Here is a 55761-nt window from a genome sequence, read left to right on the forward strand (position 1 = left end):
TAGTTTTTAAAGATCGATCCGCCCAACCCGCCGCGCCTGAACCACCACTACCCGGCACCGCTTCGTTTGCGTCGCTGCGTCTGCAGCAGAGAAACGAGATTATGGAGAGCGGTCGACAACACGTCAAGCCCCTTCTGCGAATTTCTTTTGGGAGCAAAGACTCTCATCTCAATCTCATTGCCCACATTCACAAAAGAGTCAACTCACGTCAGATCAAAAAAGAAGCAAAATTAGTTAGCCCTCCGATTCAATCCGTCGAAGTCCGGAAACCCACCACCGCTCCCCAAGTTAAAGTTTTACCCCTCCTCGCCGTCAATCAGATCATCCCGCCACTTAAATTAGCTGCCGACTATGGACCATCCCGTCGACGCACACGTCGAGGAAACCCAGCGCGCCGCTGCATCGCCGGCGCTCGAGCCTGATTCGGTGCCGGTAGGCACGCCGCTGCCATGGCCGATCGTCGATGCCGACGGCACGCTGCTGTTCGCAAGCGCGACGACGCTCGCGACCACCGACGAACGCGACTTTCTGTTTCAACACTTCCGCCCGCACCGCGGCGACCTGCACGACCTCGGCACACAACAACCGCCGGCGCCCACGGCCCAGCCTGACCAGCTCGCCGAGCTGACGCTCAAGGATATGCACCTCGAGATCGGCGCATTGATCGGCATGCGCTCGCAACTCGGCAGCGGCGCGCCGATGCACCCATGCCGCATCATCGGTTTCGCGCCGAATCATGCGCTGTTCGTCACGCCGCCGATCCAGCAAGGCCAACCGCTGCCGCTCACGCCCGGCGAGAACGTCGAGCTCGTGGCGATCGCGAGTCAGGCCGTGTTCCGTTTCGTCTGCACGGTCGAAGCGGTCTGCCGCGTGCCGTTCGACTACGTCGTGTTGTCGAGGCCTGGCATGGTCCGCCGGCTACGCGAGCGCAAATCGATCCGCGTCCACGCGCATCTGCCCGTGCGGTTTGGCATAGGTGGAGCCGGCGACACGTACGAGGGCCTTGGCGTCGCCAAGGGCATCAGCGCGCTCGGCATGTCGTTGTGTGCGTCGTGGACACTGGGCGAGGTCGGCGACCGACTGCGCATCGCATTCCGGCTGAAGTCGGCCGAGTTCTATTCGCAGATCGAGACGACGGCAGTGATCCGCAACGTTCAGAAGGGCAAGACGCCTGGCGAGCCGTCCATGCATGGCCTCGAACTGGATCAACTCGATTCCGCTCAACAGATGGCGATGAAGGTCTTCGTGTTCGATCGTCAGGAAGACGTGCAGCACTGGTCCAACGGACTCCAATAAGCGCTCCGGCTGGCAACCAACGCGCGCGCGAACGGAGCAGTCCGAGCTCTCTGCGCACACATCGATCAGCCGATCAACTCTTCAGGCGTCAACCGCCGCGCTCCCCACGCATTGGCGAGCATTTCGCAACGGCCGAGCCGTATCGCACCACGCTCGAAATCGACGAACACGACTTCGTCGGCGCCGGCCGGCCGCGCGGGTTCGTCGCGCGTGCGGCCGTCGGTCAGAATCCAGAGCCAACGCTGCTGGGCCGGCCGTCGCCGCGCGCAGCGCTCGAGCAAATGCGCGGCGCTCCGCACGCCCGACGCGAGCGGCGAGCCACCGCCTCCGCCCACGGGCGCGAGCCTTCGCTCGTTCCACCAGCGCGGCACGGCGGGGCCGAAGCGTACGTCAGCGCCCGCACCACCGAAGCAGATCAGCGCAGCCTCGGCGCGCATCGCACTCGCACGGTCGAACAAGGCAGTCAGTAGGCCCTTCGCGAGCGCAAGGCGTTGGCCCGCCAGCATCGACCCGGAGCAATCGAGCACGAAGCAATGCAGCACTCCGCCGCCCGGCGCTTCGCGTGCGAAGCGCAGATGCTCGCGACGCAGCGTGCGCTCGCGCATCGCGGCGAGCGTCGGTGGCCATGCAATGCGCCGGCCCGGTTCGCCGCGCGACCTATCGCGCAAACCCGCTCTGACGCCTTGCGGCCATCGAAAACCGCTGCGCGAGTCAGCGGCGGCGCCCTTCCGATGGCTCAGCGTTTTTTTGCGTCGAGCGGAATGACGCCTTTGACAGGCACAGTCCCGGTCGGCTCGGGCGGCAGGTAGCCCCAGTCGGGGTCGGCGGAAGATGTCGCCGAATTGCCAGACGCCCCCCCAACGACTTCCTGCGATCGCGCCTCGCTGTCCGGCTGACGCTGATTCGCAGGCTGCGAATCATGCTGACGCCGCCGATGAAGCAGCACCGCATCGGCGACGCAATCCACATGTCCGACCGTCACCGCATCCCTCTGTTCGAATGCGGCCAGCGCGCGCGCCGCGCGCAGCATCACGAGGTCGGCGCGCAGGCCGTCGACGGCTGCGTCAATGCACAGCGCGCTCACACGCGCATGGACGGCGTCATCGAACGCAAGCAGCGGCAGCGCCGCGCGCGCCGAGCGAATTCGCTGCACGTATGAAGCCTGCTGCTCCGCATAAGAGGCACGAAACCCCACGGGATCGAGATCGAACGCGAACCGCGCTTTGACGATCGCCTGCCGCACCTGCGGCTCGAACGCGTTCTGCAACTCCACCATCAGACCGAAGCGGTCGATCAGTTGCGGCCGCAACTCGCCCTCTTCGGGATTCATCGTGCCAATCAGCACGAAACTCGCGTCATGACTGTGCGACACGCCATCGCGTTCGACGGTATTCACGCCGCTCGCCGCCGCATCGAGCAATGCATCGACGAGCGCATCGGGCAGCAGATTGACTTCGTCGACGTACAGCACGCCGCGATGGGCCTTCGCGAGCAGCCCCGGCGAGAAGCGCACCGAGCCGTCGCGCAGCACGGTTTCGATATCGAGCGTGCCGATCAGACGATCCTCGCTCGCGCCAAGCGGCAGGTTCACGAGCTGCCCTTCCGGCAGCAGCTCGGCAAGCGCGCGCGCGGCAGTCGACTTCGCGGTGCCGCGCGGTCCGCTGATCAGTACGCCGCCCAAGCCCGGATCGATCGCGGCAAGCACCAGCGCCTGCTGCAACGAGGCCTGGCCGATCAGCGCGGCAAACGGAAAAACCGGCCGCGACGCCGTGCCCGAAATAGAGCCCGCGCTGCCTAGGTCGTCCGTTCTTCGCATCGCTCCATTCATGTTTGTCTTCCTTCGATCTGCTGTTCGCTCGCAAGCAGATGCGCTTCCACCTGCGCGCGATAGTCGCCCGGCTGCTGCCACAGCCCTCGCTGCATCGCTTCGAGCAAACGCTCGCAGATCGAATGCAGCGCATGCGGGTTGTGCCGCTGCATGAACGCGCGGGTATCGGCGTCGTTCAGATAAGCATCGGCAACGAGCGCGTATTGATGATCCGCGATCACGCGCGCGGTCGCGTCGTAGCCATACAGATAGTCGACGGTCGCGGCGATTTCGGCCGCGCCCTTGTAGCCGTGGCGCTTCACGCCATCGAGCCATTTCGGATTGACCACGCGCGAGCGGATCACGCTCGCGATCTCCTCCTGCAACGTGCGCACGCGCGGCGCGGCAGGATTGCTGTGATCGGCGTGATAGACATGCGGCTGCTCACCGGCCAGATGCCGTACCGCCGCGACCATGCCGCCCTGGAACTGGTAGTAGTCGTTCGAATCGAGCACGTCGTGCTCGCGGTTGTCCTGATTCTGCAGCACGACGTCCATCGCTGCGAGGCGCGCGCCAAATGCGCGATGCGCCTCCTCACCCGCGGCCTTCTGCGTGTACGCGTATCCGCCCCAGGCCTGATACGCGTTCGCGAGATCGGCGTCGGTCTGCCATTGGCGCGAGTCGATCATCTCCTGCAGACCTGCGCCATACGCGCCGGGCCGCGCGCTGAACACGCGCCAGCCGGCGCGCTTGCGCGCATCGACCGGGTCCATGCCGCTCGCAATCAACGCATCGCGTTCGCGCTGCACACGCGCGCGAATCGGATTCAGCTCCGCCGGCTCGTCGAGTTCGGCAACCGCTTGCACGGCCGCATCGAACAGATGCATCACGTTCGCGAACGCATCGCGGAAGAAACCGGATACGCGCAACGTGACGTCGATACGCGGCCGATCGAACGCTTCGATCGGCATGATCTCGAAGTCCGTCACGCGATGACTGCCCGGCGCCCACTTCGGCCGCACGCCGAGCAGCGCGAGCGCCTGCGCGATATCGTCGCCGCCGGTGCGCATCGTTGCGGTGCCCCAGACCGACAGGCCGATCGCGCGCGGATAATCGCCATGCTCCTGCAGATGCCGCTCGATCAGTTGCTGCGCCGATTTCAGGCCGAGTGCCCACGCGGCTTGCGTCGGCACCGCGCGCGTGTCGACCGAGTAGAAGTTGCGGCCGGTGGGCAGCACGTCGGGCCGTCCGCGCGACGGCGAGCCGCTCGGACCGGGCGGCACGAAACGTCCTTCGAGGCCGCGCTTGAGCTGCGTCATTTCCTGCGGGCCGCATGCGTCGAGGCGCGGCAGCACGTCGTCGCGCAGGCGTGCAATTACCTGTGCCGCTTGCTGCAGACTTTCGTCGGCTACAGGAACGGCCTGCGAACGATCCGCGTCATCGCAATCGACACCGCAGACGCCGCGCAACAGCTCGCCCGCGAGCAACTCCAGCCGCTCGCGCGTATCGCCGTAATGCCGCCACGGTGCATCGCTGATCCGCCGCAAGACATCAGGACGTGGGCCGTCCCATGCGGCGGCCCAATCCACGCCCAACGGATCGAACAGATGATCGATGCGCAGATCGCGCGCCAGCGCGTCGACGAGCCCAGCCTTGCCGCCCTGTCCATCGCCGATCGGAAAGCGCCCGAGCGCGAGCAGCGTGTCGCGCCGCTGCACGCCGCGCGGCGACTGCCCGAACGTATGCAGGCCATCGCGAATCTGCGCTTCCTTCAGCTCGCACAGCCACGCATCGACGCGCGTGAGCAGCGCGTCTTCATCGTCCTGTCCGTCGGGCGCCGCGAGACTCAGCTCTTCGTGCAGCCGATGCTCGACGATCGTCGTCAGAATCGTGCGACGCAAGAGCTTTGCGCGACGCGAATCGACCATCAACGCTTCGTAGTATTCGTCGACCTGGCGTTCGAGGTCCTGCAGCGGCCCATAGTTTTCAGCGCGCGTAAGCGGCGGCATCAGATGATCGATGATCACCGCCTGCGCACGCCGCTTCGCCTGGCTGCCCTCGCCCGGATCATTGACGATGAACGGATACAGATGCGGCATCGGTCCGAGAATCAGATCGGGCCAGCACGCGTCGCTCAACGCGACACTTTTGCCCGGCAGCCATTCGAGGTTGCCGTGCTTGCCGACGTGCACGACCGCGTCGATGCCGAACTGGTGGCGCAGCCAGAAGTAGAACGCGAGGTAGGCATGCGGCGGTACGAGCTCCGCATCGTGATAGCTCGCGTAGTCGCCTTGCTCGCGCGAACGCGAAGGCTGAATGCCGACGAACACCTGCCCGCAGCGCCAACCCGCGATCATGAAGCGGCCGCGCCGCAGCGTCGGGTCCTCTTCGGGCTTGCCCCAGCGCGCGTTCAACGCGTCGCGCACGCTCGCCGGCAATGCGTTGAAATGCGCGAGATAGTCGTCGAGCGCGAGACTTTGCAGGGCCGGACGCAGATCGCGGACGACCGGATCGTTGGTCACGCCCTCGGTCAGCCTGTTCAACAACGCGTCGCCGTGCTCGGGCAGTTCGCCGACACGATAGCCCTCATCGCGCAGCATCGACAGAATGCCGACCACCGATGCCGGCGTGTCGAGCCCGACGCCATTACCGATGCGCCCTTCACTCGTCGGATAGTTCGCGAGAATCAACGCGACTTTCTTGTCGGCGTTATCGAGCGAACGCAAACGGCACCAGCGGCGGCTCAGCTCGGCGAGAAAACGCACCCGTTCGAGATCGGGCTGATAGCGGACCACATCGACCTGGGTACGCGCACAGCGATACGCGAGACCCTTGAAACTGATCGCGCGCGTAATGATGCGCCCGTCCACTTCGGGCAGCGCGACGTGCATCGCGATGTCGCGCGAATTCAGGCCGTGGTTGTCTTTCAGCCAATCCTCGCGATTGCCGCCGCTCAGGATCACCTGGAACACCGGCGCGTCGCCGGCGAGCGCGAGCGGCTCGGGGTCGTCGATCGCGGACGCGGCGAACGCGGTCGTGTTCAGCACCAGCGCGACGCCATGTTGCGCGCACAGCGACTGCACGACATCACGGCTCATCGCATCCTTCAACGACGTGATCGCGAGCGGCAGCGGATTGAGCCCTTGCGCTTCGAGCGCATCGATCAGCGCATCGAACACCGCGGTATTGGCGGCCTGCAGATGCGCCTTGTAGAACAGGATCGCGACGACGGGCGCGTCCTGCCGCCAGCGCGCCTGCCAATCGGCGACGGTAGGCGTATCGCGCTCGGGGTGATACAGCGACGCGGCCGGCAACGCGCGCGGCGGCTCGGGCTCGCGCCCCCAACCGAGTGCGCGATACGCGATGCAGCGCAAAAACGCCTCGGCGTTCTGCGGACCGCCCTCGCGCAGGTAGCGCCACAACTGCTGACACAACTCGGCGCTCGCGGTGCTGCGCGCGAGCAGGTTCGGGTCCTCCTGCAGATCGCCGGAAAACATCGCGAGCGTTTGCTGTTTGCGCTGCGCGAGCGCGACGACCTGCTCGATGCCGTACGGCCAATACGCTTCGCCGCCGAGATGATCGACGACGACCACGCGCGCATGCTGCAACACGTCGTCCAGATAGAAATCGACCGAGGCCGGCTGACGCAGATACGTGACGTTCGCAAGCCGCACGCTCGGGAAGCCGTCGCCAAGACGCGGCACCACGCTCGCGAGCAGCGACAGCGTGGTGTCGGCGGAACTGAGCACGACGATATCGGCGGGCTGCTGATCGATGCGGATCACGCCCTGCGTATCGTCGACGAAACCGCCCGGCGTCGTGCGCAGCAGATGCATGCTGGTGCGCCCGTTATGCCGTCGCGTTCGACGTCGCGCCGAGCGCCGCGTCGAGAGCCTGTTGCAGCGCGGGTCGATCGAGGTCTTCTCCGATCAGCACAAAGCGGCTCAGGGCGCCGTCGCCGTTTTCGCCCGCCTGCCAGCGCCGGTCGAAGTAGCTGTCGAAGCGCCGGCCCACGCCCTGGATCACCAGACGCATCGCCGCGCCCGGCAGTGCCGCGAAGCCTTTGACACGGTAAATCGTGTGGTTTTCGACCAGCGTCTGCAACGCGGCGAGCGCCGCGTCGCGCGACGGCACCGATGCCTGCACGACGACCGAATCGAATTCGTCGTGGTGATGATCCGGGTCGTCGGCGGAACCGTGGTGGTCGTGCCGCAGGTGGATCGTCTGCTCCGACGCCGCTTCGAGCCCCAGCAGCGTATGCAGGTCGAGCTGCCCCTGCTGCGCGCGCACGATCTTTACCTGCGGCGGAATCTCCGCGCGGATCGCGGCTTCCACTTCGTGCTGCCGCGCGTCGTCGATCAGATCGGTCTTGTTCAGAATCACCAGATCGGCGGCCGACAACTGGTCTTCGAACAGCTCGTGCAGCGGTGACTCGTGATCGAGGTTCGGATCGGCCTTGCGCTGCGCATCGACGGCGACCGGGTTCTCGGCGAACTGGCCGCTTGCGGCGGCCGGGCCGTCCACCACCGTCACCACCGCGTCGACCGTGAAGCCGTTGCGGATCTGCGGCCAGTTGAACGCCTGCACGAGCGGCTTCGGCAATGCGAGCCCCGAGGTTTCGATCAACACGTGATCGAGTTCGTCGCGCCGCTCCGCGAGTTTTTCCATCACCGGGAAAAACTCTTCCTGCACGGTGCAGCACAGACAGCCGTTCGCGAGTTCATACAATTGCCCTTCGGTCTCGACGCCGTTTTCATCGCAACCGATGCCGCAGCCCTTGAGGATTTCGCCGTCGATGCCGAGTTCGCCGAACTCGTTGACGATCACCGCAATGCGCTTGCCGCCCGCATGCTTGAGGATGTGCCGCAGCAACGTCGTTTTGCCACTGCCGAGAAAGCCGGTGACGATCGTGACGGGAATCTTGCGCAATTGAGTTTGCATCGTGAGGTCCATCCCTTTGCGTTGCATCGGTCTGCCGCAAAGTCCGCGCATCGGTCGGCATCGGCTGGCGAACGGAGCGAATGAATCACGCGCACAGTACCAGCGATCACCAGACACGGGGACGAACGACGGCATTGCCGCGACAACGGAAATACAGAAAACGGAACTGAGGTCATGAACGCGCCGCCGCATCCCCGCGGCGGTCGTTCTGCTTCTTCGGGCCGGTATCCGGGCTGGCGAAAGCGCCGCTTCCCCTTCCCGGCCGAGTGGTTTCTCGTCCAGTGGTGATATGTCGACGCGACCTTGCGCGAGGACATCGAAGCCGGCACCGCGGTGCCCGGCTATCAACCCGGAACCGCTTTTCGCTTACCGTTGCGGGGACAGCACAGGTTAGCCGCTCTAGCGCAGATGGCTCCCTGTTTCCCGTTTAACTGCATGCGCACGAACGCGCACGCGAGCACCCAAAGTGCGTGCGAGTGTAGGCCCCCGGGCATGCGCAGTCAAGGAACGCAGGCCGCCGGAAAGCGTCGCCGAGGCTTATCTGGCAAGGCGCCATGTGCTATCGTATGCGCGCGTTTGGTGCCCGCACATGCACTCGCATGTGCAGTTAAACGGGAAACAGGCAGCGCGTCGCGCGTTCAACCTGTGCTGTCCCCGCAACGGTAAGCGACCTGCGGCGCGCGATTCGATCCAGCTTCGATTCCACCGTGCCGCGCATGCGTTTTTTGATGCCACTGCCCCGCGAATCCGCAGATTCGCAAACAAGGACGGGAAGGCGAAACGCGTGAGGCCGCCAGCCCGGATACCGGCCAGACGCGGAGGCGGCGCCGCATGCACCCGTGCATCAGGTTGCGCCGCCGGCCGCCGGAATCCGCGGGGAACGGATGTGAAGGCGTAGAAACGTGGCATCGCGCGTTTCGTGGCGTTCTCTCTCTGAAGAATCCGCCGCGAGCCGCATGAGTGGCCGCGCCTGGATTCGCTGTATTGCATGACCTCTATATTCACTGCCGCGTGCACCGTCGCACGCCGCTCCTCTCCTCCCATCTCCGCATGGCATGCGCCATGCACGCCGCGATGACGCGCGCCTGGCTGATCGGCGCCGGTCCCGGCGACGTCGAACTGATGACGCTGAAGGCCACCCGTGCGCTCGCGCAGGCCGATGTCGTGCTGGTCGACGATCTGGTCAATCCCGACGTACTGCAGTTCGCACGCGCCAACGCGCAAGTCGTGTACGTCGGCAAGCGCGGCGGCCATCCGTCGACGCCGCAAGCGGACATCGTCGCGCAAATGCTCGGGCATCTGCGCGCGGGACGCAGCGTCGCGCGGCTCAAGGGCGGCGATCCGTTCGTGTTCGGCCGCGGCGGCGAAGAATTGCAGGCGCTGCAGGCGGCGGGTATCGAAGTCGACGTGATCAACGGCATTACGGCCGGCATCGCCGCACCCGCGACGCTCGGCATCGCGGTCACGCATCGCGATTACGCGCAGGGCGTCGTGTTCGTCACCGGCCACGGCGCCGGCAACGGCGAACCGGACTGGGCCGCGCTCGCCGCGACCCGCATGACGATCGTGATCTATATGGGCATGCGGCGGCTCGGCGAAATCGTCGCCGCGTTGCTCGCGGCCGGCATGTCCGCCGATACACCCTGTGCGGCGATCGAATCGGCGACGCGGCCCGAGCAGCGTCACGTGCTCGCGCCGCTGCGCGAGTTTGCCGAGGCGGTCGTGCGCGCAGGGCTCGGCTCGCCGGCGATCGTCGTGATCGGCGGCGTGGCCTCGCTCGCGCTTGCACGTGAAGCGGCGAACCGCGACGGCCGAGTCGATCACGAACAAGCTGCGAGCGCGCTCAAAACGCTAAGCGTCGGCATAGGTTGCCGCTTGCACAGCGATGCCGGCGACATCGAAGCCGCCGTGCGCGCAGCACTCGGTTCGAATGCCTTCGAGCGGATTCGCACCATCGCGACGATCGACACCAAAGGCAACGAAGCAGGTCTGCTCGAATTCTGTTCACGCCATCAACTGCCGCTGCAACTGTTCAGCCGCGAGCAGATCGCGGCCGCGCCGGTCGCGGCGCCGTCGGCGGCCGCGCGCGCGCATCTTGGTGTCGACGGTGTGTGCGAACCGTGTGCGCTACTGGCGGCAGCAGCTTCGGTCTCCGCGACAATCGCGCAAACCGCACGTCTGGTCGTACCCAAGACCACGCACGCTGGTATCACCATTGCAATTGCGGCGGCGACCGACACCGCACCCGGCGACGTAGCGCCCTTCCATCCCGCCCCTCAAGACCAGGACCTTCGATGAAAACCGACCCCGAATCGCATCAACGCATGACCGAGCGCCGCCGCGAAGGCCACGAAAAGAAGCAGGCCAGCGCGACCGTCGAAAAAGGCCTGCTGATCGTCAACACCGGCACGGGCAAGGGCAAGAGCACGGCCGCGTTCGGCATGGCCGTGCGGGTGCTCGGCCACGGCATGCGGCTGGGCGTCGTGCAGTTCATCAAGGGCGCGCTGCATACGTCGGAGCGCGATTTCCTCGGCGCAATCGCGCAATGCGATTTCGTCACGATGGGCGACGGGTATACGTGGAACACGCAGAATCGCGAAGCCGATATGGCGACCGCGCGCAAGGGCTGGAACGAAGCGCGGCGGATGATCGAAAGCGGCGACTACCAGATGGTGATCCTCGACGAGCTGAACACCGTGCTGAAGTACGAGTACCTGCCGCTCGACGAAGTGCTCGCGGTGATCAAAGCGCGCGCGCCGATGCTGCACGTCGTCGTGACCGGACGCCATGCGCCCGATGCGCTGATCGAAGCCGCCGACCTCGTCACCGAAATGCGCGCGATCAAGCATCCGTATCGCGAGCAGGGTGTGAAGGCGCAGCGCGGCGTGGAGTTCTGAGCGATGTCCGCATCCCCCAAGGGGACTTCCTCCGCTGCGTGCCCCGCGCTGTTCATCAGCGCGCCCGCGTCGGGACAAGGCAAGACCACGATCACCGCGGGTCTCGCGCGCTATCACCGGCGGCTCGGACGTCGCGTGCGCGTGTTCAAGAGCGGGCCGGATTTTCTCGATCCGATGATCCTCGCGCGCGCGAGCGGCGCGCCGGTGCTGTCGCTCGATCTGTGGATGGTCGGCGAAAGCGCGTGCCGCAACCTGCTCGCGCAGGCGGCGCAAGAAGCCGACCTGATCCTGATCGAAGGCGTGATGGGCCTGTTCGACGGCACGCCGAGCAGCGCCGATCTGGCGACCACGTTCGGCGTGCCAGTGCTTGCGGTGATTTCGGCGCAGGCGATGGCGCAGACCTTCGGCGCGCTCGCGTTCGGCCTTGCTCGCTTCAGACCACAACTGCCGTTTCATGGCGTGCTCGCGAATCGCGTCGGCTCGGCTCGGCACGCGCAGATGCTGCAGGAAGCGCTGCCGCCCGAACTGCGCTGGTGCGGCCACATCGCCGCGAGCGACGAGATCACGTTGCCCGACCGCCACCTCGGCCTGCATCAGGCCGATGAAATCGACGATCTCGAAGCGCGCCTCGAACGCGCGGCGGATACGCTCGCGTCGACCGCGCTCGCCGAACTGCCGCCGCCGGTCGATTTCGGCGCACCGTCGCCCGAAGTGCTGCCGCGTCTGCTCGAAGGCAAGCACATCGCGATCGCGCGCGATGCCGCGTTCTCGTTCATCTATCCCGCCAACCTCGCGCTGCTCGAAGCGCTCGGCGCGCGGCTCAGCTATTTCTCGCCGCTCGCCGACGAAGCGTTGCCCGCCGACACACATGCGCTCTATCTGCCGGGCGGCTACCCCGAACTGCAAATGGCGACGCTCGCTGGCAACATGCGCAGCGCGGCATCGATCCGCGCGCACGTCGAGGCGGACAAACCGGTGGTCGCCGAATGCGGCGGCATGCTCTACCTGCTCGACACCCTGACCGACGCGCAAGGCAAGAGCACGCCGATGCTCGGCCTGCTGCCCGGTCACGCGGAGATGCAAACGCGCTTCACGTCGCTCGGCATGCAGCAGATCGACGGCCTGCACGGCACGCTGACCGGCCACACGTTCCATTACTCGAAGCTCGCGACATCGCTCGAGCCGCAGCGCTTCGCCACCCGCGCGCACAGCGACACGCCCGGCGAAGCGGTGTTCCGCGTGGGTCCGATTGTGGCAACCTATATGCACGCTTACTGGCCCTCCAACCCGGCTTTCACGGCCGCCCTCTTTCATGGCGAAGCCTTTTGACGACTCCGAGCGCGACGCGGTCTATCGCGCGATTTACGAACGCCGCGACATGCGCCACTTCGTGCCCGATCCGGTCGATTCGGCGGTGCTGCGGCGTCTGCTCGACGCGGCGCATCACGCGCCGAGCGTCGGCTACATGCAGCCGTGGCGCATCGTGCGCATCACCGATGCAGCGCTGCGCACGGGCTTGCGCGACATCGTCGAGCGCGAACGGCTCGCCACCGCCGACGCGCTCGGCAAGCGCCGCGACGAATTCATGAAGCTGAAGGTCGAAGGCATGCGCGACTGCGCGGAACTGCTGGTGATCGCGTTGATGGACGGGCGCGAGCGACACGTATTCGGCCGTCGCACGCTGCCGGAGATGGACCTCGCGTCGGTCGCGTGCGCGATCCAGAACATGTGGCTCGCCGCACGCGCCGAAGGACTCGGGCTTGGATGGGTGTCGCTGTTCGAGGTCGACGCGGTGCACCAGCTACTGGCGATGCCGGAAGGCGCGCGGCCGGTCGCGATTCTGTGCCTCGGCCACGTCGATGCGTTCTACAGCGAGCCGATGCTCGAAACGGAGCGCTGGGCGAGCCGTCTGCCGCTAGGCGATTGCGTGTTCGAAAACCGCTGGCCAGGCGGCGAGCCGGCGCAGGAATAACCGACACGCGCGGCTCCGGCGACTCGAAGCTGCGTTATTTAGCGCTGCAGCGGCTCCATAGAATCGACGTTCGGCGCACCGCTCGCCTTGTCGATACTGAGCTTCACGCGCCAGTCGGCCGGCGCGTCGTACGGCAGCTTCGCAAGCGCGGTTTTCACGAGCAGCGGCAACGCATGCAGCGGGTCCGCGTCGCGATCCATATACACCGCACTGACCTTGTAGCGCTCGGCGCCGCTCGCATAGTCGAAAAAGCGCAGTGTCAGCGCGTGCTGATAGTTGCGCCCGAATAGCAGCGCGCCCGGACCGTCGCTGCCCGCGCCGCAATCGGCGGGCGCGCAATCCCCGCCGCCAATGCCGATCGACGCCGGCCGCGTGCTATACGCGATCGACAGCAGAAAATGCGCGGACTTGCCCGCCGTATCGACGAAGCCGTGTTTCGCCAACTCGTCGCGCAGCAGCTTTTCGACTTGCGGATGGTCGGCGCTGTCGTCCTGTGACTGCGTGCGCGCGAGTGAATAGGTCTGCCCGCCTTGCAGCGCAATGGCATGGTCGGCGCCGTTAGCGGAGGCGGTGTGCACGTCGGCGCTGAGGCCCGCGCAAGCGGTGAGGCTCGCCGCAGCCAGCGCGACATAGAGGTGAGCGATCTTCGCCATTTTCTGTTTTCTCTCTAGTCCATCGAATCCATCACAAGCGCATCAGGCGCGCGGTGCGCTGGTTTCATCGAGCGGCGCGTCGTCGAGCGCGGGCAGCCAGATCGTAAAGGCGGTCCCCTCGCCGGGCGCGCTGACGACTTCGACGCTGCCGCCGTGGCGCGTAACGACGGTTTTGATGAACGCCATGCCGAGTCCCGCGCCGCCCACTTCCGGCCGCTCCGCCTCGTGAAAACGGCGAAAGCGCTCGAATAGCCCCGCCTGCTGCTCCTTCGGGATGCCATAGCCCTGGTCGCGAATCGTGCATGCCACGCGAGCCGCCCCGCTGCCTTCGCGCCTAGCCGCCGGCTGGCTCGCGAAACTGCACACGATGCGCGTGTCGGGCGGACTGTACTTGACCGCGTTGTTCAGAATATTGACGAGCGCGCGCGTCATCAGTGAGCGGTCGGCGCAAATCCAGAGATCTTCGCTGGTGGTGTCGCCGGTTTCCGTATGCAGCGTGATGCGCTTCGCGTGCGCCTGCGGCCAGACCTCGTCGCTCGCATCGATGACGAGTTCGGTCAGGCTCAGCGGCTCGAGCACATACGCCTGCGACTCGGCGCGCGCCAGTTGCACGAAGTCGTCGGCGAGCGTGAGCGCGCGTTGCGCGTAGCGTTCGATGCGCTCGAGCACGCTGCGCGCGAGCGCCGGCTCGGTCCGCGCGCGCTCGATCTCGACCAGCGCAATGATCGACGCCTGCGGCGAGCGCATGTCGTGCGACAACAGCCGCAGCGCGTCCTCGCGCTGACGCTCGGCCGCATGCAGCGCCGACACGTCGACGAGACCGGCGATCCAGCCGGTCGTCTCACCCTGCGCGTTGGTGCAGGTCGCATAGCGCAGCAGATGGTCGCGCTCGTTCGAGTCGCGCACCTCGACACCCTGCGCCATCAGCGCCGCGAACTCGCCGCGCGTCGGATCGAGCGGCACCGGCCAATGCGCGTGCGCGTACACGTTGCGCTGGTTGTCCGCGGCCGCGCCGGCATCGATCGTCTTCACGAGCGTGAGACCGCCGAGCACGCTTTGCATCGGCTGGCCCTCGGGCATCGGCGCGCCGAGCCGCGCGAAATGCGCTTTCGCCGCGTGATTCGCGATCAGCACGACGCCGTCCACATCGCTGACGAGAATCGGCTCCGGCATGCTGTCGAGGCTGTCCCACACGAAGCGCTTCATGTCCTGCACCCGTTGCGCGGCCTCAGCCATCAGCGCCATGTGCTGCGCGAGCACGTCGCCGCCGAACTCGCGGCGGCGCTTCGGCGTTTCGGGCAGCAGATGCGGCTCGTCGGCGAGACGTTGCAGTTCGCCGCGCAGATACGCCATCGTCATTTCGAGGCGTCGCCAGTTCCAGATCGGGTAGACGATCACGACGCCGAGGATCGCCGGCACCGGCGACATCCACAGCCTGCCGCCGTACAGCAGCAGCGCGCTGCCGGCCACGGCGAGCAGCACCAGCGCGCCGGTCAGCAATAGAGAGCGGCGCGGCGACAGCACGAGGAAGCCGCCGAGCAACGCGGCGAGCGGCGCGAGCGCCGCCGCGAACATGATCCACAGCGCGACCGGCTGGATCTCGCGGCCGGTCAGCAGCGTGTCGAGCACGTTCGCGTGGATGTAGACGCCTGGCAGCGGACCGAGCTCGCCCGACACCGGCGTCGCGAAGCGGTCGTACAGACCCGACGCCGTCACGCCGATCACGACGATGCGCCCGCGCAGCTGATCGGCCGGCACCTTGCCGGCGAGCACGTCGGCGAAACCGAGCTTCGCGTAGTTCGCGGCATTCGGGCCGAACGGAATCAGGAAGCGGTCTTCGCGGCCGTCGTCGCTGCCGCGCGCCGGCTCGGTCGAGCGACGCGGCGGCAGCCCGTTGCGCAGCCGCAGCTTGCCGCGTTCGACCGCGTCGGCGACGAGCACCGTCAGTTGCGGCCAGCGCGAGTGCTCGTCGCCCTGGAAGCGCGCGACGCTGCGCACGATGCCATCGCTGTCCACTTCGAAATTGATGTGACCGAGCCCGGCTGCTGCCTGCGCGAGCGGCGTGACGGGTTCATCGACGGTGCGCTCGCCGCTCGCATCGGGCGGCGTCAGCAGCACGGGCAGATAGGTCGGGCTCAGCGCGATGGCGTGGGCGAGCTGGGCGTCGTCGACGTTGGGCTCGGTGAACAGCACGTCGTAGATCACCGCGGCGGCTTTGGCCGCGGCGAGCTGCTCGAGCAGCCGCGCATGCACGCTGCGTGGCCACGGCCAGCGGCCGAGCGCGTCGATGGCCGCATTGTCGATCTCGACGACGACGATGTCGGACAGCAGCGGCTGCTTGCGCAGCTTCAGAAACTGGTCGTATACCAGCAGATCGATGCCGGCGCCGACGCGCCCGAACGATGTCAGCAGGATCACCACGAGGCCGAGACAGCCAACGCTGAGCCACTCGATCAGAAAGCGTCGGCCGGCCCGCCGTCCGAGACGGGCGCGCGGATCGAGGCTCAGTCGCGTAGAAGTGGCGGGCAAGGGGCGATGTAATCCGGAACGGGAGGACGGACCGGGCAGCAAGCCGGCTCCGAGAATCTACCAGCGTCAGCGCGCCAGCGTAAAGGAGCGGACCGGGCTGCTCTTTTCGTAGAAGCGGCCGTTGTCGAACTGCTCGGCGACGATCGTCCAGTAGTAGACGCCAGGCGGCAGATCGCTGATTACGAGTTCGCCGCCCGCCAGATCGGTGCGATCGATCACGGGATGGCTTAGATCAGCCGTCTTCGCGAGCACGAAGCGAAAACGCGTCGGCACGTTGCTGTGGCTGACGAACCAGCGGAACTCGTAGTCGTGGCTACCCGCGCGCTGCGCGGCCGAAGCGTCCAGCCCGAGTTGGCGGCGCTCGAACGCATACACGTTCGGCAGGCCGTCGAGGCCGTCGCTACCGGTTGACGCGACACGCACGAAGTACGTGCCGTCGGGCAGATCGCCGAAGTCGGCGTGCGGCACGCTCACGCGTAGATCGCGTACCAGGTCGAGCTGATCGGCATCGTGCGAAATCTGCAGCCGATAGCCGACCGCGTGCTCGGCCGGGTTGACGTCGAACGCGACGGTCTTGCCGTCCTGCACGCGCGCCGGTCGCTCGACCGAAGGCGCCGGCAACAGCTGGAGCGGACTGCCGATCGCGCCGCCCGAGTGTGTGACGTTGCCGAAGCTTGCCTTCACCAGTTGCTCGGACGCCTGCAGCGGCCTGCCCGGCACCGGCGCGGCGCTCTGGCCATGCTGCCTGGCCGGATCGACGCCGACCGCGCCATCGAGCACCGCCACCGCGGTGGTCTGCGTGTCGCCGTTGTAATCGACGCGAAAGCGCGTACCGCGCACCCCGGCGACCACCGAAGGCGACCGGATCTGAAAGCGATCGTCGCGTCGCGTTGCATGCGTGACCTGGCTTTCGACTTCGCCCGAATGCAACTGGAAGATGCGATCTGCCGCGCCGGTCAGCGTGATGTGCCGCAGCCGCTCAATATTGAGCTCGCCATTTTGCGCGACCGTCACATACGAGCCGTCGGGCAGTTCGAGCGTCGCGAACCCGTTCGCGCCGGTGCGCAAGTGATCGCCTTCGGCAAGCGTTTCACCGCTTTTCAACGGCAGATAAGGGTTTGTGTGGAACGCGTGCTCGACCGGACCGCTGGTCGCGACCACTCGCGCCGTGTCCGGATCCTGGCGCAGCCTTTGGAACGGCAAACGCAGCACGATGCCGGCCGGCATGCGGCGCGGCGCGGGCACGTGATTGAGCCTGCTCAACAGCGCCCAGTCGGAAGGGTCGGCCATGTAGCGGGCGGCGATGTCGTACAGCGTGTCGCCTTCGTGCGTGGTGTAGGAAGCGTAGACCGGCAGCACCTTCGCACCGGTCTTGCCGCGCGCGGGCTGCGCGTGCGCGAGCGCACTCCAACCGGTCGCGCCCGTTGCAATCAGGCAGGCCGCGGCAAGCCACGCGGCGGCGCGAAGGCCGGAGATAGCGCCGCCGCCCGACGCCGCCCCACCCACGCAGACCGTCACGCCTCCCCCGCTTCTTCAGTGGGTTCGTCGTTGGCGGTACGTGGTGTGTCGGCTTCGATCCGCTCGAGGTGGTAGCCATAGCCGTAGATTGGCGTGAGCCGATAACCCTGCTCCGGGCGCAGACCGAGCTTGCTGCGCAGCATCGACACGTGCGTGTCCATCGTGCGCGACGGGATGTCGGTGGCCTGCTTCCAGATCACGTCGAGAATGTGTGCGCGCGACAGCGGCCGGCTCATATGCTGGAACAGCAGCAGCGCGAGCTCGAACTCTTTTTGCGTGACGGAGACCGGCGTGCCGCGCACGACGACGTGCTTGGCGCTCAGGTCGAACTCGAAGTCGCCGAACACTTCCCTGGTCGCCGGCGGCTTCAGGTAATAGGCACGCCGCAGCAGCGAGCCGACCCGGGCGAGCAGCACCGCGCCCGACACGGGTTTGACGAGATAGTCGTCGGCCCCGATGTTCAGAATCGAAGTGATGTCGGATTCGCGGCCGCGGCTCGTCATGAACAGCACCGGCAGACGCTCGGACAGGCTCTCGCGCACCCAGCGGAGCACTTCTTCGCCGGACATGTCCGGAACGTTCCAGTCGAGCACGAGCAGGTCGAACGTCTGGCGACGCAACTGGCGCACCAGTTCACGCCCTGCGCCATACGCATGACAGACGTGTCCAGCGGCGGATAGCGTTTGACACACAAGGTCGGCCTGAGCCGAATCATCATCGAGGACAGCAATTCTCATAACACCCCACAACGTAACAGCACCTTTCGCGGCTGACGGCCGGCGCACCGGCTGACGACCGGGATGACGACAGCGCCGTCGATCCGGCTTCCCATAAAATTCCGGCTGCTACTTTCTGACTAATGGTCCCTCGCCGTACCCCCGCCATGACGCTGCTTTCATGAAGCTGAATCAGCGCATAAATGTAATTACCATAGCGATTATGCAGGGCAGATCATGATAATCGAAAACCCTCTTTCATCCCGCTTACCGTGTACCGGCAATCCGTCGCGAAAAACCCTAACTGAAAACAATTGACGTGTTTCTTAGGTTCCTCCGGTCTGCCAGTACTGGGAGGCACCCGGACGGACATCACAATGCGGACCGCAGACCCTTGCTGGAGCGGCCTTTCGGCCTTGCCGCTTATCCGCCTTAAGATTCCTTTCAGGTACTCTTATTTAACAATTGCGTGTCCAGTATAAGAATAATCTCAGAATAAATCGTTTAAACATTGTTAGATTTCGTCTCGGGACGAGTTGTCATTTGATGCAATCATCTGCGCGAGCGCGAGACTCGCAGCCCTATTTTTGTATGAGGCGTTTCTACCTGCTTCACATTGATGAGCAGTGCGATGACGCAACGCGTCAAAAGTAGTCAGCGGGTGAGGCCCGGCGCAAGTGACGCAGGCAAAAAAATGCGGCGTTGCTCCTGTCGAAGCAACGCCGCCCAAAAAACACTACACACGCTCGCCGGGGTCTAGCCGCACGAGTCATGTCACGTTAGCCCGGCGCGAAGCCGTGCTCAAGATGAAAGAAATTCCTTTGTAACCGCTGCCAAAGTAGTAATTACACGTCGTCCGGAAGCGCACGAGGCGCAAGTCTTACACAGCGCGAGTTCGAAATTGGTATGAGTTGAAGCCCCACGCGGCGGCCATTTACATACACAGACGTTTTGTTACAGTCCGGCCCCCTTTTGATGTTGCTGCAGCGCATCAGATTCCCCGCCTGCAGCCTGCGCGTTGCCTCTGCGTTGCCTCATTCGATCGTGAAGGCGCGCTCACCGCGCGCCCTCGATTTCCGGCATCGGCGCGAACAGCGCGTCGAGATCGTCGTCCGAGAACTTCGCGGCGCCCGCCGCGTCTTCCGCGAGAATGCTGTCCGCGAGCCCGGCCTTGTGCTCCTGCAGCTCGACGATCTTTTCCTCGATACTGCCGGCCGCGATCAGCTTGTAGACGAACACCGGTTTGTCCTGCCCCAGCCGATGCGCGCGGTCGGTCGCCTGGTTCTCGGCGGCCGGGTTCCACCACGGATCGTAGTGGATCACCGTGTCGGCGGCCGTGAGGTTCAGCCCCACGCCGCCCGCCTTCAGGCTGATCAGGAACAGCGGCACCTCGCCCTGCTGGAACCGCTCGACCGGCGTCACCCGATCAGCGGTGTCGCCCGTCAGCATCACGTACGGGATCGCCGCTTCGTCGAGCGCCTGGGCGATCAGCGCGAGCATGCCGGTGAACTGCGAGAACAGCAGCACGCGGCGCCCCTCCTCGATCAGCTCGGGCAGCATCGACAGCAGCAGATCGAGCTTGGCCGAGCGCATCGCCCGCTCGCCGCCGCTCGCGGCCGCGCCGTCCGTGACGCCGCTCGCGGTGCGCACGAGCCGCGGATCGCAGCACACCTGACGCAGCTTCAGCAACGCATCGAGCACGATGATGTGACTGCGCGCGAGCCCCTGCGCGCTGACCGCCGCGCGCACCTTCTGCTGCATCGCCGTGCGCACGGTTTCGTACAGGTCGCGTTGCGCGCCTTCGAGATCGACCGGGCACACGATCGTCGTCTTCGGCGGCAGTTCCTTCGCGACCTCGTCCTTGCGCCGGCGCAGCGTGAACGGCCGGATGCGGCGCGCGAGCAACGCGCGGCGCACGTCGTCGCCGTTTTTCTCGATCGGATTGCGCCAGCGTCGCGTGAAGTCCTTCTGGCTGCCGAGAAAGCCTGGCAGCAGAAAATCGAATTGCGACCACAGCTCGCCGAGATGATTCTCGAGCGGCGTGCCCGTCAGACACAGCCGATGCCGCGCCCGCAAGCCGCGAATCGCCTGCGCGGCCTTGGTGGTCGCGTTCTTCACGTACTGCGCTTCGTCGAGAATCAGCAGATGATAGTCGTGCTCGCCGAGCACCTTCTGATCGCGCCAGAGCAGCGCATAAGTGGTCAGGATCAGCTCGTGTGCGCCGATCTGCGCGAAGCGTTCCTTCCTATGCGGCCCGTTGAGCGCCAGCACCTTCAAGTCCGGTGCAAAGCGGCGCGCTTCCTCGCGCCAGTTGTGCACCAGCGTGGTCGGCACGACGATCAGCGCGGGATGCGTGAGCCGCCCTGCTTCCTTCTCCGCGAGAATGTGCGCGAGCGTCTGCACGGTTTTGCCGAGCCCCATATCGTCGGCGAGCACGCCGGCCAGATCCTGTTCGCGCAGGAACTGCATCCAGTTCAGGCCCTGGTGCTGATACGCGCGCAGCTCGGCCTTCAGACCACGCGGCACCGGCACTTCGCGCAAGCCGGGTCCGGCCTGCAGACGGCGCGCGAGGTCGCGGATCGAAGCGTCGCCGCTGAACTGCCAGCGGCCGGTGTCATGCAGCGCATCGAGGCGGCCGGCATCGACCGCGGGCACGCGCAGCGGCGCGCCTTCGGCAAGCGCGCCGCCGAGCGAATCGAACAGATCGACCAGCACCCGCACCACCGGCTTCAGTCGATCGGCGCGCAGCCGCAGACGCTTGTTCTCCTCGGTCTTCAGCTCGATCGGTTCGTCGTCGCGGATGCTCTCGAGCGCGCCAGACAGCCAGCGCCGGTCGCGCCGGAACAGATCGGCCAGGAGCGGCTCGAGCCGCACGTTGCGCTCGCCGACGCGGATGCCCATCTCCAGATCGAACCAGCCGTCGCCGGCTTGCTGCGCGGTGCCGTCGATCGAGTCGATCTCGATCACGTTGTAGCGGAACTCGGGCGCCATCGTCACGCGCCAGCCCTTCGCGACCAGATCCGGCACCGCGTCGTTGACGAACTCGGACCATGCGTCGGCATCGGGCAGACCGAGCATCGTGTCGGGCAATAGACGCGCCGCCTGCATATTGCGCGTCGGCACTTTCTGCAGACCGGTCTTGCGCAATTCCAGCAAGCGTTTTTTCTCGGCGTCGTAGCGCCGCCGGATGTGAATCACGTCGCCGCCCGGCAGCGGCACCAGCGTCACGCTGCTGTCGGCGTTGATGCTGACGCCGTCGTAGTCGAAGCTCGCGGCGGCCAGCTCGACCGCGGCGGACTTGCGCTCGGCGGCTTTCGCGGCCTTCGCGGCCTTCGCAGTTTTCGCGGCCTTCGCCGTCTTCATGCCCTTCGCCGCGCCCGGCAGCGCGTGGCTGTTCAGCGTCAGCACCGGCACCGGCTCCACATCGATCACCCGAATCGCGGGTGCGTCGTGGGTCGGCGGCAGCGGCAGCTCGGGCGCGATCTCGCGCAGCACCGACGCGACGAGCGGCGCCTCGGCGAGCGAGATCGGCGGCATCGCGAGGTAGTCGGGCAATTGCTGGAACGGCAGCGACAGCGGCACGATGCCCGCCTCGTTGGCGACGCCGTCCACGTACCAGACCGGCTCGGTCGGCAGCACCATGCTCGCGCGCGGTTCGGTGCGCAGCACCGGGCGCAGGCGTTCGTCGGCGAGCGGCTCCCATTCGATGCGTCCGGGCCGGTCGGCGGCGCGCGCGAGCGGCGTCGGTCCAGCCTTGCCCGGCGCGATCCTGAAGTCGAAGAACAGGCGCCCGGTCGCGATCAGCTTTTGCAGCGTTTCCGCGCCGCTCGTGCCGCGCAGCACGAACTGGCCCAGGTCCTCGCGCGAGCGGCCGAGCCACAGGCCGCGCAGAATCGACAGGTCCTCGTCGGACACGAAGCGCGGCTGCCTGAGCAGCGCGCCTTCGACGTCGCCCCAGCTGTCGCCGACTTCGACGATCACGCCGTCCGCGTCGCAACGCGCGCGATGCAGCACGACCTCGTGGCGCAGATGAAAACGCGACCAGGTGAGCCGATAGGCGAGTGTCTCCTGGCTCGCGGCCTCCACCTTGCGGGCGGCATTTTTTTCGGCGGCGGCGTCGGCCGCGCGGGCGCGCGCGCGAAAACGCTCGAGCCAGCTGACCAGTTCGGGCCGCACACCCGGAGAAGAAGATGAAGATGGTGATGGCGCCGGCGGCACGCCCGAGACCGTGATCCGTCGCGCGACGGACACCTCCGACGTGGCCGGGTCGCTGTCGTCCTCGACCTGCGTGATGTGATCCATCTCGTCGTGGTAGTCGAGTTCCGCGAGCAGCAGCGCCGCGACGTGCTTGCAATTGCGCCCGACCGGGCACGTGCATTCGCCTTCGGCCCATGGCGAGCCGCCATCGGTCCGGAAACGGACCCGTGTCCGGTATGGCTGCGGCTGCGAGCCCTGCACGTCGCCCGACAGCGTCTCTCCCTGCCATTTGACGTTGCTGATCGCGCCCACCGAGCGCGCCTTGGCGACGGTGCGCTCACCGAGCCATTCCGCAATGCTGTCCCGATCGAAGAAAACTGACGACATCCGCGTGCATTCCTGTTCAAACCGGCGAAGGCAAGCGCGTGCGGGTCGAACCGGTGCGACGGGCGACGCGCGCTCGCGACGCCCGGCCGATTTTGTCCAACTGCGATTTGCCTGTGGTAACCGGCCATTTTACGCGTTGGACGAAAATCGGCGGGCCGGCCGATCGGGTCGGATTGAGAACGGCCCGAACGAGCCGCGGCCCGGCCGCTTCGGCCGGTATCAGCGTCCTGGGCGGGCCATGCTGCTCCACACCCCGTCGCGCAGGATCAGCCCATGCAGCAACGCCGCCGCCAGATGCAGCAGCACCGTCGCGTACAACGCGAACGCGAGCCACGTATGCAGCGCGCGCAGCAGCGCGAACAGCGCGACGTCGTGCGGCGCGATCGGCGGCAGATGCAGCGGACCGAACAGCGTGACCGGATAGCCGGCCGCCGACAGCATCGCCCAGCCGATCAGCGGCATCGCGAGCATCAGCCCATAGAGCACGACGTGCGACGCATGCGCCGCGATTCGCTGCGGCTTCGACATCTGCGCGGGCAATGGCGGACTGCCGCGCTTCACGCGCACCGCGAGCCGCACCAGCACGAGCAGCAGCAACGCGATGCCGAGCGGCCGATGCAGCGCGACCAACGCATCATGGGTGCGCGACACCGTCGCGACCATGCCCACGCCGATGAACAGCATTGCGACGATCAGCGGCGCCATCGTCCAGTGCAATAGCCGCGCGAGCGGACTGAAGTGAGTGCGGTCGCGGCTCATGAGTGCTCTCCGTTTGGCTGGGTTCGATGGACCTCGGGATGCAACGCCTCCTCGCGCGTGCGGCGTTGAAACGACTGCGCGTAGGCGGCCGAGCGCGCGGCGAGCAGCGGATCGTCCGATGGCGCGATGCCGGCCGGCACGATCGTCGGATCGAAGTTGATGTCGCGGCAGGTGCCGTCTTCCTGCGAGGTCGTGCGTTCGATCACGAGCGTCCCCGCGTCGATGCGCTGACGGTCGTCGGGCCATTGCAGCGTCGCGTCGTTCGTCGGGTCGCCAGGCTGCGCGACGGTCAATATCAGATGCCAGCGCAAGGGGCCGTGTTGCAGACGCTCGTCGAGATCGGCGGCGAGGAAGTTCTTTTCGGCCTGCTGCGCCGCGGTGACCGGCGCGTACGGCGTGTCGGGCACGACGGCCCAGCGCACCGCGCGCGTCGTGCCGTGGGCATCGGTAAACAGAAACGCGTCGATGCCGTAGTACGCGGCGTTCGCGAGGCTCGACGACGGCGCGTGCGACTTGACCCAGCGCTGGAACGGCTGCGTTTCGGGATTGGCCGCGTAGAACGCCTTCAATCTGGCGGGGTCCGGTTTGCCGGTCGCGGGGTCGGGCTTCGAGGCCAGCAACTGCTGATAAAACTGCGCGGGCGTATGCACCGCGAACACCGGCGTCGAGTTCATGCCGGTACGCCACTGTTCGCCGTCGTGAAGCTGGAACTCCAGCGCGAGACTGCGCACCGGCGAGCTCGTATCGGGGGCGGATGGGTTACCGCCGGGCACCGCGAAGCGCCCCGTAACTGGCGTGCGACCCGGCGCGAACACTCCTGCGTGCGACAGCGCTGCGCCATTGCCGTTGCTATCGAAATAGCCGTCCACGCATAGGCCTTTGGCGTGATTGCGTCGATAGCCGGGATGCTGGCCCGCGACTGCTTCGAACGTATCGATGATGCGCGGAGCGGTCAGACGCGCGGGCGTGAGCCAGCCCGCGGTGTATGCGAAGCCGCCCGCAAGCGCGAGCACGACCGCGCCGATCGCGGCGAGCCGGCATGGCACGCAGATGGGCCGCGGGCCGGAGCCGGCGGGATGAGGTTTGGGTCGGGAGGGTTGTGTCACGGAGACTCCTTGCCGGATGGATACCAACGTACGGGCAAACACGCCGCGCTACGATCTATTCCATCCGGCACCGGCGCGCCCGTTCAAACCCATTCGCGCGCCGGTAGCCGATGCTTCAACGGGTGCCAACAGCCGGCGCGCCCGAGTTCGCGACGTGGCTCGCGGCGGCCGCCGTTTGCGCGGCAAGCGCCATCTTGTGCTGCTCGACCTGACGCGCGAACACGGGACTCACGTCCGGGTACGATGTGTCGGTGATGTAGTCGAGACCGTTCTGCTGCGCCTCGATCAATTCCTGGTACACCTGAGCGCGTGTCTTGGCCTGCGCAAACGCGCTCGACGAAGCGGCGAGAACGACGAACGACAAAGCGACGAACGAAAGCTTTTTCATGATCGACTCCAGTGAGTGTTGTGCGGGTTCGCACCAGGGAGAACCACGAGTCGGCGGCGTTTATTCCTGTATTCGCCGCGTGAAAAAAACATCGCCGGCGCGGGGAATAAATGCCCGGGCGCCGGTGTTTGTCATCGGATAGCAGTAGTCAACACCGCGCATCATCATGACCTCGACTCATCGCCCGTCCGGCACTCCTCCGTCCGAAGACGACATCCAGGCCTATGCCGACGGCACGCTGACGCCCGAACGTGCCGCGGCGCTGCGCGACTATCTCGGCAAGCATCCGGCGGAAGCGCGGCGTGTGGCCTTTTACGACCGCTTGAACGCACAGATCCAGGCGACCTTTCAGACCGCCGAGGAGCCCGCGCATGAGCACCTGCGCGAATCGCGCCGGCTCCGCATGCGTGTGCAACCGGCCGGTCCCGCGCGCCGGACGCTGGTCGCACTGATAGCCCTCGCGCTGATGGTGATTGCCGTCAGCGGCTGGCTCGCGGCGGCTCAGGTGTCGGCACAAGCACTCGACAACGCTGCCGTGATGGCGCTCGCCGAAGCCAGCGCGCGACCCTTTTCGTCGGCATCGCCGACGCGCGTCGATCCCTCCGCGCCGGATCTCGGCTCGATCGGCCTGCGCCTCGTCGGGCAACGCGTGCTGCGGCTCGGGCCATTGCAGCGCGTGGACGAGCTCGTCTATCTGAACGGCGATCAGCAGCCGGTGGTGGTGCTGTCGGCGGCGGCGCCGTTTGCGCGCGAAGAGCCGCAGTGGGCCGCGCGCCGCGTCGGCGAGTTGCGGCTGCTGACGTGGACCGCTCGGCGCCAGCGTTTCGTCGTCGCGGGCGATGCGCGCACCCACGGCCTGATGCGCGCCGCCGATGTGATGACCGCGCGCTGACGCCGATATCCGCGGCCTATGCGGAATAAAATGCGCTGAAAGGTGTTTGCAGTGCGAGCGCATCGTGCGACGGAAGCTTCCGCGACCGGCCCGGCGCGTATCGATACCGACGCGAGTGAAGCCGATGCCACCCCCACGCCCCCTGAACCGGATCGACCATGGATGTCCGTGACGAGCTGATCGAGCATGTGCCGCGTCTGCGGCGCTATGCGCGGGCGCTGATCAACAATCGCGAGCTCGCCGACGATCTCGTGCAGGACACGCTCGAGCGCGCGCTCGGCCGCACCCGTCTGTTCCAGCCGGGCACCGATCTGCGCGCATGGCTGTTCACGATCATGCACAACGTGTTCGCGAATCAGGCGCGCAGGGCGGCGGCGCGCGCGGTCCATGTCGCGGTCGACGACGACAGCATCGCCGAAAGCGAGCTCGCGGTGCCGTCGGGACAGACGCGTTCGCTCGAAATGCGCGACCTCGATTACGCGCTGCAGCGGCTGCCGGTCGAGCAGCGCGAGGTGGTGCTGCTGGTCGGTCTCGAGGAGATGAGCTATGCCGACGTCGCGCTCGCGCTGAACATTCCGATCGGTACGGTGATGTCGCGGCTGTCGCGTGGACGCGAACGGCTGCGAGCTTTGATGGCGGGCGCCCAGCCCGGTGCGAAATTACAGGTGGTGCGATGAGCGAGCCGCAAATGCCGATCGGCGAAGAAGACTTGCACGCGTACGTGGACGGCACGCTGTCCGGCGAGCGGCGTAACGAGGTCGAGCGCGCGCTCGAACAGAATCCGGAGCTGGCCGCGCGCGTCAGCGATTACTTTTCTCTCAATGGGCTGCTTCACGATCGCTACGACCGGGTGCTCAGCGAGCCTGTGCCGATACGTCTGCAGACCGGCGCGCCGCGCCGCGCGCGAGCGGCCGCGAACTGGCCGCGCTACGCCGCGCAGTTCGCGGGCATGGCTGCCGCGCTCGTGCTCGGCCTGGGCATCGGCATGCACAGGAACGATCTGATTCCACCCGTTGCGATCGATCGAACCGATACCGGGGCCGACACTCAAGCCGGCAATCGTGTTGTCAGCGCGAATAGCGCCGAGGGTTTCGCGCGCCGGGCGGCGGTCGCGCATGTCGTCTACATGCCGGCGATCGATCGGCCGAGCGACATGAGCGCCGATCACGAGCAGGACTTCGTGCAATGGCTCGCGAACCGGCTGGGCACCGAGGTCCATCCGCCGATGTTGTCGAAGAGCGGTTTCATGCTGTCGGGCGGCCGCCTGCTGCCCGGCGAGGATGGTCCGACCGCGCAGTTCATGTATCGCGGACCGAACGGCGAGCGTGTCACGCTGTGCATCTCGCATCGTCGGGAGAACGCGAATACGACGGCGTTCAAGCTGTATCAGGCGGGGCCCGTCAACGTGTTCTATTGGGTCGACGGCGATTTTGGCTATGCGGTGTCGGGCGGCATCGATCGCAACGAGCTGTTGCAGCTCGCGCATGATGTCTATGCGCAATTGACGGGCGCGGCGCCCGGTTAAAGCGGATGCCGTGCGGCGCCGCGCGGCTCGCGCATCAACGTGGTGTGTTCGTCTTCATCTGCCCCGGCAGGACCGCGTCGTCGCGCGCGGCGCCGCGAAGTTCACGCGGCGTTGCACCCAGCAAACGCGACATCCAGTGCGCCATATGGCTCTGATGCGCAAAGCCCGTCTCGAGCGCGATCTGGCTTGCGCTGAGGCGTCCTTGCAGCAGCAGCGTTCGCGCGCGCTCCACCCTGCGCTGTACCACGTACTGATGCACGGGCACACCGAGCGTATCGCGAAACAGCGCCTTGAAATGCGGCACGCTCAGTTGCGCCTGGGCGGCGAGCTCGTCGAGCGTCAAACGCTGATCCAGATGCGCGTCGATAAACTCGATCACGCGCGCGGCCGTGCGCGGCGCGAGCGTACGCCGCCGGTTGTCGGCCACCGGTTCGACGCCGATCAGACGCACCAGCATCGCCGTGCACAGACTTTCGGCGTACAGCGGATCGGATGCATCGTCCGCTTCGAGCTCCGCGCGCAGCGCCCACGCGAGATGCTGAAAGCGCGGATCGCGCATCTGGAAGCGCGGACGCAGCTGCGCGTCGGCCGATTTCAATGCGAGTTGCTCGACGGTCCGTCGCGCGAAGTCCTCGGCAAACCAGACGCTGAAAATCGTGCAGGCGGCATCATCGCTCCACTGACCTTCGAGCCCCGCGGGGATCACATCCGCGTCGCCGTGCGCCTGAATCCGCGTGTGGCGGCGCGCATCGCACAGACAGCGCGCGGTTACCGGCGCGCCGACGTGCACGCCCACGCGGTGATGGACGAACGCCGGCATCCGATGCAAACCGGCCGACACGTTGACCAGCTCCGCACCGAAGCCTTGCCATCCGAGCGCCCTGCTGGTGCGCACGGCGATGCGCGAGCCGCTGTGCGGCGCAAGCACGGAAATCGGGGTGACCGCGTTCATCGCTTGTCTCCTGAATGACGGCGAGAAGCCTGCATTGTGCGGCGTTTTCGGCGGCTTCGCAGGCGTGACGGAATTTCGTAGCTCGCCAACCGCCGACGCGATTCGCGCGACCTGCGCGGCATCGCCGTAAAAAGATCATCCATATCTGCGCAAAGTCATCCGGATCTGAGCGCCTCGCGGACGACGCGTCCCTACCATCACGCCATAGCGATCCTCAATAGGAGCACAACGTGTTCGTCATTTTCGGAGCGGCCGGTCACGTGGGACAGGCGAGCGCAGCCGCCTTGCGTCGCGCGGGCCAACCAGTACGCGCGGTGGTGCGCGACGCAACCCAGGCCGAAGCACTCGCGGCAATCGGCTGCGAGATCGCGCTCGCCGACCTGAACGACGCGGAGTCGGTCACGCGCGCGATCGACGGCGCGCAGGCGGTGCAATGGCTTTGTCCGGTGCCGGGAGCGCATGACGATCCCGCGGCCGCCATGCGGCGCATCATCGATGCGGGCGTCGCGGCCTTGCGCACGGCCGCGCCGCCGCGGCTCCTCGCGCTATCCGACTACGGCGCCGAACACGCGGACGGCACCGGCATTACGACGCTGTTCCACTACCTCGAAACGCAGTTGCTGCGCAACGTCACGTCGCCGCTGATCTTGCTGCGCGCCGCCGAGCACATGCAGAACTGGGCGCGGGTGCTGCCGGTCGCACTCGGCCGGGGCGTGCTGCCGAGTCTCCATGATCCGCTCGACAAGCTGTTTCCGACCGTCGCCGCCGAGGACGTCGGCGAGCTTGCCGCGCAGTTGCTGCTCGACGATGCGCCGCTGCGCGCGACGCCGCGGGTGGTCAGTATCGAAGGGAAAGAGCGGGTGAGCGCGCTCGACGTCGCGCGCATCCTGGCGGAACTGTCGGGGCGGCCGGTGATCGCCCAGCGGGTGCCGCGCGACGAATGGCGCGGCGTGCTGCGCGGCGCCGGACTCGGCGATCGTCACGCGCAACTGATCGTCGATCTGTACGACGCGCACAACGCTGGCCGCATCGACGTCGAGGCGAACGCCAGCGAGCGACGCTTCGGCGCCACGACGTTGCGGCAGGTATTGGAGGCGCTGCTATCGCGCGTGGGCGATACCCAGGCGGCGGCGCGGTGAGCCGCATGGAGGTTCGGCGAACGGACGGCGTGGCGCGAGCAGCGGCGAACCCAGACTCACGCGCCGAGTGCTGGCTGCGCGCGGCGATAACGCTTTCGAACCTGATCGGCTGCCGCGCGCTTGCGGACCTGCTCGCCGCGATTCCCGACAGCAACGACGATTTCGGCGTGTTCTAGGTGGCTGGCGTTCCGGCTTATTCGTTCTCGTCGAAGTAATGGCCGAACTTCAGCTGCTTGGTGCGGATATAGCGCTCGTTTTCCTCGCGCATCGGAATTGCGAGCGCGACACGCTCACACACCGGAATGCCGTGCTTCGACAGCGTGTCGAACTTCTCGGGATTGTTGCTCATCAGACGCACCGACGTGACCTTCAGCGTGCGCAGGATGCCCGCGGCCGAATCGTATTCGCGTGAATCGTCGGGCAGGCCGAGATCGAGGTTGGCTTCGACGGTATCGCGCCCCTGCTCCTGCAGCGCATACGCGCGGATCTTGTTCGACAGGCCGATGCCGCGTCCTTCGTGGCCGCGCAGATACAGCAGCACGCCGCAACCTTCAGCCGCGATATAGCGCAGCGCGAGGTCGAGCTGCTCACCACAGTCGCAGCGATAGGAGCCGAGCACGTCGCCCGTCAGACATTCCGAATGCAGGCGCGTCAGCACGGACGACTGGTTGGCGACATCGCCCATCACGAGCGCGAGATGTTCGGCGCCGCTGTCGACCACGCGAAACACATAGGAAGTGAACGTGCCGTAGCGCGTGGGCAGCGTGGCGGTGGCGTCGAGCACGACGCATTCGCTGGTGACGGCGCCGTCCGCTGCGGGCGATGAATCCTGAGACGTGAGCATGGCGTTGAACGATAGTGCTGGCATGAACCCGGTCGAGCCGGGGATAAGGGTTGGACTGCGAGTTTACCGCTAATCCGCGCGCAGCACGTGGATGCCCCTTCGCAGCCACTGGACGCTGCGCCGCCACAACCCCCGCGAAGCACCCGTCGAACCCGCCAATTCAGCAGGCATTCTCCGGCGCGCCCCAGATATTCCTGATGTACCGCGGGCGCACGTCGCGCCTATACTGGAATCGCCTGTCCCTCACGACAGTGCGCCACTTCGGCGTGCTGCATTGCGAAACGGAGCGCTCCATGACAAGCGTTGCACAGCTTCTTAAAACGAAACCGAACTCCTCCGAGGTCTACACGATCGGCGCCGACGATTCCGTCTATGAGGCAATCCGGTTGATGGCCGAGAAAGGCATCGGCGCGCTGGTGGTGACGGACGGCGACAGCATCGCCGGCATCGTCACGGAGCGCGACTACGCACGCAAGATAGTGCTGATGGACCGCTCGTCGAAGGCGACACCGGTGCGCGACATCATGAGCAAGGCGGTGCGCTTCGTGCGGCCGGACCAGACGACCGAAGAGTGCATGGCGTTGATGACCGAGCGGCGCATGCGTCACCTGCCGGTCATCGAGAACGAGCGGCTGATCGGCATGGTGTCGATTGGGGACCTCGTGAAGGACATCATCGCGGAGCAGCAGTTCACGATCCAGCAACTCGAGTTCTACATCCACGGCGAACGCCTCTGACAGCCAGCACGGCTTTCGCTGAACGAACGCGCCTCGATCATCCGCGCAGTAGCGGAAGCAAAAAAAGCCCAAGCCTCGAAGAGCTTGGGCCAAGCTACCTTGCGGCAGCGGAGGTTCCTTCGGAAAGAGGAACGCGACGCGCGCACGGATGACACGCTTGCGGGTGCATGGGTGCGGCGCGCTCGGTTGAAACAGTACCTGGTATGAAACGCCGTGCGCTCGCGAAAGCGGCGCACAGCGTGGTGCCGCGTGCTTACCGGTTAGCGAACTCAGTTACCGAAATACACGCTCTTCGGGCCGCTCGTCGGCTGCGGCTGCGTCGGGCGACCCGCTTGCGTCGCGCCGCTCATCGGCGCGCCGTAACCGCTGGTATTAGCGGTGGGCTGGGTTTGCGCGACGGCCGGATTTTGCGCCTGGACGCGCTGTTCGGCGGCCTGGACGTCGGCCGGATATTCCGCGTCGTTCGAGGTCGACGGGTTATAGCCCGCGCGCTCCAGTTGGATCAGTTCGTTGCGAACCTGGGCGCGGGTGAGCGGCTGTTGGCTCGATTGCGCGAACGATACGATCGGCGCGGCGGCAACGGCTGCAATGGCAACTGCCTTGATCAGCGATTTCATGATGACTTCCCTCCAATGTGGTTTTATCTGCATCGCCAACACCGTGGTGTTCAGCGAATAAGTTCAGTCTAGTCACCGCATGAGCAAGGGAAAACCCTTAATTGCGAGATAGAAAATTGTGCTGTTCGCAACAATGCCGGGGAATATCGAGGAGTCGATTCGCCCCGCATGATGTTCCGGGCAACAATTGTCCGGAACATCCCGTGGGCCGCCGAAATGTCATGCGCCCGAATGCGGAATCGTCAGTAGCTTGCGCGGGCCGCTGACGAACGCGCTGCCCGGTTCGAAAAATCGCAGCGGCCGGTGCATCTCGCGCGACAGGCCAATGCGCGTCGTCACGCCGACCGGTGCGTCGCCGGTTTCGATCACGCCGATCCAGAGCCCGCGTCCCGTACACAGATCCTGGCCGTCGAACGCCTGGCCGATGCCGAATGCCACCGTCAGCCGGCCGGGTCCGCGGGCGAGATCGCGCAGCGGCACGCCGGGGCGGCGCGCTTCCATCAGCGCGAGTCCTTCGAGCGGTTCGATCGCGCGCAGCAGAATGCCGCCGCCGACCTCCTCCGCTTCGGACGACATGTTCAGCATGTACGACACACCGTAGGTCAGCCGCACGTAAGCGTGACCACGGGCGAGAAACATCGAGCCGTTGTACGGACGCCGTCCGATAAACGCGTGGCTCGTCGAATCGCCGAGCGGATACGCCTCGGTCTCGACGATGCGGCCGCTCAGGCGTCCTTCGGGGAGATCGTGCACGAGATATTTGCCGACCATGAAGCGCGCGAGTTCGACCGTATCGACCGGCAGATCGTCGCGGTGTAAAGGTCGGATCGGAAGAGCTTCGTTTCGCATGGGCTGGATATCCTTAAGTCGGTGCTGAAATCCCAGGTCATAGACCGGTTGCGATCTGCAAATTCGTTGTACCGACGCCTCATTTTCTGCGTCAGCAAGTCAACATGGCACCAATTGCTGTATCGTGTGCTTCCGGCCGGTCACACGGCCGTTTGCATGTCTTGCGCGCGCTTCGCGGCTCGCGGAAACGTGCGTGTCCCGCTGCAAGTGTTCGCATGGCTGCTGTACCTGTTCCATTCGCATTGAATCCCGCTGTACCCGCTGATGTAAAAAAAATCGACCCCATCCGGGGGATCGACGTTCTACGACAATAGGAGATGGTTGAATGAAAGCATTCTCGGCAATCAAGGTGATCGGCGGCGCGCTGGTCGTTTTCGCTTCCCTCAACGCGTACGCGCAAAGCAGCGATGCAGCTGCGACCGCAGCGCCGGCGGCAGCGGCACCGACCACCAAGGAAGTTAAACAGGCTAATCGCGCTCTGCAGAAGAAAGTCCGCGCGAAGCTCGCACGTACGAAGGGCCTGACCGTCGGCAACATCACCGTGCGCGCACGCAGCGGCGCGGTCACGCTGGAAGGTTCGGTGCCGGAGCAGGCTCAGATCGAAATCGCGACGAACGCCGCTCAGGGCGTGGAAGGCGTGACGTCGGTGAAGAGCGCACTGTCGATCCGCGCAATCGGCCAGTAAGCCGGTCAAGCAGCTGAAGAAGTAGCGGTAAAGCAGCAAGCTGGCGTCGACGGCGGAAAGCTCCGTCGCGACGCCAATTCCCCTCCGATCGGTCGCTCGACACGATTGCCCCCGGCGCGGCCGTCACACCGCCCGACGAGACGAATCCCCCATGCCCTCGAAACCACGATATGTTGAACGGACGACTCCGTGCAGCACGGGTTGTCGCGACGATTTCTCCCTTATAATTTAATGGCTTAAGGTCGATCCTTAAGGCATCACTTCAAGTTCATACACGCACCGAAAGGAAGGCCGCATGACTTCGCCGGCGACCGTCTTGCCCCGTTGGACCCTCGTCGCACCGATCATTGGCTGGATCGTGCTCGGTGCCGCCTACGCGATGCCGGGCAATGCGCTGCTGCTGGCGCTGGTCGGCGTTTCGCTGTGCGCGGCCGTGTTTGCCGCCGTCCATCATGCCGAAGTGGTCGCGCATCGCGTCGGCGAACCGTTTGGCACGCTGGTGCTCGCGATCGCCGTCACCGTGATCGAAGTGGCGCTGATCGTCTCGGTGATGCTGACGTCTGGTCCCGAGAAAGCCGGTCTCGCGCGCGATACGGTATTCGCGGCCGTGATGATCGTCTGCAACGGGCTCGTCGGGCTATGTTTGCTGGCGGGCGGCATCCGCCATCTTGAACAGGACTTCCAGAGCCGCGGCGCGGCGGCCGCGCTGGCGGTGCTCGCATCGCTGTCGGTGCTGACGCTCGTGATGCCGAACTTCACGACCACCAGCCCCGGGCCGGTCTTGTCGCCGTCGCAGCTCGCGTTTGCCGGTGTGTCGTCGCTGGTGCTGTACTGCGTGTTCGTGTTCGTGCAGACGGTGCGCCATCGCGACTACTTCCTGGCCGGCGTGCCCGACGAAGACGTCCATGCCGAGCCGCCGGGCGCGCGCCTCGCAGCCATCAGCGGCGTGCTGCTGATGGTGAGCCTCGTCGCGGTCGTGCTGCTCGCGAAAGTGCTGTCGCCGGTGGTCGAATCCGCGGTGCTCGGCGCGGGCGCGCCGCCGGCGGTGGTCGGGATCGTGATTGCGTCGCTGGTGCTGTTACCCGAAGGGCTCGCGGCGTTGCGCGCGGCGCGCGCCGATCGTTTGCAGACCAGCCTGAACCTCGCGCTCGGCTCGGCGCTGGCAAGTATCGGCCTGACCATTCCCACCGTCGCCGGCGTGTTTCTGTATATCGGTCAGCCCATCGTGCTCGGCATCAACGGCAAGGACATGGTGCTGCTCGCGCTCACGCTGGTCGTCGCCACGCTGACGCTCAGCACCGGACGCACGACGATTCTGCAAGGCGCCGTGCATCTGTCTCTATTCGCGGCTTATCTGTTTTTGTCGTTCGCGCCGTGAGGGATGCCCTATCCGGCGTTGGCGGACGGCAACTCACTCTTCCCAGTGCTCGGCCATCCAGTCGCGGAACAGATTCAGCTTCTGCTGTTGTGCGACCGAGTCCGGATACACGAAGTAATAGCGCCAGCCGGTCTTCAGCACGGTGTCGAACGGCCGGACCAGGCGCCGCGCGGCGACATCCTCGTCGATCAGCGCGAGGTCGCTGATCGCGACGCCGAAGCCCTGCGCGGCGGCATTGGTCGCCATGTCGAGCGTATCGAAGCTCGGGCCGAGCTCCGCGTCGATCGTGGCGGCGCCCGCTGCATCGGTCTCCGCGACTTTCGCGAGCCACATCTTCCAGTCACGGTGATCGCGAGTCGGATGCAGCAGCGTATGGCGCGCGAGATCGGCCACCTGCGCGAGCGGCTTGTCCTTCAGCAGTTCGGGCGTGCAGACCGGCGTCAGACGCTCCTCGAACAGCGACACCGCCTGCACGTCCGCACCGGGCGACGAACCGTAGATGATCGCCGCGTCGAACGGCTCGCTCTGGAAATCGACGTCGTGCTGCCAGGTGGTCGTGATCTGCACGTGCAGATCGGGATACTCGGACTGGAAGCGCATGATCTTCGGCAGCATCCAGCGCATCACGCAGGTCGGCACCTTCAGCGCGAGGTCGGTGCGCTGCCTCGTCAAGCGCAGCGACATTTCCTCGATTCGCGCGAAGCTCTCCTTGACCGCCGGCAGCAGCATTTCGCCCTCGGCGGTCAGCGTCAGCCCCTTCGCATGACGCTTGAACAGCGGAAACTTGTAGTACTCCTCGAGCGCGATGATCTGCCGGCTGACCGCGCCTTGCGTGAGGCACAGATGATCGGCGGCACGCGTGAAGCTGCGATGGCGCGCGACGGTTTCGAAAATCTGCAGCGCGTTGAGCGGCGGTAGGCGTCGCATCGAATGTCGTCCAGGATCAGAAAAAATCATTGCGGGGCTGTGGCAGCGCGCGTCGCCGCCCTGCCCGTTATGCCCACAGCATACGCGATCGGCTATGCGCGCACGAGTGGGCGCGCTGGGGAACCCGCATGCGTCCGGCTCATGGCGCGCATAAGAATCTTCGCTCTGGTCGACGTCGCACCGGCGTGGTGCAAAAAGCCTTCAGGAAGTGCACCGGAACCGAGCTTTCCTCATGCCTCGATGCACGCTGGACTTCCTCAGCCCGATATGGATGTTAACCCGCATAGGCCATCGCCCGTAGCTTCCCGCCACATCGTCGCAGCGCTCGCCGCTGCGTTCGCCGGCGGCGAGCCATGAGCGTACGTCATGCGGCCCATGCGCATATTTCGATTGTTGCGTGATTTTGGCAAACCTACAGTGCATCCACACGCGGTATCTGCGGCGGCGCTCACGCCGAACCACATCCGCGTAAACGAACCGGCTGCCCGACACCGAACCCATCACACACGCTTCGCTTCGACGAACCCGCATGACGACAGAGGACCAGATGATGAACCAGCGCCCCGCTCTCCAATCGACCCGCCGCGTGTTCGCGACCTTCGCCGCGACCCTCGCGATGACCGCGCTCGGCGCGCTGTGCGCGCTGCCATCGGCCGCACATGCCGACGCGCTCGACGACATCGCGAAGTCCGGCACCGTGCGCATCGGCGTGTTCGAGGACTATCCGCCGTTCGGCTCGATCGGTCCGGACATGAAGCCGGTCGGCTATGACATCGACGTCGCCAATCTGATCGGCAAGGCGCTCAACGCGAAGGTCGAACTGGTGCCGGTGACGGGCGACAACCGCATGGCCTTCCTCGCCGATCGCAAGGCCGACATGCTGCTGTCGGTCGGCCAGACGCCGGAGCGCGAAAAAGTGATCGACTTCTCGCAACCATATGCGCCGTACTACCTCGCGGTATTCGGCCCGAAATCGCTGCCGGTGAAGAACGCCGCCGACCTCGGCGGCAAGTCGATCTCGGTCGCGCGCGGCACGCTCGAAGACCTGAGCGTCACGAAGATCGCGCCGCAGTCGGCGAACATCAAACGTTTCGACGATCCGAATGGCGCTATTTCGGCGTTTCTTTCTGGTCAGGTACAGTTGATGGTGGTCGGCAACGACGTCGGCGCGACGATTCTCGCGCGGCATCCGGCGAACGATCCGGAGCAGAAGTTCGCGCTGTTCAGCTCGCCCGATCACGTCGGTCTGAACAAGAACGAGCCGCGCCTGAAGGCGAAGGTCGACGAAACGATTGCCAAGGCCCGCAAGGACGGCACGATGAACGCGATCTCGCAGAAGTGGCTGCGAGCGCCGCTGCCGGCCGATCTCTGAAACCCGTGGCGTGGTGCTGTAAAGTCCGCGCCTCAATCTGATCCTACGATGGGCACGAGGCCATGACTTACGCGTTCGATTTCACCGGCTTCGGCCTCTATGCGGGGATGCTCGCGCGCGGCGCCGCCGTGACGCTCGGTCTCACGGCCGTGTCGACCCTGGCGGGCGGGCTCGTCGGGATTGCCGGCGCGAGCATCGCGGCGGCCGGGCCGAAGTGGGCGCGCTGGCTGGTCGCGAGCTACGTCGAGCTGATCCGCAACACGCCGTTTCTCGTGCAGCTGTTCTTCGTGTTCTTCGGTCTGCCGAGCCTCGGCATTCATATCGACGAGATCCAGGCCGCGATTCTGGCGATGACGGTCAATCTCGGCGCGTACGCGACCGAGATCGTGCGCGCCGGCATCGATTCGATTTCGCGCGGCCAGGTGCAGGCCGCCGAGGCGCTCGGTCTGCATGGACGCCAGGTGTTCCGCTACGTCGTGCTGCCGCAGGCGCTCGCCAACGTGTTTCCCGCGCTGCTCGGCCAGGTGCTGATCGTAATGCTCGGCTCGGCGGTCGTGTCGCAGATCTCGGTGCCCGACCTGACCTATGCGGCGAACTTCATCCAGTCGCGCAACTTCCGCTCGTTCGAGAGCTACGTGATCATCACGGCGACCTATCTGCTGATGTCGATCGTGTTGCGGCAGTTGCTGAACCGCTTCGGCCGCGGGCTGTTCGCGGGCCGCGCCGCGCGTGGCGCCAACAACAGCAGCAGCGGCAACGACGGCTTGCCTCGCAACTGGCGCGGCCGCCTGATGTGGCGCGGCGCGCGTACCCTGCCGACGGAGCGCTGATCATGGTCGAATTCACGCTGTGGGATATCGCCCGCAATCTGCTGCTCGCCGCGCGCTGGACGGTGCTGCTGTCGCTGATCGCGTTCGTCGGCGGCGGGGTCGTCGGGCTCGTGCTGCTCGCGATGCGCGTGTCGCCGGTGGCATGGTTGCGCCGCATCGTCGTGCTATACGTCGAGGTGTTTCAGGGCACGCCGCTGCTGATGCAACTCTTTCTCGCGTTCTTCGGTTTGCCGCTCATCGGCATCGACGTGTCGCCGTGGGCCGCTGCGGCCGTCACGTTGACGCTCTATACGAGCGCTTATCTGGTCGACATCTGGCGCGGCTGCGTCGAAGCGGTGCCGCGCGGTCAGTGGGCGGCGGGCGCGAGCCTCGGCATGACGTTCGGCCAGCAGTTGCGCTATATCGTGTGGCCGCAGGCACTGAAGATCGCGGTCGCGCCGACCGTCGGTTTTCTCGTGCAGGTGGTGAAGAGCACCGCGCTCGCGTCGATCATCGGCTTCATCGAACTGACGAAGACCGGCACGATGATCACGAACGCCGCGTTCCGGCCGTTTCCGATTTACGGCATGGTCGCGATGATCTACTTCGCGATGTGTTTTCCGCTGACCTGGTATGCGCGCGTGCTGGAGAAGCGGCAGAAGGTCGGGCTGCATCGCTGAGGTGATCGGGAGGCTATAGCGTGTCATCGTCGCCCGCCGGCCCTAGCGTGGGCATGTACTTGCCGAAATTCAGTTCGAAGTCGCTCGGCACGCCGTAGGCGAGGCTACGGAGCTTGGCGCGACGTGCCTGCCCATCTGGCGAGGCGAGAGCCGGAAAGAACATGTCGATGCTCGACTGGAGTTCGGCGGCCGTCGGCGTTCCGACGCGATTGATCTGGGCTTTCGCGGCGCCGAGCGTTTCACGGTCGAATGACGCCAGACGCCGCGCAAGCATTTCGACGAAAGAGTCGAGGTCGTCATCATCCAGCGTGCGGTTCACCCAGCCATATCGTTCGGCGACGTCGGCATCGAAGTCGTCGGCGCTGAGCACGATCTCGAGCGCCCGCGAACGGCCGACCAGGCGCGGCAGCCACTCGAGCGCTCCGCCGCCAGGGACCAGACCGACGCCGACCTCGGGGTTACCGAACAAAGCATTCTGCCTGCTGGCGAACCGCATGTCGCAGGCGAGCACGAACTCGTTGCCGATACCGCGCGTACGGCCGCGAATCTTTGCGATGCTCACCACTGGCGCAGACGACAGGCGCAGTACGAAGTCGCGCCAAAGGCCGAGCACCTCCGGTCGTTCGGCAGCCTTGGCTACGTCGAGATGGGCGACGAAAAAATCGGGATTCGCCGACTGAAACACCACGACCTTGACGGACGGGTCCGACTCGAGATCGGCCATTAGTGCGTCCAATTCGACGATCGTCGCGGGAACGAACATATTGATCGGCGGGTTGCTGAAGGTGATCGTCCACCGGCCAGGATTGCTGCGGTCGATGTCGAACTGCGAAGGGTCGGACATGGTGCTTCTCCTAAAACGATTGGGTTCTGTGTGAATCCGGGTGACATCATCGCTCATGAGCACTGGGGTCAACGCGGCTTTGCTAACACCGACCTCGACTTTCAGCTCAAACAGCAAGGCATCACGCACGTGATCGTCGTCGGCTTGCTGGCGAATACATGTATCGAGTCCACGAGTCGCTTCGCAATGGAACTCGGCTATCACGTCACACTCGTGCGAGACGCTACAGCCGCCTTCACCAAGGAAATGATGCGCGCCGCACACGATCTGAACGGTCCCACTTTCGCCCATGCGATCCTGACAACGGCACAACTGGTTGCCGCACTTCCCGCCTGATCGCTAAGATTTCCGCACGCACTGCTGCGCAATGGATCAGCGAGTCACAGGCTCCTCACGCGTGCGTTGAGCCGCAAACCTGCGCCAATATTGCTATGATTATCATACTTACGATCGCTGCGATTTCGATGGAGGTTTGAATGAGTGCATTGCCCGCCAAGAGCGATACGCTGTGCCCGATCGCGTTGTCTCAGGCTGTCATCGGCGACCGCTGGGCGGTTCTGATCCTGCGCGAACTGTTTATGGGCAATCGGAGATTCGACAGTCTGGTGGCGCAGTCGCAAGCGACGCCGCAGATGCTCTCGTCCCGGCTCAAACGGCTCGAAGCGGACGGCATGATCGAGCGCAAGCGCTACATGGCAACGCCCCCTCGTTACGAATATGAACTCACCGAGATGGGCCGAGCGTTTTACCCGGTCATGCTGGCGCTTCGCGAATGGGGCGAAAAGTGGCATAAACCGCAGGGCAAGGACGTCGCGGTACGCTTCACGCATGTCACGTGTGGCAACGATGCCGGCCTTGGCACCGTTTGCCAGGCCTGCGGTGAACCATTGCGGCGCGAAGATCTGAAGATTGAGCTGAGCCCGTCCTACGCGCAGGAGCGCGCGAGCCGACAGGATGCAGCGAAGACCGGCAAGCCTCTGGCTGATTGCACTCGCTCGTCTAAACCAGGTCCCCGCGAGGTTCGGTCCGCCGGGAAGTCCCCCGTGAGGCGCCAAAAAGTCCGTTGAATGCAGACATGGGCGCCCCCTGCTAAGCGACCGTTACGCGTTCATTCGTCGTTCTGGACTGACTTGATAAGATTGTTCCGCAACGTCACGACCGACGCCTGAATTTTCGCGAACTCGTCGGACGCAAGCCCTGTCTCGACGGGGTTCATCTTCAGCGCTTTTTCGCGCAGCCGCCTGCCGCTCTTCGTGAGACTGATCCGCACCTGGCGCTCGTCGCCGGGATCGCGTTGCCTTTCCAGATAACCCATCGCCTCGAGTTTCTTCAACATTGGCGTAAGCGTGTTCGATTCGAGAAACAGCTTGGCGCCAAGACCGCTGACGGTCTGATTGTCCTCCTCCCACAACGCAATGATCGCGATGTATTGCGGGTAGGTAAGCCCGAGTTCCTCGAGTATCGGCTTGTATGCCTTGCCAAAAGCCAGGTTCGCGGAGTAGACCGCAAAGCACAGGTAATCGGAAAGCATCAGATTTTCGGGTGCCAGTTGATCCTTCGGTTTCATGTGCATCCTCCTTGGCTGGAGCCTGACGTTTCGCAAGATATACATCGCATACGATTATATCGCGCTACAACATATGGCGCATCGCTTCCTGAAGGCGACAACCTACCGTCGGCGAAGAGCGCCCGTACGGCATCGTAGAACCGCTCTGAACGCTGCTTCTTTGTCAGTGGCTAAATCATCGACCGTCCGATTGCCGTGACCGGCGCGCAGCCACAACGTGGATGTGCGCCGGCCAAGCGACAAAAGGATCGACGATCTAGTGGTGTGCGAAAAGGTTGCCACTCGACGTCACGGCGACATGGCTGCCCGATTCCGACTGTCCGGAAACCGCACCGCCGTACGCCCTTTCCGGGGCAGCCTGGTCCTCGCGCTCCGAGGCGACGGTTCGCAGGCTCGGACCGCTTTGCGATGCCGGTGCGCCAACCGAGGGCTTGTAGAACGGGGCCGGTCCATAGCCGCTGGCGAACGCGGGTGCGGTGACGGATGCGGAAACTGCCACGAGCAGTGCAACGATGAGCTTGGTCTTCATGATGGGAATTCCTTCAAAAATGTTCAGTGAAGGGCACCTGTCTCGGGCAGAGACACGTGCCCTGACGGATTACGCCGTGACGATGTTGGTGCTGACCTCGATGTTGCCGCGCACCGACTTCGAGTACGGGCAGATCTGATGGGCCAGGTGCGCAATTTTCTCGACGACTTCCTTGTCCACGCCGGGCACGCGGACGTCGAACTCGGCGCCGAGGAACCACGCGGCCCCGGTCTGCCCGATGTTCACCCGGATGTCCACCGAATAGTCGGGCGGCAGCGTGACCTTGTTCAGTTGGGCCGCGATGCCGAACACGGTGGTGTAACAGGCCGACCAGGCGCCGGCAAACAGCTGCTCGGCTCGCGGGTGCGGTTCGGTGCCGACGTAGTCGAGCGTCTCGACGGTAGGCGCGGTCAGCTTGAGGTCGTAGACGCCATATTCGCCGCGCTGGGCTGCGGGGTCGCGATTGACCGTGGCGTGGGAGTTGCCTGCAGCGAGGACTTTTTCGATCTTTTCCATGATGGATTCCTGTATGTATGGGGGTATCAAACGGGGTATCAACGGGATATCAAACGGATTTGAATCTTGTACGATTCAATCGCGTACGATATATATGTCACGCTGTGACGACGTTCAGGCCGACCTCGATGTTGCCGTGCACGGCCTTCGAGTACGGGCAGATCTGGTGGGCGCGGTTCGCGATCGCCTCGACGACTTCCACCGCCAGACCCGGCGCGCGGATGGTGAACTGCGCGCCGAGACAGAACCCGTTACCGATGGTGCCGATACTGACCTTGATGTCCACGGAATAGTCGGACGGCAGCGTGACCTTCTTCAGCGAGGCCGCAATTTCGAAGGCGCTGATGTAACAGGCTGACCACGCCCCGGCAAACATCTGCTCGGCTCGCGGGTGCAGCTCGGTGGCAATGAAATCGCGGCTTTCACCGTCGAGCGCCGAGAGCTTGAGGTCGAGCACGCCGTGCTCACCGCGCTGGAGCTCGGGGTCGTGGTTGACCGTGGCGTGGGAGTTGCCTGAGAAGAGGACTTGGTCGATCCGGGTCATGATAGGTTCCTGTGTGAATAAGGGGGTTAAGCGTCTTAGATCGCATGCGATGTAATCGCTTGCGTCGAATAATGGAGAAAGACGCACCCGTTGTCAATCGCAAAAGATTTAATCGCATACGAGCAACCGATAGAGGAAACGAATAATTCGCCCGAAGCCTCGCCGCACTTGACGGTATGAATATCATAGTTATATGCTGCGCCCATTGTCATATGCGACGCGTGCGAGGTCACGAATCGTCCGACATAAGCCGTACGGCGCCGGCTGCGCGACGCGATTGGCTGCTGCGCGGCAAAGGCGCAGCGCAATGGCTCGGTTAGCGAATGCAGCCTCGTTTCCACCACATCTCACGCGCACCGCGAGCCGGCGCGCATGCGATTCACCACGTGAAAGGAAGAACTATGAAGATCGAAGATGCTGTCGTTTTCGTGACGGGCGCGAACCGCGGGCTTGGCCTGGAGTTCGCGAAACAGGCGCTCGAACGCGGGGCGCGGAAGGTCTATGCGGGCGCCCGCGATCCGGCCAGCGTGAGCTTGCCTGGAGTCGTCCCCATCAAGCTCGACGTGACCGATCCGGCGGCCGTGGCCGCGGCTGCCGATGCGGCTCGCGACCTCACGCTGCTGATCAACAACGCGGGCATCGCGCGACTCGGCAGCCTGACGGACGACGGCGCGCTCGACGCGTTGCGCGATCACTTCGAAACCAATGTCTTTGGCATGCTGGCGATGTCGCGTGCGTTCGCGGGGAGCCTCGCCGCGAACGGCGGCGGTGCGATCCTGAACGTGCTGTCGGTCGCGAGCTGGGTGAACCGGCCGATTCTGTCTGCCTACGGCGTGTCGAAGTCGGCCGCGTGGGCGCTGACCAACGGCCTGCGCCAATCGCTGCGCGAGCAGCGCACGCAGGTCATCGGGCTGCATGCAGGTTTTATCGATACGGATCTGGTGCGCGACCTGGAAGTGCCGAAGGCAACACCGGCCGACGTCGTGCGCCAGGCGTATGAAGCTATCGAGGCCGGCTCGGAGGAAGTGTCCACCGACGAATTCACCCGGCAGGTGAAGGCTGGACTCTCGGCAGGCATCTATCTGAACGACTCGACGCCACGCTGATCGCGCGGAAGCGGTCCCACCAAAAAAAAGCGGCAACCCTGCGCTGCATGGGTTGCCGCTTTTGCGTTGCGCCGCACTTACCTCTCGATCAGCGCCCCGCCTGGGTCGACTGCCGCAACTTCGCCACCTCCGCCGCCCCAACCGCCGGTGCGCCGTTGTTCCAGCCCGCGCGCACGAAGCTCAGCACGTCGGCGATCTGCTTATCGTCGAGCACCGCCGCGAAGCCGGGCATCGGGAACGGCGACGGTACGCCGTTGATCACGAGGTCGCCGGTGCCGTTCAGCGTCACGTTGATCAGCGACGACGCGTCCTTCGCGAGCACGTTCGGATTGCCGGCCAGCGGCGCAAGCATCGGCGCGAAACCGCGTCCGTCGACACCGTGGCAATGCATGCAATACGCGGTATAGACGCGCGCGCCGGCATCGTTCGCGGGTCGATCAAGCGACACCTTCGTCGCCTGCGGATCGTACGTATAGGCCGCCGCGCCGTTGCCGCCGACCGGCGGCAGCGACTTCAGATACGCCGACACCGCCGCGACGTCCTGATCGCTCAGCGCTTGCGTGCTGTTGTTGATCACGCTCGTCATCGCGCCGAACGCCGACGCGTGGCGATTCGCGCCGGTCTTCAGGAACGTGCGCAGATCTTCGTCGCTCCAGCGGCCGAGCCCGGCGTTGTGCTCGCCGGTCAGGTTCGACGCGAACCAGCCGTCGAGCAGCGCGCCGCTCAGGAACGCGCTGCCGCTTTCGTCGAGCGCGCTTTCCTGGAACGCAACGCCGCGCGGCGTGTGACACGACCCGCAATGTCCGAGCCCTTGCACCAGATACGCGCCGCGATTCCACGCGACGTCCTTGCCCGGCTTGTCGCGGTATGCGCCCTTTTCGAGAAACGCCATGTTCCAGAACATCAGCGGCCAGCGCATGTTCAACGGCCACTTGATGTCGGACTCGCGATTCGCCTGCTGCACCGGTGCGACGCCGCGCATGAAGAACGCGTACAGCGCCTTCACGTCGTCGTCGTTGACCTTCGCGTAAGACGGATACGGCATCGCCGGATACAGGTTGTGGCCGTCTTTCGCGACGCCCTCGCGAAGCGCCCGCGCGAAGTCCGCTTCGGTGTAGCCGCCGATGCCGGTCTGCGCGTCGGGCGTGATGTTGGTCACGTAGATGCGGCCCATCGGCGTGTTCATCGGCAGGCCGCCGGCGAACGGCTTGCCTTTCGGCGCGGTGTGGCAGGCCGCGCAATCGCCGAGTTGAGCGAGATAAGCGCCGCGTTGCACGAGCGCTTGATCGGCCGCGCCGGCACCCGCCGGAGTCGCGGCATCGGCAGTTGCTTGCGCGAGAAACGGCAAGGCGACGCACAGCGCCGCGCCAAGACCCTTCAGCTTGTTTTTCATGTCGGGCTCCTTGCGCGTCACGCGCTGTGCAGTTGACGGCCCACCGGCAGTTGCCGCAGCCGCGTGCCGGTGGCCGCATAGATCGCATTGGTCAGCGCGGGCGCGAGCGCCGCGGTGCCGGGTTCGCCGATGCCGCCGGGCGCCTCGCCGCTCTTCACGAGATGCACGTCGATCGGCGGCGTTTCGTTGATGCGCAATATCCGGTAGTCGGTGAAGTTGTTCTGCTCGACGCGGCCGTCCTTGATCGTGATCTCGCTGTACAGCGCGGTCGTGATGCCGAAGATGATGCCGCCCTGCACCTGCGCCTCGATCGTGTTCGGATTGACGTACATCCCGCAATCGACCGCGCAGTTCACGCGCTTGACCGTGACCTCGCCCTGTTCGACCGCGACCTCGACGACGATCGCGAAGAAGCTGCCGAACGCGTGCATCACCGAGACGCCGCGCCCTTGCCCCTTCGGCAGCGCGCTGCCCCAGTTGCCGGCCTGCGCGGCCACGTTCAGCACGTTCAGCGCGCGCGGCGATTTGCCGAGCAGATTGCGCCGGTACTGCACCGGATCGATCTTCGCGTGCGCGGCGAGTTCGTCGATGAAGCTCTCGACGACGAACGTGCCGCGCGTCGGGCCGACACCGCGCCAGAACGCGGTGGGCACCGCGTGCGGTTCCACGCGCACGTAGTCGACCAGCTGGTTCGGCAGGTCGTACGGCAGATCGGCGGCGACTTCCACCGCGTCGGGATCGAGTCCGTTCTTGAACGCGGGTGGCGCAAAGCGCGCCATGATCGACGAACCGGCAATGCGATGCTGCCACGCGATCGGTTTGCCATTCGCGTCGAGCCCGGCCGAGATCGTGTCGTAGTAGTACGGCCGGTACATGTCGTGCTGGATGTCTTCCTCGCGCGTCCACAGCACCTTGACCGGCGTCGACACCTGTTTGCCGACCTTCACGGCCTGCGTGACCATGTCGGTTTCGAGCCGCCGCCCGAAGCCGCCGCCGAGCAGATGGTTGTGCACGATGATCTTGTCGGCAGGCAAGCCCGTGACCGCGGCCGCCGCATCGACGACGCGCGTCGGCACCTGCGAGCCGAGCCAGATTTCGCACGCGTCGCCGCGCACGTGGACCGTGGCGTTGACCGGCTCCATCGTCGCGTGCGCGAGGAACGGCTGCTGGTAGACCGCGTCGACGCGCGACTTCGCATCGCCGAACGCGCGGCCGACGTCGCCGTCCTTGCGCGCTACCGCGCCGCCGTGTTGCGAGGCCGCCGCGAGATCGTCGACGATGCGCTTCATCGATAACTGCGCGCCCGCGCCTTCGTTCCACTTGATATCGAGCGCCTGCAAACCGCGCTTCGCGGCCCACGTGTGGTCGCCGATCACCGCCACCGCGTTGTCGAGCTTGATCACTTCGCGCACGCCGGGGATCTGCTTCGCATGCGTAGCGTCGACACTCGCGAGCGTGCCGCCGAACACCGGGCAGTTCGCGATCGCCGCGTAGACCATGCCGGGCAAGCGCACGTCGAGGCCGAACTGCGCGGTGCCGTCGACTTTCTCCGGCGAATCGAGACGCTTCGCCGGCTTGCCGATCAGCTTGAAATCCTTCGGGTCTTTCAACGGCACGTTCTGCGGCGCGGGCAGCGCCGAGGCGGCCTGCGCGAGCTGACCATAGCTCGCGCTGCGATTGCTGGCCGCGTGGATCACCTGCCCGCCTTGCGCATGGCAACTGGCCGGATCGACCTGCCACTGCTGCGCGGCCGCGTTGATCAGCATCACGCGCGCGGTCGCGCCAGCGCGGCGCATCGGCTCCCACGCGAAGCGGATCGACGTCGAGCCGCCGGTCAACTGGCCGCCGAGCAGCGGGTCCATGAAGAGCTTTTCGTTGGGCGGCGCGTGATCGAGCGTGACCGAGTCGAGCGGCACTTCGAGTTCCTCGGCGATCAGCATCGGAATCGACGTATAGACGCCCTGACCCATCTCGACCTTCGGTATCACCAGCGTGACCTTGCCGGCGGTGTCGATCTGGATGAACGCGTTCGGCGCGAACACGCCGCTTTGCGGCGCCTCGTTCGCATCGCCGCCGATCACGCTCTTGCCCGCCTTCTGATCCTGGCTCGCGGCCGGCATGCTGAAGCCGAGCAGCAGACCGCCGCCGGCCGCGGCGCCGACCGTCACACCGAATTTGAGGAACGTGCGCCGCGAGATGCCGCGTGCATGCCGCGTGGCGGTGCCGGTCGGCTGTGCGCCGTTCTGTGCATCGAGCAATCCCTGGGACATGTCAGGCCCCCTTCGCGGCTTGCTTAATCGCCGCGCGCACGCGGTGATAGGTGCCGCAGCGGCAGATGTTGCCCGCCATCGCGGCGTCGATGTCGGCGTCGCTCGGATTGGGATTGCGCGCGAGCAGCGACGCCGCCGACATCACCTGCCCCGACTGACAGTAGCCGCACTGCACGACGTCGAGTTCACGCCAGGCCTGCTGCACTTTCTGACCCGCGGGCGTCGCGCCGACCGCTTCGATCGTCACGATCTTCCGGTCGCCGACCGCCGCCGCCGGGAACACGCACGAACGCACCGCGACGCCATCGAGATGCACGGTGCATGCGCCGCATTGCGCGATGCCGCAGCCGAACTTGGTGCCGGTCAGCCCGACGAGATCACGCAGGACCCACAGCAGGGGCATGTCGGGCGGGGCATCGACGGTATGGGTTTCGCCGTTGATATTGAGCGTTGTCATGAGCGGCTCCGGTGGGGATGTTGTTGTGGTCACGCGGTTTAGATCGCGACACCGCACCAGACCGCGAACATGCGCCGTTTTGTTCGGCATGTCGCGCTAATCCGCGATGAAAAGCGGCCTGTGATCGAGCGGGTGTCGACAGAAAACCGGCCGATTGTAGTCGTGTCGAAAGAACTGCGCTTTGGCGGTGCCAGACGGCACGTCGCATGCTATGCGGGGTGGATCGCATGTGCCGGCTGGGGCGATGCGTTACCATCGATGGATTGATCCGTCAGCGTGATCGCGCGACCCGCTGCATCGCACCGAGTGGTGTTGCGACGCGCGATTCCGTCGTGTCACCTCAGCCGCTGGAGCCGCCGATGAACGACCCGCAATGCATTCAATTCCTCACGGATGTTCGCCGACCATTGCTTGCGCTGCACAAGGCGATTCTCGATCACGAACGCGCCGCATACGAAAAGGAGTTCGGCCCGGTGACGCCGGCGGCATTCCTGCAGGTGCTGATCAACGGTTCGGGGTTTCGCTGGCTGACGCCGCTATCGACGGTGATCGCGAGCGTCGATGAGATTCTCGACGACGCGGAAGCCGAGGCCGGCGACCGCCTCGCAACCGCCGAGGCCGTGATCGGACTGTTCTCGCCCGATCAACCGAACAACCACTTCCTGCCGCGTTATCTGCCGCTGTTGCAGGCCGATCCGGCGATCCTGCATTACCACGGCGAGGTAGCGCGTTTGCTGCGCGGCGTGCAAACGACGTAACGGCGATTCGCACGGAGCACGGCGGCGGCGCGTGCGCTGCTTGCCGGCTCCCGCATTTCCTCACCGTTGACAAGCGGCCTCGCGTCGATGCGGCATCCGTCGATGGTTGGTACTTTTGCGTGAATTGAGCGAAATGCTCTGGCGTGAAGGTACTTTCGCAACGATTTCTCGACCGCCTGGAAGGCACGGCCGATCAGATTGCCTGGGTTAGCTGAATAAATTCAAGGTGAGCTTTTGCGGGAACGCCGAAGCTCAACTGCGCCCCTGCGGCAGATAACGCAGCGGATCGACCGGCTTGCCGTCGTGCCGCACTTCGAACCCGACCGACACACGCGAATTGTTCTCGTCGCCCATCTCCGCGATCTGCTGACCCTTGCGGACGATGTCGCCCATCTTGACCAGCAGTTTGCGGTTGTGCGAATACGCGGTCAGAAAATCCTTGTTGTGTTCAACGATGATCAGGCTGCCGTAGCTGTTCAGTCCGGTGCCCGCGTACATCACCTTGCCGTCGGCGGCGGCTCGCACCGGATCGCCCGCTTTGCCGCCGATCTCGATGCCGCGTGTTTCGCCCGGCTGAAACGCTTCGACGACGCTGCCCGCGGCAGGCCACGCGAGCGTCACGCTGCTCGCATGCCGGCGGGTTTCCCGCGTGACCTGGCGGACTTCCGCGGCATCCGGAGCGGGTGCTGCGGACTGCGTCGAAGCTTGTGCCGAGGTTGGCGCTGTCGCTTGTGAATCACCCGGCGCCGCGGGTCGCGCCACCGCCTTCGCGGCGGCCGCCGCATTGGCCGCATTGGCCGCCTTGACCGCGCGCACCGTCTCCGGCGACGCGACGTGCAGCACCTGCCCCGGCTTCAGCCGCGCCGATGCCTTCAGAGCGTTCCATGCCTGCAACTGCTTGACGCTGATGTGGTGACGCTGCGCGACCCGCGCGAGCGTGTCGCCGCGCCTGACCCGATACACGAGCGGCGGCGACTTTTTCAGTTGCGCGTTATCGCTGGCGTCGATCGACAGCGGCGCGTCTGCCGCCGCATCGCCAGACGTTGTTCCCGTCGCATTCGCCGCCAGCACGCCGGACGCTGCGTTGGTGCTGTTTGCAACATTGTTCTGCGCATTCGGCTGCCCGACGTTTGCGCAACCGCTGACGGCCAGCGCGACCCATGCGCCGGCGAGACCGGCCAAGATCGTTCTGTCGAAACGCTTTCTCATTCTGTCCGACTCCTGCTGTATAGATGCGCAAGCCGGATACGCCGATGCCGCTGACAAGGCGCGCGATCTTTGGCCGCGCGGCCTTCCCGGCGACACGGCGAAGCTGCCTCGTACGGCGCTCATTCCGTGCCTGCTTGCCGATCAAATTTCTCGCGGAATTCTAAAGTGCCGTTTGATAAAAACGTCCCGCGCCACACACTCTGATACAGACGTTACGAGCCGTATTTCCGCGTTACTACGGCACGTGTTTGGGCACATCAACGACGCACACGTCGCCGCTTCAGCGCGGCACGTTCAGACTCGTTGACATTCGACTTATCGGCAGACGCGAGGGGAACTTGAATAGTCATGCGGCGCGCCGGAGGGCGCAAAAAAGCCAGCCTTCGAAATCCGAAGGCTGGCCGATCCGCGTTTGACAGCAGCGAACTAGAACTTATGCCGGATCGCCGCGCGCACGACGACCTGTTTCGACGTCGACGACGGCGACTGCGTGCCGGGGATGAATGCGAAGTCGAGGACCGACAGTGTGGAATCGCCGGCGACCTGTTGATACGCGCCCTGCAGATAGAGGTCGGTGCGCTTGGACAGGTTGTAGTCGGCCATCAGCCCGAACGTATGGATGCGCGGCTTCACGCCGCCGTTCGATGCGTCGTAGGTTTCCATCGTGTACACGTACTGCGCGCCGACGAACAGCACCGGCGAAATCTGATACTTGCCGTTGATCTCGAAGTTCTGATACTTGAGCGAGTTCAGCAGCACGCCCGGCGGCGTGACGGGCACGAGCGGCACCGGCGGCTCGATGCCGAGATAGCCGTTTGCGGTCGGCTCCAGATAGTTCGAGTTGCTGTAGACGAAACCCGCCGTCGCCGGTCCGAACGTATAGGTGATGCCGCCGCCGAACACGCGCATGCGCGTCGCGACGAAGCCCGCGTCGTTGGTGGCGACCGCGCCGTTCGCGCTGCCGCCCGGATTGTCGGCCTGCAGATATGCCGCCGCGACCAGCAGCCCGCCATACGCGTACTGGCCGCCGAAGCTGTACGCGCGATTGTTGGCGAAGCCCGTGTCGTTGCTGAAGCTGTAGGTGCCGCCGAACTCGAAGCCCGAGATCGACGGGCTCGCGTACTTGACGGTGTTGTTCAGGCGAAACGTGTTGTCGGTGTTGTCGTTGTCGAACGGATGCGAGAACAGCTCGCCGCCCCAATTGCCGTCGGCCGTGGTCTGCGCCAGGTAATCGACGACGGAATCATATTGTCGGCCAAACGTTAGCGTGCCGTACGCCTGTGAACTGAGTCCGACGAAAGCCTGACGGCCGAACAGGCGGCCGCCCTGCCCGAGCCGGCCGGAATTCAGATCGAAACCATTCTCGAGCTGGAAGATCGCCTTCAGTCCACCACCGAGATCCTCGGAGCCCTTCAGGCCCCAGCGGCTCCCCTGTGCAAGCCCGCTGGCGAGTTCATAAACATGGCCGTGGCCGACATTGTTCGTGTAGTTGATGCCTTCGTCGATCACGCCATACAGCGTGACGCTAGTCTGCGCGACGGCAGGCACGGCAAGAACGGAAGACGCAGCAACGGAGACAGCCAGCGCGAACACTTGCTTGTTCATGATGATCTCCCTGCACCTCGAGTGATGGGACAACTCGATCCGGCCGCTTTGTTCTTTTTGCTCTTTATTCTCGTCATTTTCCCAGCAGTTCTGAGGACTGCTCCAATGGCTGCGCTTTCCAGAAATCCTCACACGACATCGTCCGGCCGTCCATGAGTGGATGCGCCAAGTATCGGGAATGTTGCTAATTCTCCACTGCGCGTTGTTTCCTCTTTTTTCGTAAGGTCGGTTCAGGTAAACGGCAGCTGCTGCTGCCGATCTCGCTGCGTCATTGTCATGAAAAGAAATATAATCCCGTGCCTCTGCTGCCATGCAACGGAACTCGATGCCGCAGCGAAGGTCACCTTTACAGCCCGCTGACGCGCCGCCTCGAAAAGGCGGCCGAAGTCGGCGACGCGGACCACAGGCGACGCCAACCCGGATCGCCTTCCCGCCGCAGCACCCAATTCCATATTAAAAAGCCTTGTGAGACGCCCGCCGCGCTGGATCAGCGCGCCGTCGCACGGGGCTGCTTTTGACTCGAACAATGCCTGACAAGCCCTCCTCCCGCCTGATCGAGCTGGACTTTTTCCGCGGACTGGTTCTGCTGATCATCGTGGTCGATCACATCGGCGGCAGCATTCTGTCGCGCGTGACGCTGCATGCGTACGCGCTGTGCGATGCCGCCGAAGTGTTCGTGTTCCTCGGCGGCTTCGCGACCGCCACCGCCTATGCAACGCTCGCCGAGCGGCGTAACGAGACGATCGCGCGCGGCCGCTTCGTGCGCCGCTCGTTCGAGATCTATCGGGCGTTTCTCGTCACCGCCGGGCTGATGCTGCTGGTCAGCGCGGTGCTCACCGCATTCAGCATCGACGGGCCGAATCTCGCCACGACCGATCTCGACGACCTGATCGACACGCCGCTTGCCGCGCTGCGCGACATCGTGCTGCTGCGCCGCCAGCCGTACCTCGCGTCGGTGCTGCCGATGTACGCGTTCTTCGCGCTGCTGGTGCCCGCAATCCTGCCGCTCGCGCGCAGCAAGCCATGGCTGCTGGTCGTCGGCAGCATCGCACTGTGGGCCGGCGCGCCGGCGATCAGCAAGTACTTGCCCGCCGCGCCCGACATGCACTGGGACTTCAACCCGTTCGCGTGGCAACTAATGTTCGTGCTCGGCGTGCTCGCACGCTGCCAGCCGGTGTATCAGCGGACCAGCGCGCATCGATCCGGCTGGCTCGTCAGCGTGCTGGCGTTCGCGGTGGTCGTAGGCGCCGCGTACTACAAGCTCGTGCTGCTGCATGCGCCGCTTGCCGCAAGCTTCAAGGAGAACCTGTCCTATCTGCGCGCGGGCAACTTCCTCGCGATTGCATGGCTCGTCGCCAATCTGATCGAGCTCGGCTGGGCGAAGAAGGTCGCGCGGCGGCTGCCGTGGGTCGGCTTGATCGGCCGTCAGGGGCTGCTGTGCTTCATTGCCGGCGCGGTGATTTCGCTGGTGATCGACTCGGTGCTCTACGCGGCGACGGATGGTTACCTGAACTATCCGCTCGGCCTGCTCGCCGACGCGGCCGCGGTCGGCGCGCTGCTTGCCGTCGCGCTCGGCGTGGAGCCGCTGAAGCGCTTCGTCGGGCGGTTCGTCGACGGGCGGCTGCGGACCTCAAGCTGAAGAACTTTGCGCGCATAAAGCGCCGTCCGTCTGTCCGCCACGTTCCATCTCAAATCTGGCGCCAATGCTGATAGGATGACGGCCGCGCGCGAATCCCGCGCCAGCCGGCCATCCTGACATGCGTCGATTCCTCTGTTTCGCCCTCGCACTGCTTGCCTCCGCCGTCGGCGCGCCCGCGTTCGCGAGCACGGTCGCGAGCCGCAGCTTCCATTCCGATGCGCTCGGCCGCGACTGGAGCTACACGATCTACCTGCCGGCAGGCTATCGCGCGCACGGTCCGCGCCTGCCGGTGCTCTACCTGCTGCACGGCAATAACGGCGACGCCAACGACTGGCTCACGAAAGGTCATCTACAGAGCGCCGCCGACACGCTGATCGAGCGCAAGGAGATCGCGCCGGTTGTGATCGTGATGCCGCAAGGCGGCACGGACTGGTACGTCGACCGCAAAGAAAAGATGGAGAGCGCGTTCTTCGGCGATCTGCTGCCCGAGATCGAAACGCACTACGCGGTCGCGACGCAGCGCGGCGGCCGGATGATCGGCGGCGTGTCGATGGGCGGCTTCGGCGCGCTGCGCTACGCGCTGACGCAGCCCGAGATGTTTTGCGGCGCGCTGCTGCTGAGTCCCGCGATCTACGCGAACGAGCCGCCGCGCGCGTCGGCGGCGCGGCGGGTCGGCGTGTTCGGCGAGCACCAGTTCGACCCGCGCATCTGGCACGAGCTCAACTATCCGGCGCAGTGGGACCGCTATATGAGCCAGCCGTATCGTCTGCCGATGTTCATCGCATCCGGCGACGACGACCTCGACATCCAGGCCGACGCGTCACTGCTGTACACGCATCTGCGGCTCGCGGGCAATCCGGCTGCGCTGCGGATCATCGACGGCGGCCACACGTGGGACGTGTGGAGCGCGCTGTTGCCCGCCGCGCTCAAATACACGCTCGGCTGCGTGAAGCCGCCGGCGCAGGAGCATCCGTCGAATCAACGGCCTTGAGCCGGCGCTACTCCACGAGATCGGTCCACAGTACCATCAGCACCGTCATCAACGCGGGGCCGATGAAAATCCCCAGCAGCCCGAACGTCTCGGCGCCGCCGAGAATACCGAACAGCACAAGGAGAAACGGCAGGCGCGTCGAATTGCCGATCAGCACCGGCCGCACGAAGTGCTCGGCGACGAACACGACGACCGCGCCGAATATCAGCAGCCCGGCCGCCGCGACCATCGAGCCCTGCACGAGCAGCCACAGCGCCGCGAGACCGAACACGATCGGCGCGCAGAACGGCAGCATCGCGGCGATCGCCGTGACGAAGCCGAGCAGCGCCGCGTGCGGCACGCCGGTCACGAAATACGCGACGCCAAGCAACAGGCCCTCGCCGACGCCGACCACGATCAAGCCCGACACGGTGCCGCGCACCGCGGTCCCCATGTGCGCGACGAGGTCCGCGCCGCTATCGCCGAAACCGCGTCGCGCGGCCTTCAGCAACGAACCGGACAGGCGCGGCCCCGCCTGAAAAATCACGAACAGCGTGATCAGCATGAACGCGAACACCATTGCCGCATGCGCGGCGCGGGCGCCGAAATGCCGGCCGAGCGTCATCACCGTTTCGCTGTGCAAGCCTTTCATCGCCGCCGAACCGCGCAGCGGCTGAGCGAGATTGGCCTGCCACCACGAGCTGATCTGCTGCACGCCGAACGGCAGACGGTTGATGAAGTCCGGCAGCGGAATGCCGTTTTCCTGCACGCTGCGGAACCAGTCGTTCAGCTCGTGCGCCTCGCGCAGCGCCTGCGCGATGCCGAGCCCGACCGGCAGCAGCACCAGCACGGCGATCACCAGCGTGAAGACGGTCGCGAGCAAGGTCGTGCGCCCCCTGAACCACTGGCTGCTCGCCACCTTGTGCAGCAGCGGCCACAGCGCAATCGCGACGACCGCCGCCCACGCCACTACTACGATGAAATCGCGCACCACCCACAATGCGAGCAGCACGAGCCCGATGTAAAGCACGACCGACGCGGCCCGCTGCTTTTTCTGGCGCTCCGCGGCGACGGACGACGCTTCGGGAGAATTGGGCGGTACGGCGGGAGGGCGTGGAATCATGTGAACTCTGGTGTTTTTGAACGGTGTGCGCGCGAGCCGACCTGAAAAATTCAAACCCGCTACACTGACGGCTCGGTTTGCCGCCCGACACCCAACATCTTAAAGGAAGCGTTGCCGCCCTTTTCCCGGCCGCTCTCCTAGTCGCGCCACAGGCAACACAGCGTTGCAAAAATACGCATTATTAAAAAAGCACATAAAAACCGCTTGCAACGCCCGTCGTTTCAGCCAGTCGCAAATGTCAAGTGTGATTATTGCTAATTCCGGAACGGTGTTTCAACGATGACACAATGGCTATCCGGCGCGCACGGGACTAAATTCGGCACTCCACAATACGGAGTCGATGATGACCCTGGAGTCCATCCCCCTCGACGGTAGCAATGGCGTACGCATCGAAATTCTCGAGAGCTCCGACACGACGCTGGTGATCCGTTGGGTCGAGCCGGGCCGCTGCCACTACGGTGAGCAGCGCTGGCGCCGCCGCTCGGCGCATTCGTCCGGCACCTGCGCGGTGTCGCGCCGCAAGATCCGCCGCGGTGACCCGGTGTTCAAGCCGGCCGAGCGCCCGGCGCCGTCGAATGCGTCCGCGATGATCTGCGCGGAAATTCTCGAACCGCTGCTCGAAGCGGCCTGACGCACGGAACGTTCCCGAGTACCGCGGC

53 protein-coding genes, 1 pseudogene and 2 riboswitches are annotated in these 55761 nt (G+C 65.3%); of the genes and pseudogenes, 26 read left to right on the top strand and 28 right to left on the bottom strand.

The annotated features are described in order from the left end of the window. Both VSR82_RS28805 and VSR82_RS28810 read left to right on the top strand, forming a co-directional pair. On the top strand, positions 1–422 hold a 422-nt coding region (locus tag VSR82_RS28805; RefSeq protein ID WP_410849867.1), incomplete at its 5' end, for a hypothetical protein. Continuing rightward, a complete protein-coding gene (locus VSR82_RS28810; RefSeq protein ID WP_429457673.1) occupies positions 352–1296 on the top strand; it encodes a flagellar brake protein in 945 nt (314 codons plus the stop codon). The genes VSR82_RS28805 and VSR82_RS28810, both read left to right, overlap by 71 nt. Positions 1297–1361: 65 nt before the next feature. Here the strand turns inward: VSR82_RS28810 and VSR82_RS28815 are convergent, their stop codons facing one another. The 4 genes from VSR82_RS28815 to cobW all read right to left on the bottom strand — a co-directional run bounded on the left by VSR82_RS28815 (position 1362) and on the right by cobW (position 8044). Continuing rightward, on the bottom strand, positions 1362–1901 hold the full coding sequence (locus VSR82_RS28815; RefSeq protein ID WP_429457791.1) for a vWA domain-containing protein: 540 nt from the start codon (positions 1899–1901) through the stop codon (positions 1362–1364). Positions 1902–2032: 131 nt separating this feature from the next. Next, positions 2033–3124 carry a magnesium chelatase ATPase subunit I gene (locus tag VSR82_RS28820; protein ID WP_429457671.1) on the bottom strand — a complete coding sequence of 364 codons (1092 nt, stop codon included), beginning with the start codon at positions 3122–3124 and terminating at the stop codon, positions 2033–2035. Then, positions 3121–6939, bottom strand: a complete 3819-nt coding sequence (cobN, locus tag VSR82_RS28825) for a cobaltochelatase subunit CobN (RefSeq protein WP_498858276.1) — start codon at positions 6937–6939, stop codon at positions 3121–3123. The genes VSR82_RS28820 and cobN overlap by 4 nt, the downstream gene beginning before the upstream one ends. 13 nt (positions 6940–6952) lie before the next feature. Then, the gene (cobW, locus tag VSR82_RS28830) at positions 6953–8044 is read right to left on the bottom strand and encodes a cobalamin biosynthesis protein CobW (protein ID WP_429457668.1); all 1092 of its coding nucleotides are present in this window, start codon (positions 8042–8044) and stop codon (positions 6953–6955) included. Between the two features lie 202 nt (positions 8045–8246). Further along, positions 8247–8524: riboswitch (cobalamin riboswitch) on the bottom strand. An 80-nt stretch (positions 8525–8604) separates the two neighbouring features. After that, positions 8605–8872: riboswitch (cobalamin riboswitch) on the top strand. A gap of 246 nt (positions 8873–9118) precedes the next feature. On the opposite strand from cobW, the pseudogene cobA reads away from it, so the two are divergent. From cobA to bluB, 5 genes and pseudogenes are all read left to right on the top strand, one after another. Then, positions 9119–9844, top strand: a pseudogene (cobA, locus tag VSR82_RS28835) (uroporphyrinogen-III C-methyltransferase); the annotation flags it as partial. A 63-nt stretch (positions 9845–9907) separates the two neighbouring features. Then, entirely contained in the window at positions 9908–10342 is a 435-nt protein-coding gene (locus tag VSR82_RS28840) for a cobalamin biosynthesis protein (RefSeq protein WP_429457789.1), read from the top strand. Further along, entirely contained in the window at positions 10339–10941 is a 603-nt protein-coding gene (cobO, locus tag VSR82_RS28845; RefSeq protein ID WP_013091616.1) for a cob(I)yrinic acid a,c-diamide adenosyltransferase, read from the top strand. The genes VSR82_RS28840 and cobO overlap by 4 nt, the downstream gene beginning before the upstream one ends. Positions 10942–10944: 3 nt before the next feature. Next, positions 10945–12270 (top strand): cobyrinic acid a,c-diamide synthase CobB, encoded by a 1326-nt coding sequence (locus tag VSR82_RS28850; RefSeq protein ID WP_410849871.1) that lies wholly within the window; start codon positions 10945–10947, stop codon positions 12268–12270. After that, the gene (gene bluB, locus VSR82_RS28855) at positions 12254–12913 is read left to right on the top strand and encodes a 5,6-dimethylbenzimidazole synthase (protein ID WP_429457667.1); all 660 of its coding nucleotides are present in this window, start codon (positions 12254–12256) and stop codon (positions 12911–12913) included. Before VSR82_RS28850 ends, bluB begins: the two co-directional genes overlap by 17 nt. A gap of 38 nt (positions 12914–12951) precedes the next feature. Here the strand turns inward: bluB and VSR82_RS28860 are convergent, their stop codons facing one another. The 8 genes from VSR82_RS28860 to VSR82_RS28895 all read right to left on the bottom strand — a co-directional run bounded on the left by VSR82_RS28860 (position 12952) and on the right by VSR82_RS28895 (position 25166). After that, positions 12952–13566: a DUF4136 domain-containing protein gene (locus VSR82_RS28860; RefSeq protein ID WP_429457666.1), complete on the bottom strand. Its 615-nt coding sequence runs from the start codon at positions 13564–13566 to the stop codon at positions 12952–12954. Positions 13567–13608: 42 nt separating this feature from the next. After that, the gene (locus tag VSR82_RS28865; protein WP_498858277.1) at positions 13609–16095 is read right to left on the bottom strand and encodes a CHASE2 domain-containing protein; all 2487 of its coding nucleotides are present in this window, start codon (positions 16093–16095) and stop codon (positions 13609–13611) included. A gap of 66 nt (positions 16096–16161) precedes the next feature. Then, positions 16162–17613 (bottom strand): FecR family protein, encoded by a 1452-nt coding sequence (locus VSR82_RS28870; RefSeq protein WP_429457662.1) that lies wholly within the window; start codon positions 17611–17613, stop codon positions 16162–16164. Further along, entirely contained in the window at positions 17610–18350 is a 741-nt protein-coding gene (locus VSR82_RS28875) for a response regulator transcription factor (protein ID WP_498858278.1), read from the bottom strand. Before VSR82_RS28875 ends, VSR82_RS28870 begins: the two co-directional genes overlap by 4 nt. Before the next feature lie 1035 nt (positions 18351–19385). Further along, positions 19386–22913 carry a DEAD/DEAH box helicase gene (locus VSR82_RS28880; RefSeq protein ID WP_429457659.1) on the bottom strand — a complete coding sequence of 1176 codons (3528 nt, stop codon included), beginning with the start codon at positions 22911–22913 and terminating at the stop codon, positions 19386–19388. Positions 22914–23132: 219 nt separating this feature from the next. Then, positions 23133–23672, bottom strand: coding sequence for a cytochrome b (locus tag VSR82_RS28885; RefSeq protein ID WP_429457658.1), 540 nt, complete (start codon positions 23670–23672; stop codon positions 23133–23135). After that, a complete protein-coding gene (locus VSR82_RS28890) occupies positions 23669–24778 on the bottom strand; it encodes a catalase family peroxidase (protein WP_429457656.1) in 1110 nt (369 codons plus the stop codon). Before VSR82_RS28890 ends, VSR82_RS28885 begins: the two co-directional genes overlap by 4 nt. A 115-nt stretch (positions 24779–24893) precedes the next feature. Next, positions 24894–25166, bottom strand: coding sequence for a DUF4148 domain-containing protein (locus VSR82_RS28895; RefSeq protein WP_368586861.1), 273 nt, complete (start codon positions 25164–25166; stop codon positions 24894–24896). 166 nt (positions 25167–25332) lie between these two features. Here VSR82_RS28895 and VSR82_RS28900 point away from each other — a divergent pair, with 166 nt between their 5' ends. From VSR82_RS28900 to VSR82_RS28910, 3 genes are all read left to right on the top strand, one after another. Continuing rightward, a complete protein-coding gene (locus VSR82_RS28900) occupies positions 25333–26058 on the top strand; it encodes an anti-sigma factor family protein (protein WP_429457654.1) in 726 nt (241 codons plus the stop codon). A 158-nt stretch (positions 26059–26216) separates the two neighbouring features. Further along, on the top strand, positions 26217–26735 hold the full coding sequence (locus VSR82_RS28905; protein ID WP_410849879.1) for a sigma-70 family RNA polymerase sigma factor: 519 nt from the start codon (positions 26217–26219) through the stop codon (positions 26733–26735). After that, positions 26732–27583: an anti-sigma factor family protein gene (locus VSR82_RS28910; protein WP_498858279.1), complete on the top strand. Its 852-nt coding sequence runs from the start codon at positions 26732–26734 to the stop codon at positions 27581–27583. Before VSR82_RS28905 ends, VSR82_RS28910 begins: the two co-directional genes overlap by 4 nt. Before the next feature lie 34 nt (positions 27584–27617). Here the strand turns inward: VSR82_RS28910 and VSR82_RS28915 are convergent, their stop codons facing one another. Then, positions 27618–28535: an AraC family transcriptional regulator gene (locus VSR82_RS28915; protein ID WP_368586857.1), complete on the bottom strand. Its 918-nt coding sequence runs from the start codon at positions 28533–28535 to the stop codon at positions 27618–27620. On the opposite strand from VSR82_RS28915, the gene VSR82_RS28920 reads away from it, so the two are divergent. The 3 genes from VSR82_RS28920 to VSR82_RS28930 all read left to right on the top strand — a co-directional run bounded on the left by VSR82_RS28920 (position 28522) and on the right by VSR82_RS28930 (position 29850). Beyond that, positions 28522–28665, top strand: a complete 144-nt coding sequence (locus VSR82_RS28920) for a hypothetical protein (protein ID WP_410842554.1) — start codon at positions 28522–28524, stop codon at positions 28663–28665. The genes VSR82_RS28915 and VSR82_RS28920 overlap by 14 nt on opposite strands. A 100-nt stretch (positions 28666–28765) precedes the next feature. Then, a complete protein-coding gene (locus VSR82_RS28925) occupies positions 28766–29674 on the top strand; it encodes an NmrA family NAD(P)-binding protein (RefSeq protein ID WP_429457649.1) in 909 nt (302 codons plus the stop codon). Positions 29675–29679: 5 nt separating this feature from the next. Next, a complete protein-coding gene (locus VSR82_RS28930) occupies positions 29680–29850 on the top strand; it encodes a hypothetical protein (RefSeq protein WP_410849882.1) in 171 nt (56 codons plus the stop codon). A gap of 17 nt (positions 29851–29867) precedes the next feature. Here VSR82_RS28930 and ribA read toward each other — a convergent pair whose 3' ends face one another. Continuing rightward, positions 29868–30518 (bottom strand): GTP cyclohydrolase II, encoded by a 651-nt coding sequence (gene ribA, locus VSR82_RS28935; RefSeq protein WP_026228235.1) that lies wholly within the window; start codon positions 30516–30518, stop codon positions 29868–29870. Positions 30519–30811: 293 nt separating this feature from the next. Here ribA and VSR82_RS28940 point away from each other — a divergent pair, with 293 nt between their 5' ends. After that, positions 30812–31255, top strand: a complete 444-nt coding sequence (locus tag VSR82_RS28940) for a CBS domain-containing protein (protein WP_368586854.1) — start codon at positions 30812–30814, stop codon at positions 31253–31255. Between the two features lie 269 nt (positions 31256–31524). Here the strand turns inward: VSR82_RS28940 and VSR82_RS28945 are convergent, their stop codons facing one another. Further along, entirely contained in the window at positions 31525–31872 is a 348-nt protein-coding gene (locus VSR82_RS28945) for a DUF4148 domain-containing protein (protein WP_368586853.1), read from the bottom strand. Positions 31873–32091: 219 nt separating this feature from the next. After that, positions 32092–32721: a DNA-3-methyladenine glycosylase gene (locus VSR82_RS28950; RefSeq protein ID WP_429457646.1), complete on the bottom strand. Its 630-nt coding sequence runs from the start codon at positions 32719–32721 to the stop codon at positions 32092–32094. Positions 32722–33046: 325 nt separating this feature from the next. Between VSR82_RS28950 and VSR82_RS28955 the strand changes: the two genes are divergently transcribed. Further along, positions 33047–33406, top strand: a complete 360-nt coding sequence (locus VSR82_RS28955) for a BON domain-containing protein (RefSeq protein WP_013091595.1) — start codon at positions 33047–33049, stop codon at positions 33404–33406. Between the two features lie 295 nt (positions 33407–33701). Continuing rightward, positions 33702–34784 (top strand): calcium:cation antiporter, encoded by a 1083-nt coding sequence (locus VSR82_RS28960; protein ID WP_368586851.1) that lies wholly within the window; start codon positions 33702–33704, stop codon positions 34782–34784. 33 nt (positions 34785–34817) lie between these two features. On the opposite strand, the gene VSR82_RS28965 is transcribed toward VSR82_RS28960, so the two are convergent. Continuing rightward, entirely contained in the window at positions 34818–35711 is an 894-nt protein-coding gene (locus tag VSR82_RS28965; RefSeq protein WP_429457643.1) for a LysR substrate-binding domain-containing protein, read from the bottom strand. A 550-nt stretch (positions 35712–36261) separates the two neighbouring features. Between VSR82_RS28965 and VSR82_RS28970 the strand changes: the two genes are divergently transcribed. The 3 genes from VSR82_RS28970 (at position 36262) to VSR82_RS28980 (ending at position 38572) form a co-directional block, all read left to right on the top strand. Next, positions 36262–37083 (top strand): transporter substrate-binding domain-containing protein, encoded by an 822-nt coding sequence (locus tag VSR82_RS28970; protein WP_368586876.1) that lies wholly within the window; start codon positions 36262–36264, stop codon positions 37081–37083. A gap of 62 nt (positions 37084–37145) precedes the next feature. Then, complete coding sequence (locus tag VSR82_RS28975) at positions 37146–37913, top strand: amino acid ABC transporter permease (protein WP_410849885.1); 768 nt, start codon at positions 37146–37148, stop codon at positions 37911–37913. A 2-nt stretch (positions 37914–37915) separates the two neighbouring features. After that, on the top strand, positions 37916–38572 hold the full coding sequence (locus tag VSR82_RS28980; RefSeq protein ID WP_429457640.1) for an amino acid ABC transporter permease: 657 nt from the start codon (positions 37916–37918) through the stop codon (positions 38570–38572). A 13-nt stretch (positions 38573–38585) separates the two neighbouring features. Here the strand turns inward: VSR82_RS28980 and VSR82_RS28985 are convergent, their stop codons facing one another. Then, positions 38586–39473 carry an enoyl-CoA hydratase/isomerase family protein gene (locus tag VSR82_RS28985; RefSeq protein ID WP_429457638.1) on the bottom strand — a complete coding sequence of 296 codons (888 nt, stop codon included), beginning with the start codon at positions 39471–39473 and terminating at the stop codon, positions 38586–38588. Here VSR82_RS28985 and VSR82_RS28990 point away from each other — a divergent pair. Together VSR82_RS28990 and VSR82_RS28995 are read left to right on the top strand one after the other, a co-directional pair. Continuing rightward, the gene (locus VSR82_RS28990) at positions 39447–39752 is read left to right on the top strand and encodes a cysteine hydrolase family protein (protein ID WP_429457636.1); all 306 of its coding nucleotides are present in this window, start codon (positions 39447–39449) and stop codon (positions 39750–39752) included. The two genes, VSR82_RS28985 and VSR82_RS28990, sit on opposite strands and share 27 nt — an antisense overlap. A 140-nt stretch (positions 39753–39892) precedes the next feature. Next, a complete protein-coding gene (locus VSR82_RS28995; protein ID WP_429457634.1) occupies positions 39893–40483 on the top strand; it encodes a winged helix-turn-helix transcriptional regulator in 591 nt (196 codons plus the stop codon). Between the two features lie 41 nt (positions 40484–40524). On the opposite strand, the gene VSR82_RS29000 is transcribed toward VSR82_RS28995, so the two are convergent. From VSR82_RS29000 to VSR82_RS29015, 4 genes are all read right to left on the bottom strand, one after another. Continuing rightward, positions 40525–40983: a MarR family winged helix-turn-helix transcriptional regulator gene (locus tag VSR82_RS29000; protein WP_368586844.1), complete on the bottom strand. Its 459-nt coding sequence runs from the start codon at positions 40981–40983 to the stop codon at positions 40525–40527. Positions 40984–41239: 256 nt separating this feature from the next. Continuing rightward, positions 41240–41512: a hypothetical protein gene (locus tag VSR82_RS29005; RefSeq protein ID WP_368586843.1), complete on the bottom strand. Its 273-nt coding sequence runs from the start codon at positions 41510–41512 to the stop codon at positions 41240–41242. 69 nt (positions 41513–41581) lie between these two features. After that, on the bottom strand, positions 41582–42028 hold the full coding sequence (locus VSR82_RS29010) for an Ohr family peroxiredoxin (RefSeq protein ID WP_368586842.1): 447 nt from the start codon (positions 42026–42028) through the stop codon (positions 41582–41584). Between the two features lie 97 nt (positions 42029–42125). Continuing rightward, positions 42126–42572, bottom strand: coding sequence for an Ohr family peroxiredoxin (locus VSR82_RS29015; protein ID WP_410849891.1), 447 nt, complete (start codon positions 42570–42572; stop codon positions 42126–42128). A 401-nt stretch (positions 42573–42973) separates the two neighbouring features. Between VSR82_RS29015 and VSR82_RS29020 the strand changes: the two genes are divergently transcribed. Continuing rightward, positions 42974–43678 (top strand): SDR family oxidoreductase, encoded by a 705-nt coding sequence (locus VSR82_RS29020; protein ID WP_429457631.1) that lies wholly within the window; start codon positions 42974–42976, stop codon positions 43676–43678. An 88-nt stretch (positions 43679–43766) separates the two neighbouring features. Here VSR82_RS29020 and VSR82_RS29025 read toward each other — a convergent pair whose 3' ends face one another. From VSR82_RS29025 to VSR82_RS29035, 3 genes are read right to left on the bottom strand one after another with little or no spacing between them, the layout of a single operon-like run. Then, the gene (locus tag VSR82_RS29025; RefSeq protein WP_368586839.1) at positions 43767–45071 is read right to left on the bottom strand and encodes a c-type cytochrome; all 1305 of its coding nucleotides are present in this window, start codon (positions 45069–45071) and stop codon (positions 43767–43769) included. Positions 45072–45088: 17 nt separating this feature from the next. After that, positions 45089–47341 carry a xanthine dehydrogenase family protein molybdopterin-binding subunit gene (locus tag VSR82_RS29030; protein WP_498858280.1) on the bottom strand — a complete coding sequence of 751 codons (2253 nt, stop codon included), beginning with the start codon at positions 47339–47341 and terminating at the stop codon, positions 45089–45091. 1 nt (position 47342) lies between these two features. Further along, complete coding sequence (locus tag VSR82_RS29035; RefSeq protein ID WP_368586837.1) at positions 47343–47798, bottom strand: (2Fe-2S)-binding protein; 456 nt, start codon at positions 47796–47798, stop codon at positions 47343–47345. A gap of 359 nt (positions 47799–48157) precedes the next feature. Here VSR82_RS29035 and VSR82_RS29040 point away from each other — a divergent pair, with 359 nt between their 5' ends. Beyond that, positions 48158–48556, top strand: coding sequence for a hypothetical protein (locus VSR82_RS29040; protein WP_368586836.1), 399 nt, complete (start codon positions 48158–48160; stop codon positions 48554–48556). A 252-nt stretch (positions 48557–48808) separates the two neighbouring features. On the opposite strand, the gene VSR82_RS29045 is transcribed toward VSR82_RS29040, so the two are convergent. Then, positions 48809–49765 (bottom strand): peptidoglycan DD-metalloendopeptidase family protein, encoded by a 957-nt coding sequence (locus VSR82_RS29045; protein ID WP_429457626.1) that lies wholly within the window; start codon positions 49763–49765, stop codon positions 48809–48811. A 426-nt stretch (positions 49766–50191) separates the two neighbouring features. Beyond that, entirely contained in the window at positions 50192–51370 is a 1179-nt protein-coding gene (locus tag VSR82_RS29050; RefSeq protein ID WP_498858281.1) for a porin, read from the bottom strand. Between the two features lie 526 nt (positions 51371–51896). Here VSR82_RS29050 and VSR82_RS29055 point away from each other — a divergent pair. Together VSR82_RS29055 and VSR82_RS29060 are read left to right on the top strand one after the other, a co-directional pair. Then, entirely contained in the window at positions 51897–53009 is a 1113-nt protein-coding gene (locus tag VSR82_RS29055) for an OpgC domain-containing protein (RefSeq protein ID WP_429457622.1), read from the top strand. A 118-nt stretch (positions 53010–53127) separates the two neighbouring features. Next, entirely contained in the window at positions 53128–54000 is an 873-nt protein-coding gene (locus VSR82_RS29060; RefSeq protein WP_429457620.1) for an alpha/beta hydrolase, read from the top strand. Between the two features lie 7 nt (positions 54001–54007). Here the strand turns inward: VSR82_RS29060 and VSR82_RS29065 are convergent, their stop codons facing one another. Further along, complete coding sequence (locus VSR82_RS29065) at positions 54008–55102, bottom strand: AI-2E family transporter (RefSeq protein ID WP_368585368.1); 1095 nt, start codon at positions 55100–55102, stop codon at positions 54008–54010. A gap of 343 nt (positions 55103–55445) precedes the next feature. On the opposite strand from VSR82_RS29065, the gene VSR82_RS29070 reads away from it, so the two are divergent. Next, entirely contained in the window at positions 55446–55733 is a 288-nt protein-coding gene (locus VSR82_RS29070; protein WP_013091570.1) for a DUF3331 domain-containing protein, read from the top strand. Positions 55734–55761 lie beyond the last annotated feature (28 nt).

This window comes from Burkholderia sp. JPY481 (genome assembly GCF_038900515.1).
GTDB lineage: Bacteria > Pseudomonadota > Gammaproteobacteria > Burkholderiales > Burkholderiaceae > Paraburkholderia > Paraburkholderia youngii.

What these genes read in the sequence shown, in the direction of transcription:
- VSR82_RS28810 (WP_429457673.1), top strand. Translation starts at nt 352, where the DNA reads ATGGACCATCCCGTCGACGCACACGTCGAGGAAACCCAGCGCGCCGCT.
- VSR82_RS28815 (WP_429457791.1), bottom strand. Translation starts at nt 1,901, where the DNA reads ATGCGCGAGCGCACGCTGCGTCGCGAGCATCTGCGCTTCGCACGCGAA.
- VSR82_RS28820 (WP_429457671.1), bottom strand. Translation starts at nt 3,124, where the DNA reads ATGAATGGAGCGATGCGAAGAACGGACGACCTAGGCAGCGCGGGCTCT.
- cobN (WP_498858276.1), bottom strand. Translation starts at nt 6,939, where the DNA reads ATGCATCTGCTGCGCACGACGCCGGGCGGTTTCGTCGACGATACGCAG.
- cobW (WP_429457668.1), bottom strand. Translation starts at nt 8,044, where the DNA reads ATGCAAACTCAATTGCGCAAGATTCCCGTCACGATCGTCACCGGCTTT.
- cobO (WP_013091616.1), top strand. Translation starts at nt 10,339, where the DNA reads ATGAAAACCGACCCCGAATCGCATCAACGCATGACCGAGCGCCGCCGC.
- VSR82_RS28850 (WP_410849871.1), top strand. Translation starts at nt 10,945, where the DNA reads ATGTCCGCATCCCCCAAGGGGACTTCCTCCGCTGCGTGCCCCGCGCTG.
- bluB (WP_429457667.1), top strand. Translation starts at nt 12,254, where the DNA reads ATGGCGAAGCCTTTTGACGACTCCGAGCGCGACGCGGTCTATCGCGCG.
- VSR82_RS28860 (WP_429457666.1), bottom strand. Translation starts at nt 13,566, where the DNA reads ATGGCGAAGATCGCTCACCTCTATGTCGCGCTGGCTGCGGCGAGCCTC.
- VSR82_RS28875 (WP_498858278.1), bottom strand. Translation starts at nt 18,350, where the DNA reads ATGAGAATTGCTGTCCTCGATGATGATTCGGCTCAGGCCGACCTTGTG.
- VSR82_RS28880 (WP_429457659.1), bottom strand. Translation starts at nt 22,913, where the DNA reads ATGTCGTCAGTTTTCTTCGATCGGGACAGCATTGCGGAATGGCTCGGT.
- VSR82_RS28885 (WP_429457658.1), bottom strand. Translation starts at nt 23,672, where the DNA reads ATGAGCCGCGACCGCACTCACTTCAGTCCGCTCGCGCGGCTATTGCAC.
- VSR82_RS28895 (WP_368586861.1), bottom strand. Translation starts at nt 25,166, where the DNA reads ATGAAAAAGCTTTCGTTCGTCGCTTTGTCGTTCGTCGTTCTCGCCGCT.
- VSR82_RS28900 (WP_429457654.1), top strand. Translation starts at nt 25,333, where the DNA reads ATGACCTCGACTCATCGCCCGTCCGGCACTCCTCCGTCCGAAGACGAC.
- VSR82_RS28905 (WP_410849879.1), top strand. Translation starts at nt 26,217, where the DNA reads ATGGATGTCCGTGACGAGCTGATCGAGCATGTGCCGCGTCTGCGGCGC.
- VSR82_RS28910 (WP_498858279.1), top strand. Translation starts at nt 26,732, where the DNA reads ATGAGCGAGCCGCAAATGCCGATCGGCGAAGAAGACTTGCACGCGTAC.
- VSR82_RS28915 (WP_368586857.1), bottom strand. Translation starts at nt 28,535, where the DNA reads ATGAACGCGGTCACCCCGATTTCCGTGCTTGCGCCGCACAGCGGCTCG.
- VSR82_RS28930 (WP_410849882.1), top strand. Translation starts at nt 29,680, where the DNA reads ATGGAGGTTCGGCGAACGGACGGCGTGGCGCGAGCAGCGGCGAACCCA.
- ribA (WP_026228235.1), bottom strand. Translation starts at nt 30,518, where the DNA reads ATGCTCACGTCTCAGGATTCATCGCCCGCAGCGGACGGCGCCGTCACC.
- VSR82_RS28940 (WP_368586854.1), top strand. Translation starts at nt 30,812, where the DNA reads ATGACAAGCGTTGCACAGCTTCTTAAAACGAAACCGAACTCCTCCGAG.
- VSR82_RS28945 (WP_368586853.1), bottom strand. Translation starts at nt 31,872, where the DNA reads ATGAAATCGCTGATCAAGGCAGTTGCCATTGCAGCCGTTGCCGCCGCG.
- VSR82_RS28950 (WP_429457646.1), bottom strand. Translation starts at nt 32,721, where the DNA reads ATGCGAAACGAAGCTCTTCCGATCCGACCTTTACACCGCGACGATCTG.
- VSR82_RS28955 (WP_013091595.1), top strand. Translation starts at nt 33,047, where the DNA reads ATGAAAGCATTCTCGGCAATCAAGGTGATCGGCGGCGCGCTGGTCGTT.
- VSR82_RS28960 (WP_368586851.1), top strand. Translation starts at nt 33,702, where the DNA reads ATGACTTCGCCGGCGACCGTCTTGCCCCGTTGGACCCTCGTCGCACCG.
- VSR82_RS28965 (WP_429457643.1), bottom strand. Translation starts at nt 35,711, where the DNA reads ATGCGACGCCTACCGCCGCTCAACGCGCTGCAGATTTTCGAAACCGTC.
- VSR82_RS28970 (WP_368586876.1), top strand. Translation starts at nt 36,262, where the DNA reads ATGAACCAGCGCCCCGCTCTCCAATCGACCCGCCGCGTGTTCGCGACC.
- VSR82_RS28975 (WP_410849885.1), top strand. Translation starts at nt 37,146, where the DNA reads ATGACTTACGCGTTCGATTTCACCGGCTTCGGCCTCTATGCGGGGATG.
- VSR82_RS28980 (WP_429457640.1), top strand. Translation starts at nt 37,916, where the DNA reads ATGGTCGAATTCACGCTGTGGGATATCGCCCGCAATCTGCTGCTCGCC.
- VSR82_RS28985 (WP_429457638.1), bottom strand. Translation starts at nt 39,473, where the DNA reads ATGAGCGATGATGTCACCCGGATTCACACAGAACCCAATCGTTTTAGG.
- VSR82_RS28995 (WP_429457634.1), top strand. Translation starts at nt 39,893, where the DNA reads ATGAGTGCATTGCCCGCCAAGAGCGATACGCTGTGCCCGATCGCGTTG.
- VSR82_RS29000 (WP_368586844.1), bottom strand. Translation starts at nt 40,983, where the DNA reads ATGAAACCGAAGGATCAACTGGCACCCGAAAATCTGATGCTTTCCGAT.
- VSR82_RS29005 (WP_368586843.1), bottom strand. Translation starts at nt 41,512, where the DNA reads ATGAAGACCAAGCTCATCGTTGCACTGCTCGTGGCAGTTTCCGCATCC.
- VSR82_RS29010 (WP_368586842.1), bottom strand. Translation starts at nt 42,028, where the DNA reads ATGGAAAAGATCGAAAAAGTCCTCGCTGCAGGCAACTCCCACGCCACG.
- VSR82_RS29015 (WP_410849891.1), bottom strand. Translation starts at nt 42,572, where the DNA reads ATGACCCGGATCGACCAAGTCCTCTTCTCAGGCAACTCCCACGCCACG.
- VSR82_RS29020 (WP_429457631.1), top strand. Translation starts at nt 42,974, where the DNA reads ATGAAGATCGAAGATGCTGTCGTTTTCGTGACGGGCGCGAACCGCGGG.
- VSR82_RS29025 (WP_368586839.1), bottom strand. Translation starts at nt 45,071, where the DNA reads ATGAAAAACAAGCTGAAGGGTCTTGGCGCGGCGCTGTGCGTCGCCTTG.
- VSR82_RS29030 (WP_498858280.1), bottom strand. Translation starts at nt 47,341, where the DNA reads ATGTCCCAGGGATTGCTCGATGCACAGAACGGCGCACAGCCGACCGGC.
- VSR82_RS29035 (WP_368586837.1), bottom strand. Translation starts at nt 47,798, where the DNA reads ATGACAACGCTCAATATCAACGGCGAAACCCATACCGTCGATGCCCCG.
- VSR82_RS29040 (WP_368586836.1), top strand. Translation starts at nt 48,158, where the DNA reads ATGAACGACCCGCAATGCATTCAATTCCTCACGGATGTTCGCCGACCA.
- VSR82_RS29045 (WP_429457626.1), bottom strand. Translation starts at nt 49,765, where the DNA reads ATGAGAAAGCGTTTCGACAGAACGATCTTGGCCGGTCTCGCCGGCGCA.
- VSR82_RS29050 (WP_498858281.1), bottom strand. Translation starts at nt 51,370, where the DNA reads ATGAACAAGCAAGTGTTCGCGCTGGCTGTCTCCGTTGCTGCGTCTTCC.
- VSR82_RS29055 (WP_429457622.1), top strand. Translation starts at nt 51,897, where the DNA reads ATGCCTGACAAGCCCTCCTCCCGCCTGATCGAGCTGGACTTTTTCCGC.
- VSR82_RS29060 (WP_429457620.1), top strand. Translation starts at nt 53,128, where the DNA reads ATGCGTCGATTCCTCTGTTTCGCCCTCGCACTGCTTGCCTCCGCCGTC.
- VSR82_RS29065 (WP_368585368.1), bottom strand. Translation starts at nt 55,102, where the DNA reads ATGATTCCACGCCCTCCCGCCGTACCGCCCAATTCTCCCGAAGCGTCG.
- VSR82_RS29070 (WP_013091570.1), top strand. Translation starts at nt 55,446, where the DNA reads ATGACCCTGGAGTCCATCCCCCTCGACGGTAGCAATGGCGTACGCATC.